The 57,671-nt window shown below is 69.9% G+C and carries 49 protein-coding genes (1 of these 49 running past the window's edge); 29 read left to right on the top strand and 20 right to left on the bottom strand.

Annotated features, from left to right (window positions below):
* The 5 genes in view from ACFWNN_RS41620 to ACFWNN_RS41600 are tightly spaced (each overlapping or abutting the next) and all read left to right on the top strand, a layout consistent with a single transcriptional unit that may run on beyond the window.
* Positions 1–899, top strand: partial view of a WGR and DUF4132 domain-containing protein gene (locus tag ACFWNN_RS41620; protein ID WP_382445499.1) — the final stretch only. Its footprint begins 2,734 nt before the window's first position; only the last 899 of its 3,633 coding nucleotides appear in the window; its start codon lies beyond the left edge, outside the window; its stop codon occupies positions 897–899.
* The gene (locus tag ACFWNN_RS41615) at positions 896–1,966 is read left to right on the top strand and encodes an AAA family ATPase (protein WP_382445498.1); all 1,071 of its coding nucleotides are present in this window, start codon (positions 896–898) and stop codon (positions 1,964–1,966) included. The genes ACFWNN_RS41620 and ACFWNN_RS41615 overlap by 4 nt, the downstream gene beginning before the upstream one ends.
* Positions 1,924–4,167, top strand: coding sequence for a DUF5682 family protein (locus ACFWNN_RS41610; protein ID WP_382445497.1), 2,244 nt, complete (start codon positions 1,924–1,926; stop codon positions 4,165–4,167). The genes ACFWNN_RS41615 and ACFWNN_RS41610 overlap by 43 nt, the downstream gene beginning before the upstream one ends.
* On the top strand, positions 4,164–5,282 hold the full coding sequence (locus ACFWNN_RS41605) for a VWA domain-containing protein (RefSeq protein ID WP_382445496.1): 1,119 nt from the start codon (positions 4,164–4,166) through the stop codon (positions 5,280–5,282). Before ACFWNN_RS41610 ends, ACFWNN_RS41605 begins: the two co-directional genes overlap by 4 nt.
* Positions 5,279–7,084, top strand: coding sequence for a hypothetical protein (locus ACFWNN_RS41600; RefSeq protein WP_382445495.1), 1,806 nt, complete (start codon positions 5,279–5,281; stop codon positions 7,082–7,084). Before ACFWNN_RS41605 ends, ACFWNN_RS41600 begins: the two co-directional genes overlap by 4 nt.
* Here the strand turns inward: ACFWNN_RS41600 and ACFWNN_RS41595 are convergent.
* The 3 genes from ACFWNN_RS41595 to ACFWNN_RS41585 form a co-directional block, all read right to left on the bottom strand.
* Positions 7,065–8,384 carry a BTAD domain-containing putative transcriptional regulator gene (locus ACFWNN_RS41595; RefSeq protein ID WP_382445494.1) on the bottom strand — a complete coding sequence of 440 codons (1,320 nt, stop codon included), beginning with the start codon at positions 8,382–8,384 and terminating at the stop codon, positions 7,065–7,067. The genes ACFWNN_RS41600 and ACFWNN_RS41595 overlap by 20 nt on opposite strands.
* A gap of 11 nt (positions 8,385–8,395) precedes the next feature.
* Positions 8,396–9,316, bottom strand: coding sequence for an ArsR/SmtB family transcription factor (locus tag ACFWNN_RS41590; protein WP_382445493.1), 921 nt, complete (start codon positions 9,314–9,316; stop codon positions 8,396–8,398).
* A 96-nt stretch (positions 9,317–9,412) separates the two neighbouring features.
* On the bottom strand, positions 9,413–9,970 hold the full coding sequence (locus ACFWNN_RS41585; RefSeq protein ID WP_382445492.1) for a TetR/AcrR family transcriptional regulator: 558 nt from the start codon (positions 9,968–9,970) through the stop codon (positions 9,413–9,415).
* Between the two features lie 84 nt (positions 9,971–10,054).
* On the opposite strand from ACFWNN_RS41585, the gene ACFWNN_RS41580 reads away from it, so the two are divergent.
* Positions 10,055–11,422, top strand: a complete 1,368-nt coding sequence (locus ACFWNN_RS41580) for an MFS transporter (RefSeq protein WP_382445491.1) — start codon at positions 10,055–10,057, stop codon at positions 11,420–11,422.
* On the opposite strand, the gene ACFWNN_RS41575 is transcribed toward ACFWNN_RS41580, so the two are convergent.
* Complete coding sequence (locus ACFWNN_RS41575; protein WP_382445490.1) at positions 11,373–11,531, bottom strand: hypothetical protein; 159 nt, start codon at positions 11,529–11,531, stop codon at positions 11,373–11,375. The genes ACFWNN_RS41580 and ACFWNN_RS41575 overlap by 50 nt on opposite strands.
* A gap of 19 nt (positions 11,532–11,550) precedes the next feature.
* Here ACFWNN_RS41575 and ACFWNN_RS41570 point away from each other — a divergent pair, with 19 nt between their 5' ends.
* The 3 genes from ACFWNN_RS41570 (at position 11,551) to ACFWNN_RS41560 (ending at position 17,666) form a co-directional block, all read left to right on the top strand.
* On the top strand, positions 11,551–12,165 hold the full coding sequence (locus ACFWNN_RS41570) for a hypothetical protein (RefSeq protein WP_382445489.1): 615 nt from the start codon (positions 11,551–11,553) through the stop codon (positions 12,163–12,165).
* Positions 12,166–12,264: 99 nt separating this feature from the next.
* On the top strand, positions 12,265–14,814 hold the full coding sequence (locus ACFWNN_RS41565) for a glycoside hydrolase family 97 catalytic domain-containing protein (RefSeq protein WP_382445488.1): 2,550 nt from the start codon (positions 12,265–12,267) through the stop codon (positions 14,812–14,814).
* Positions 14,808–17,666: a discoidin domain-containing protein gene (locus ACFWNN_RS41560; RefSeq protein ID WP_382445487.1), complete on the top strand. Its 2,859-nt coding sequence runs from the start codon at positions 14,808–14,810 to the stop codon at positions 17,664–17,666. Before ACFWNN_RS41565 ends, ACFWNN_RS41560 begins: the two co-directional genes overlap by 7 nt.
* On the opposite strand, the gene ACFWNN_RS41555 is transcribed toward ACFWNN_RS41560, so the two are convergent.
* A complete protein-coding gene (locus ACFWNN_RS41555; RefSeq protein WP_382445486.1) occupies positions 17,659–18,150 on the bottom strand; it encodes a metallophosphoesterase family protein in 492 nt (163 codons plus the stop codon). The two genes, ACFWNN_RS41560 and ACFWNN_RS41555, sit on opposite strands and share 8 nt — an antisense overlap.
* Positions 18,151–18,270: 120 nt before the next feature.
* Between ACFWNN_RS41555 and ACFWNN_RS41550 the strand changes: the two genes are divergently transcribed.
* The 8 genes from ACFWNN_RS41550 (at position 18,271) to ACFWNN_RS41515 (ending at position 25,372) form a co-directional block, all read left to right on the top strand.
* Complete coding sequence (locus tag ACFWNN_RS41550) at positions 18,271–18,936, top strand: class II aldolase/adducin family protein (RefSeq protein WP_382445485.1); 666 nt, start codon at positions 18,271–18,273, stop codon at positions 18,934–18,936.
* The gene (locus ACFWNN_RS41545; RefSeq protein WP_382445484.1) at positions 18,933–19,814 is read left to right on the top strand and encodes a VOC family protein; all 882 of its coding nucleotides are present in this window, start codon (positions 18,933–18,935) and stop codon (positions 19,812–19,814) included. The genes ACFWNN_RS41550 and ACFWNN_RS41545 overlap by 4 nt, the downstream gene beginning before the upstream one ends.
* A gap of 10 nt (positions 19,815–19,824) precedes the next feature.
* Positions 19,825–21,066, top strand: coding sequence for an MFS transporter (locus ACFWNN_RS41540; RefSeq protein ID WP_382445483.1), 1,242 nt, complete (start codon positions 19,825–19,827; stop codon positions 21,064–21,066).
* Positions 21,063–21,827 carry a 2-keto-4-pentenoate hydratase gene (locus ACFWNN_RS41535; RefSeq protein WP_382445482.1) on the top strand — a complete coding sequence of 255 codons (765 nt, stop codon included), beginning with the start codon at positions 21,063–21,065 and terminating at the stop codon, positions 21,825–21,827. The genes ACFWNN_RS41540 and ACFWNN_RS41535 overlap by 4 nt, the downstream gene beginning before the upstream one ends.
* 3 nt (positions 21,828–21,830) lie before the next feature.
* On the top strand, positions 21,831–22,028 hold the full coding sequence (locus ACFWNN_RS41530) for a 4-oxalocrotonate tautomerase family protein (RefSeq protein WP_382445481.1): 198 nt from the start codon (positions 21,831–21,833) through the stop codon (positions 22,026–22,028).
* On the top strand, positions 22,025–23,458 hold the full coding sequence (locus ACFWNN_RS41525; protein WP_382445480.1) for an aldehyde dehydrogenase: 1,434 nt from the start codon (positions 22,025–22,027) through the stop codon (positions 23,456–23,458). Before ACFWNN_RS41530 ends, ACFWNN_RS41525 begins: the two co-directional genes overlap by 4 nt.
* 24 nt (positions 23,459–23,482) lie before the next feature.
* Positions 23,483–24,055: a PadR family transcriptional regulator gene (locus tag ACFWNN_RS41520; RefSeq protein ID WP_382445479.1), complete on the top strand. Its 573-nt coding sequence runs from the start codon at positions 23,483–23,485 to the stop codon at positions 24,053–24,055.
* Between the two features lie 519 nt (positions 24,056–24,574).
* Complete coding sequence (locus ACFWNN_RS41515; RefSeq protein ID WP_382445478.1) at positions 24,575–25,372, top strand: Ku protein; 798 nt, start codon at positions 24,575–24,577, stop codon at positions 25,370–25,372.
* On the opposite strand, the gene ACFWNN_RS41510 is transcribed toward ACFWNN_RS41515, so the two are convergent.
* Both ACFWNN_RS41510 and ACFWNN_RS41505 read right to left on the bottom strand, forming a co-directional pair.
* Entirely contained in the window at positions 25,365–26,009 is a 645-nt protein-coding gene (locus tag ACFWNN_RS41510; protein WP_382445477.1) for a PP2C family protein-serine/threonine phosphatase, read from the bottom strand. The two genes, ACFWNN_RS41515 and ACFWNN_RS41510, sit on opposite strands and share 8 nt — an antisense overlap.
* Positions 26,010–26,079: 70 nt before the next feature.
* Entirely contained in the window at positions 26,080–27,018 is a 939-nt protein-coding gene (locus ACFWNN_RS41505) for a helix-turn-helix transcriptional regulator (RefSeq protein ID WP_382445476.1), read from the bottom strand.
* A 44-nt stretch (positions 27,019–27,062) separates the two neighbouring features.
* On the opposite strand from ACFWNN_RS41505, the gene ACFWNN_RS41500 reads away from it, so the two are divergent.
* Positions 27,063–28,139, top strand: coding sequence for an epoxide hydrolase family protein (locus ACFWNN_RS41500; RefSeq protein ID WP_382445475.1), 1,077 nt, complete (start codon positions 27,063–27,065; stop codon positions 28,137–28,139).
* 83 nt (positions 28,140–28,222) lie between these two features.
* Positions 28,223–30,829: a tetratricopeptide repeat protein gene (locus ACFWNN_RS41495; RefSeq protein ID WP_382445474.1), complete on the top strand. Its 2,607-nt coding sequence runs from the start codon at positions 28,223–28,225 to the stop codon at positions 30,827–30,829.
* Here ACFWNN_RS41495 and ACFWNN_RS41490 read toward each other — a convergent pair.
* From ACFWNN_RS41490 to ACFWNN_RS41475, 4 genes are all read right to left on the bottom strand, one after another.
* Positions 30,809–32,356, bottom strand: a complete 1,548-nt coding sequence (locus ACFWNN_RS41490; RefSeq protein WP_382445473.1) for a PQQ-binding-like beta-propeller repeat protein — start codon at positions 32,354–32,356, stop codon at positions 30,809–30,811. The two genes, ACFWNN_RS41495 and ACFWNN_RS41490, sit on opposite strands and share 21 nt — an antisense overlap.
* Positions 32,357–32,431: 75 nt before the next feature.
* Positions 32,432–33,469 carry a hypothetical protein gene (locus tag ACFWNN_RS41485; protein WP_382445472.1) on the bottom strand — a complete coding sequence of 346 codons (1,038 nt, stop codon included), beginning with the start codon at positions 33,467–33,469 and terminating at the stop codon, positions 32,432–32,434.
* 45 nt (positions 33,470–33,514) lie between these two features.
* On the bottom strand, positions 33,515–33,877 hold the full coding sequence (locus ACFWNN_RS41480; RefSeq protein ID WP_382445471.1) for a hypothetical protein: 363 nt from the start codon (positions 33,875–33,877) through the stop codon (positions 33,515–33,517).
* Between the two features lie 46 nt (positions 33,878–33,923).
* Entirely contained in the window at positions 33,924–34,700 is a 777-nt protein-coding gene (locus ACFWNN_RS41475) for a TetR/AcrR family transcriptional regulator (protein WP_382445470.1), read from the bottom strand.
* A 77-nt stretch (positions 34,701–34,777) separates the two neighbouring features.
* Between ACFWNN_RS41475 and ACFWNN_RS41470 the strand changes: the two genes are divergently transcribed.
* Positions 34,778–37,036: an ATP-binding cassette domain-containing protein gene (locus ACFWNN_RS41470; protein WP_382445469.1), complete on the top strand. Its 2,259-nt coding sequence runs from the start codon at positions 34,778–34,780 to the stop codon at positions 37,034–37,036.
* The gene (locus tag ACFWNN_RS41465) at positions 37,033–37,815 is read left to right on the top strand and encodes a siderophore-interacting protein (RefSeq protein ID WP_382445468.1); all 783 of its coding nucleotides are present in this window, start codon (positions 37,033–37,035) and stop codon (positions 37,813–37,815) included. The genes ACFWNN_RS41470 and ACFWNN_RS41465 overlap by 4 nt, the downstream gene beginning before the upstream one ends.
* On the opposite strand, the gene ACFWNN_RS41460 is transcribed toward ACFWNN_RS41465, so the two are convergent.
* Positions 37,805–38,839 carry a methyltransferase gene (locus ACFWNN_RS41460; RefSeq protein ID WP_382445467.1) on the bottom strand — a complete coding sequence of 345 codons (1,035 nt, stop codon included), beginning with the start codon at positions 38,837–38,839 and terminating at the stop codon, positions 37,805–37,807. The two genes, ACFWNN_RS41465 and ACFWNN_RS41460, sit on opposite strands and share 11 nt — an antisense overlap.
* A 114-nt stretch (positions 38,840–38,953) precedes the next feature.
* Here ACFWNN_RS41460 and ACFWNN_RS41455 point away from each other — a divergent pair, with 114 nt between their 5' ends.
* Genes ACFWNN_RS41455 through ACFWNN_RS41435 form a run of 5 tightly spaced genes read left to right on the top strand, consistent with a single transcriptional unit; the run spans position 38,954 to position 45,258 of the window.
* Entirely contained in the window at positions 38,954–39,868 is a 915-nt protein-coding gene (locus ACFWNN_RS41455; RefSeq protein ID WP_382445466.1) for an ABC transporter permease, read from the top strand.
* Entirely contained in the window at positions 39,865–40,851 is a 987-nt protein-coding gene (locus ACFWNN_RS41450) for an ABC transporter permease (RefSeq protein WP_382445465.1), read from the top strand. The genes ACFWNN_RS41455 and ACFWNN_RS41450 overlap by 4 nt, the downstream gene beginning before the upstream one ends.
* A 14-nt stretch (positions 40,852–40,865) precedes the next feature.
* Positions 40,866–42,536 carry an ABC transporter substrate-binding protein gene (locus ACFWNN_RS41445; RefSeq protein ID WP_382445464.1) on the top strand — a complete coding sequence of 557 codons (1,671 nt, stop codon included), beginning with the start codon at positions 40,866–40,868 and terminating at the stop codon, positions 42,534–42,536.
* On the top strand, positions 42,533–44,065 hold the full coding sequence (locus tag ACFWNN_RS41440; RefSeq protein ID WP_382445463.1) for a dipeptide ABC transporter ATP-binding protein: 1,533 nt from the start codon (positions 42,533–42,535) through the stop codon (positions 44,063–44,065). Before ACFWNN_RS41445 ends, ACFWNN_RS41440 begins: the two co-directional genes overlap by 4 nt.
* Positions 44,062–45,258 (top strand): D-arabinono-1,4-lactone oxidase, encoded by a 1,197-nt coding sequence (locus ACFWNN_RS41435; protein ID WP_382445462.1) that lies wholly within the window; start codon positions 44,062–44,064, stop codon positions 45,256–45,258. Before ACFWNN_RS41440 ends, ACFWNN_RS41435 begins: the two co-directional genes overlap by 4 nt.
* Here the strand turns inward: ACFWNN_RS41435 and ACFWNN_RS41430 are convergent.
* The gene (locus tag ACFWNN_RS41430) at positions 45,237–45,806 is read right to left on the bottom strand and encodes an SRPBCC domain-containing protein (protein ID WP_382445461.1); all 570 of its coding nucleotides are present in this window, start codon (positions 45,804–45,806) and stop codon (positions 45,237–45,239) included. The two genes, ACFWNN_RS41435 and ACFWNN_RS41430, sit on opposite strands and share 22 nt — an antisense overlap.
* A complete protein-coding gene (locus ACFWNN_RS41425) occupies positions 45,799–46,296 on the bottom strand; it encodes a helix-turn-helix domain-containing protein (RefSeq protein ID WP_382445460.1) in 498 nt (165 codons plus the stop codon). The genes ACFWNN_RS41430 and ACFWNN_RS41425 overlap by 8 nt, the downstream gene beginning before the upstream one ends.
* A gap of 106 nt (positions 46,297–46,402) precedes the next feature.
* Between ACFWNN_RS41425 and ACFWNN_RS41420 the strand changes: the two genes are divergently transcribed.
* Complete coding sequence (locus ACFWNN_RS41420) at positions 46,403–48,541, top strand: RICIN domain-containing protein (protein ID WP_382445459.1); 2,139 nt, start codon at positions 46,403–46,405, stop codon at positions 48,539–48,541.
* A gap of 541 nt (positions 48,542–49,082) precedes the next feature.
* Here ACFWNN_RS41420 and ACFWNN_RS41415 read toward each other — a convergent pair.
* Positions 49,083–49,409 carry a DUF6204 family protein gene (locus ACFWNN_RS41415; protein ID WP_382445458.1) on the bottom strand — a complete coding sequence of 109 codons (327 nt, stop codon included), beginning with the start codon at positions 49,407–49,409 and terminating at the stop codon, positions 49,083–49,085.
* Between the two features lie 68 nt (positions 49,410–49,477).
* Here ACFWNN_RS41415 and ACFWNN_RS41410 point away from each other — a divergent pair, with 68 nt between their 5' ends.
* Positions 49,478–50,119, top strand: coding sequence for a transcriptional regulator (locus ACFWNN_RS41410; protein ID WP_382445457.1), 642 nt, complete (start codon positions 49,478–49,480; stop codon positions 50,117–50,119).
* Between the two features lie 125 nt (positions 50,120–50,244).
* On the opposite strand, the gene ACFWNN_RS41405 is transcribed toward ACFWNN_RS41410, so the two are convergent.
* The gene (locus ACFWNN_RS41405) at positions 50,245–51,747 is read right to left on the bottom strand and encodes a chitinase (protein ID WP_382445456.1); all 1,503 of its coding nucleotides are present in this window, start codon (positions 51,745–51,747) and stop codon (positions 50,245–50,247) included.
* Between the two features lie 97 nt (positions 51,748–51,844).
* Between ACFWNN_RS41405 and ACFWNN_RS41400 the strand changes: the two genes are divergently transcribed.
* Positions 51,845–52,609 (top strand): alpha/beta fold hydrolase, encoded by a 765-nt coding sequence (locus ACFWNN_RS41400; RefSeq protein ID WP_382445455.1) that lies wholly within the window; start codon positions 51,845–51,847, stop codon positions 52,607–52,609.
* Here the strand turns inward: ACFWNN_RS41400 and ACFWNN_RS41395 are convergent.
* The 4 genes from ACFWNN_RS41395 to ACFWNN_RS41380 all read right to left on the bottom strand — a co-directional run bounded on the left by ACFWNN_RS41395 (position 52,606) and on the right by ACFWNN_RS41380 (position 57,258).
* Positions 52,606–53,436, bottom strand: coding sequence for an oxygenase MpaB family protein (locus tag ACFWNN_RS41395; RefSeq protein WP_382445454.1), 831 nt, complete (start codon positions 53,434–53,436; stop codon positions 52,606–52,608). The two genes, ACFWNN_RS41400 and ACFWNN_RS41395, sit on opposite strands and share 4 nt — an antisense overlap.
* A 7-nt stretch (positions 53,437–53,443) precedes the next feature.
* Positions 53,444–54,376, bottom strand: coding sequence for an ankyrin repeat domain-containing protein (locus ACFWNN_RS41390; RefSeq protein ID WP_382445453.1), 933 nt, complete (start codon positions 54,374–54,376; stop codon positions 53,444–53,446).
* 18 nt (positions 54,377–54,394) lie between these two features.
* Positions 54,395–55,213, bottom strand: coding sequence for a hypothetical protein (locus ACFWNN_RS41385; protein ID WP_382445452.1), 819 nt, complete (start codon positions 55,211–55,213; stop codon positions 54,395–54,397).
* A gap of 77 nt (positions 55,214–55,290) precedes the next feature.
* Entirely contained in the window at positions 55,291–57,258 is a 1,968-nt protein-coding gene (locus ACFWNN_RS41380) for an alpha-L-fucosidase (RefSeq protein ID WP_382445451.1), read from the bottom strand.
* Positions 57,259–57,671 lie beyond the last annotated feature (413 nt).

Genomic DNA, 57,671 nt, shown 5'->3' with positions numbered 1-57,671 from the left:
ACGACGCGGCGACGCTGGTCATCGACTACGGCCCCCGGCAGTTCACCGTCGGCTTCGACGAGCAGCTCAAGCCGTTCGTGCTCGACCCGGACGGCAAGCGCCGCAAGGAACTGCCGAAGCCGGGCGTGAAGGACGACGAGGACAAGGCGCCGCTGGAGCACAAGCGCTTCACCGCGCTCAAGAAGGACGTCCGCACCATCGCGTCCGACCAGATCCAGCGCCTCGAACGGGCCATGGTCGACCAGCGCACGTGGTCGGCGGAGGAGTTCCTGACGGTTCTCGCCGCGCACCCGCTGCTGTGGCACCTGGTCCGCCGGCTGGTGTGGATCACGGACGAGGGCAGCTCGTTCCGCCTGGCCGAGGACCGCACGCTCGCCGACGCGCACGACGACGAGTTCACGCTCCCGGAGAACGCGACGGTCCGCGTCGCGCACGCGGTCGACCTGCACGGCACCGCCGAGGCCGCGGCGTGGGGCGAGGTCTTCGCGGACTACGAGATCCTCCAGCCCTTCCCGCAGCTCGGCCGCCCGGTCCACCTCGTGCCCGAAGGCGACGAGCTCCTCCCGATGCTCAAGAAGTTCTGCACCACTCCGTACCCGATCGGCAAGCTCCTCGGCCTCACCAAGAAGGGCTGGGTGCGCGGCGCCCCGCAGGACGCGGGCGTCGAGTGCTGGATGACCCGCCCGTTCCCGGACGGCGGCGCGCTCGTCGCGTCGCTCGAGCCCGGCATCGCGGTGGGCGCCATGGACGTGTTCCCCGAGGTCGGGTTCAGCGACATGTGGTTCTCCCCCAACGGGTACGGCACCTGGTCCGCGCCCAAGGACGCGCCGGCCACCTACCCGATCGACCCGATCACCCTCTCCGAGCTCCTCTCCGAACTGGAGTCACTGCAGTCATGACCAGTACGCAGACGATGCAGCGTCCTCCCGCCGAGGTCCGCTACGCCGACGAGCTCGCGCGGCTGCGCGACGGCGACACCGCCCCCAAGCCTCCCGGCTGGGCGTTGAGCCTCGAAGCCGCGCGGAAGTTCGTCGTGGGCGACGACAAGTCCGGGATCAGCAAGAAGTTCGTCGGCGACCCGTCCCTCGTGGACAGGGCGCTGGTGACGCTCGCGACCAGCCGCGGCCTGATGCTGGTCGGCGAGCCCGGCACGGCGAAGTCCTTGCTGTCGGAGATGATCGCGGCGGCGGTGTGCGGCGAGTCGACGCTGACGATCCAGGGCGGCGCGGCCACGACCGAGGACCAGATCAAGTACTCGTGGAACTACGCGCTGCTGGTGGCCGAGGGGCCGTCGCCGCGCTCGCTCGTGCCGGCGCCGATGCTGCGGGGCATGGCCGAGGGCAAGATCGTGCGGTTCGAGGAGATCACCCGCTGCCCGCTGGAGGTCCAGGACTGCATGCTGTCGATGCTGTCGGACCGGGTGATGGCGATCGGTGAGCTCAACGGGCCGGACGGCATGGTGTTCGCGCAGGACGGGTTCAACGTGATCGCCACGGCGAACACGCGGGACCGGGGTGTCAACGAGATGAGCGCCGCGCTCAAGCGGCGGTTCAACTTCGAGACGGTCTTCCCGATCGCCGACTTCGACACCGAGCTGGCGCTGGTCGAGCAGGAGGCGGCGAAGCTGCTGGCGAAGTCCGGCGTGGAGCTCGCGCCGCGGCGGGACGTGCTGGAGGTGCTCGTGCGCACGTTCCGCGACCTGCGCGAGGGCGGCGACCGGCTGACCACGGTGATGAGCACGGCCGAGGCGGTGTCGGTGGCGCACGCCGTCGGGCTGCGCGGCTGGTTCCTGCGCGGCGAGGTCGGCTCGGCGGCGGACGTCGTGGAGTGCCTCGCGGGCACGGCGGCGAAGGACAACGCGGAGGACCTGGCGCGGTTGCGCCGTTACCTGGAGCAGCACGCGTCGCGGCGCAAGGGCAAGCAGTGGCAGGAGCTGCACCGCGCCCGGCACCTGCTGCCCGGCTGATGGGGGCCGTGTTCGTCGGCGTCCGGCACCACAGTCCCGCCTGTGCCCGCCGCGTCGCCGCCACCATCGCGGAGCATCAGCCCGCGTACGTGCTCATCGAGGGTCCCGCCGACTTCAACGAGCGCATCGACGAGCTGCTGCTCGGGCACGAGCTGCCGGTCGCGTTGTTCAGCTACTCCGACCAGCACGCGTCGTGGTCGCCGTTCTGCGACTACTCCCCGGAGTGGGTGGCGATCACCGAGGCCCGCCGAGTAGGCGCCGAGGTCAGGTTCATCGACCTGCCGGCGTGGCACGAGGCGTTCCGCGACGTCAGCAACAGGTACGCGGACGCCGAGCTGCGCTACGCCGAGGTCGTCGACCGGCTGTGCGCGGAGTTCGCGGTCGACAACGTGGACGTGCTGTGGGACCACCTCTTCGAGTGCGAGAGCGAGCCGAAGGGCATGGCCGAGTACTTCGACCTGCTGCGCGGCACGGCGAAGGCGGACGACGGCGACTCGGCGCGCGAGGAGTACATGGCGCGCTGGGTGCGGGCGGCGGTCGCCGACGCGGGCGACCGGCCGGTCGTCGTGATCACCGGCGGCTTCCACACCGCCGCGCTCAAGGCCCAGCTCGACGGCGGCACCGAGTGGCCCGAGGTGCCGGAACGCGAACGGGGTGCGAGCTATCTCGTGCCGTACTCGCACGCACGGCTGGACGCCTTCACCGGCTACCAGTCGGGCATGCCGTCCCCCGGCTACTACCAGCAGGTCTGGGAGAACGGGGCGCAGCGCGCGGCGGACTGGCTGGTCGAGTCGGTCGCGACGCGGCTGCGCAAGCGGAAGCAGGCGGTGTCGACGGCCGACCTGATCGCCGCGCACACCCAGGCCGGTGCGCTGGCCCGGTTGCGCGGGCACGAGAACCTGGCGCGCACGGACGTGCTCGACGGGCTCACCAGCGCGTTGATCTCCGAGGACCTGACGCAGCCGCCACCGTGGACGCGGCGCGGCACGCTCCAGGCGGGCGCGCACCCGGCGCTGGTCGAGATGATCGGGGCGTTGCGGGGCGACAAGGTCGGCCGGCTGCACCCGGACACGCCGGCGCCGCCGCTGGTCAACGCCGTGCAGGAGCTGTTGCGGGCGCACGGGCTCGACCAGGAGGGCAAGGTCGCGCTCGACCTGACCGACGCCGGTCAGCTGGAGCGCAGCCGGATCCTGCACCGGCTGAGGGTGCTGGGGATTCCGGGTTTCGAGCGCACGAGCGGGCCGGCCGAGGGCGCCAAGCCCCAGTTCGAGGAGCAGTGGACGCTGCGGCCGGCGCAGGAGCGGCTCGCGGCGTTGATCGAGGCCGCCGAGAACGGTGCCACGCTGGAGGAAGCGGCCGGGGCGGTGCTGGAACGGCGGTCGCGCGACGCGCAGCTCCAGCAGCTCGCCACGATTCTGTTCGACGCGGTGCTGTGCGGGATCTCGGCGTTGTCCGGCAAGGTCAAGCAGTCGCTCAACGAGGGCGTCCGCGAGACGGGCGACCTGGCGGCGCTGGGGCACGTGCTGAGCGGTGTGCTCGGGTTGTGGCGGCACGACAGGTTGTTCGGCACGAGGCGGGACCCGTTGCTGGGCTCGGTGATCGACGCGGGCACGGCGCGCGTGCTGTGGCTGATCGAGGGCCTGCACGGCGGTCCGGCACCGGCGGACGCGAACCGGCTCAAGGCGATGGCGGCGACCCGGGATGCCGTGCTGCACGCGAAATCCGCGCTCTCACTGGACGCGGTGGACGTCACGGGCGTCGCGACCAGGGTGAGCAACGACGTGCAGGCGCCGCCGGATCTGCGTGGTGCGGCGCTCGGGCTGGCCTGGACGCTGGGCAGCCAGCCGGACGTGCGCAAGGTCCGGACGATCGACGCGCTCGGCGACTGGCTCGCCGGTCTGTTCGCGGTGGCGCGCGAGGAGGTGCTGGCGAGCCCCGACCTGGTCGGGGTGCTCGACGAGCTCGTCAGCGCGATGAACGAGGACGAGTTCCTGGTGGCGCTGCCCGCGTTGCGGCTCGCGTTCAGCTACTTCCCGCCCCGGGAGCGGGAGACGATCGCGTCGACCGTGCTCGCCCACCGCGGCGTGGAGGGCAGTGCGCGGGGTGTCACGCGGTTGACCGTCGACCCGATGGTCGTGGCGGAGGCGATGGCGATCGAGAAGCGCGTGGACGCGTTGCTGGTGAAGGGCGGGCTGGCATGACGGACCTGGAACGCTGGCGGCTGATCCTCGGCGAACCCGCGTCGCGCTGCACCGGAGGCCTGCAGGGCGAGGGCGCCCGCCGCGACGCCGCGCTGGAATGGCTCTACGGGCGTGATCCCGACCTGGCCGAACGCGGAGTGCGCAGGAGCGGGCCGCGGTCGGGCGGCAACGAGGACTCGGTGCTCCAGACCGTCGACTGGCTCGACGAGGTGCATCAGCTCTTCCCGCGCGAGACGATCGAACGGCTGGAACGCGACGCCGTCGAACGGTACGAGATCACCGACGTGGTCACCGATCCCGAGGTGCTGCAACGGATCGAGCCGAACCCGGCGCTGCTGCGCGCGGTGCTGCGGACCAAGCACCTGATGAACCCGGCGGTGCTCGCGCTGGCGCGCAAGATCGTCGAGGCGGTCGTGCGGCAGCTGATGGAGAAGCTGAAGACGGAGGTGCGCACGGCGTTCAGCGGCACGAAGTCGCGGCGGCCGAGCATCCACAAGAACTCGCGCAACTTCGACTTCCGCTCCACGATCAGGGCGAACCTCCAGCGCTACCAACCAGAAGAGCGCAAGCTCGCGATCGAGCACCCGAAGTTCGTCTCGCGCACCAAGCGGCATCTCGAGCAGTGGCAGGTGATCCTGCTGGTGGACCAGTCGGGGTCGATGACGAGCTCAGTGATCCACTCGGCGGTCACGGCGGCCTGCCTGTGGGGGTTGCCGGGACTCAAGACGCACCTCGTCGCGTTCGACACGAACGTGGTCGACCTGACCTCGGACGTGACGGACCCGGTGGAGCTGCTGATGAAGGTGCAGCTCGGCGGTGGCACCGACATCGCGAAGGCCGTGGCGTACGGCGCGAACCTCGTGGACAGTCCGCGCCGGTCGATCGTCGCGCTCATCAGCGACTTCTACGAGGGCGGCAGCGAGGCGAACCTCGTGCGCACCGTCAAGAACCTGTGCGAGCAGGGCACCCACGTGCTGTGCCTCGCGGCGCTGGACGACGAGGCGAACCCGGACTACGACAGGGCTCTGGGCCAGCGGCTCGCGAACGTCGGCGCCCACGTCGGCGCGATGACCCCAGGACAGCTAGCGGAATTCGTTGCGGAGAAACTCAGGTGACCCGATCCGACCTCCTGGCACTGACCCCGGACGCGCTGGCGGCGCTCGCCAACCGCGGTCTGGTGAAGCGTGCCGTCAAGGAACTGGACGCGGGCGTGGTGCCGGCGCTGGACACGGACCCGTCCGGTGCCGTGCAGGGCAAGTTCCCCGACGGCACCACCACGACGCTGCCACCGGGCATCGCCCTGGACGCGGCCGGGTGCAGCTGCGGCGCGACCGGTGTCTGCCGCCACCGCATCGCCGTGGTCCTCGCCTACCAACGCACCCAGGAGGCCGGCGCACCGGCCGAGCTGTGGTCACCGGGCGCGGTGACGGACGCCGACCTGGTCGCGTTGATGGGCGAACGCACCCTGCGCCGGGCGCGCAGGGCGTTCCAGGCGGGCTACCGGGCCAAGCTCCGCCGCCCGTCCCAGGAGGACCAGACCGCGCAGGCGGAACTGCCGACCTGCACCGTCACGTTCCTGGTGCCCGGCGACCTCTCCTACGTCCACACCGACGCGGTCAACAAGGACGAGGCCACCGCGCTGGCCGTGTGGGCGTTCCAGGAGGCGGACGCCCAGGGCACCGACACGGTGGACGTGGGTGGTTCTCCCACCACCGCAACGGATCTGACCGCGGTGACCGACCTGCTGGACCAGCTCCTGCTGGACGGCGCCACGAACGCGAGCGAGGTGCTGGACGTCGCGTGGCAGCGCCTGCACCGCGACCTGACCGCGCAACGCCTGCACTGGCCTGCCGCCGTCATCACCGACCTGCTGGCGCAGCTGGCCGCCTACCGCACCCGCAGCGCCGACTACGAGGCCGAGCAGTTCGCCGCCCTGCTGACCGAACTGCACGCCCGCACCACGGCCACCGGCGCCCGAGCCGAGGTCCTGGGCCCGGACGAGCCGGCGGAGACCCCGCTGAAACGAGTCCGGCTGACCGCGCTGGGCGCCCGGCTGCGCTCGGAGACCACCGCCGACGTCTACTTCGCCTCAGGTGACGTGGTGCTGGTCCAACGCGACACTCCCCTGCGCACGGGCCAGAAACTGGCGACCTCGAACGTCGTCTCGGAGTCGGCCACCCGCAACGCGAGCCGGGCGGTGACGCTGAAGACCAGCAGGGTCGCCAAGACCTCGCTGACTCCGGTGGGCACGGCCTGGGACCACCTCCCCCAGGCACTGGTGGTCGACGACTACGACAAGGCGGCCGCGCACCTGGCCGACCTCCCGCCCCGGCAGGTCCGCGCACGGGTGGAGGCCGAACTGGTCAGGGCGATCCGGGTGAGCGAGGTGACCGACCTGGCCTACGACCCGGCCGCCCAGCGCCTGACTGCCACCCTGCACTCCCCCACCGGCACCACGTGTTCGTTGGTGGCCACGCACCGCGCCATCGCCCCGAACGCACTGGACGCCCTGACCACGGCACTGCGGGCCAACCCGACCACGGTCACCGGCAGCGTCCGCCGGCACCGCGGCGGACTGGTCGTCGACCCGCTGGCCGTCCACTGCGACGCGGGCGTGGTGGTCCCGGATCTGGCCAAGGACACGACCCCCCAACCGCTTGCGCCGGGCGTCACCGCGTCGGACCCGTTGAGCGCCGCGGTGGACAGCGCGCTGACGGTGCTGGCCGAGGCCGCGCACCGGGGTCTCGACCACCTGACCGACAGCCTGCTGGGCCGCGTCCGGGAGGTGGGCGCCCACCTGCACAAGGCAGGCCTCAAGACGGCGGCGGCCCAGGTGACGGCCTTCGCCGACGGCCCGGCGTCAGCCTCGTGGCTGCGCGCCTACCTGCGATTACTCGTCACGGCCGACGCGCGCTGACGAGGCCTCGCCCGACTCCGTCCGGCACGACCTGCCCCGCCACCACCGACGAGGTGGGGTCGATCCGCTGGGACAGCACGTAGTCCTCGGCGGCCTCGGCGACGCGGCCGAGCCGTTCGAGCACGAAGCCGCGCAGGTACGCGGCACGGGCCGCTCCCCAGCCGCCGAGCGCGATGCCGCGACCGTAGGCGTCGAGGGCGGCGTCGAGCCGGCCGCACGCCGCGAGGGCGTCGCCGCGCAGGGCCCACGTCCTGTCGTCGCCCGGGCTGAGTTCGACGAGCTCGTCGGTGTAGCCGAGGGCGCGCTGGCTCAGGCCCACCGTCAGGTGGGTGCGGGCGAGGAACGAGTAGAGGGCGTAGGCCTCGTCCGCCCACGCCAGCCGGTCCATCTCGCCGGCGGGCGTGACGGCGGTCAGGGACTCCAGCGCGCGGCCCAGCAGGCGATGGGTCTCGGCGATGTCGCGGCGCACGAACGGCACCGCGGCGATCGCGCGGTGCAGGCGGGCGCGGTGCAGCGAGGCGGTGAAGCCGTGTTGCGGGAGTTCGGAGGAGGCCTTGGTCGCCAGGGCGGCGGCCGCCTGCAGGGAGGTCGAGTCGGCGCCTCGGGCGGCGGTGCGGAAGACGACGAACAGGGCGAGGTCGCGGCGGGTCGCGGCGGGCAGGCCGGACCTGGCGCCGCGCAACGCCATCGCCTCGACGGCGGACGTGGGGAGGTGACAACGCAGGACCGCGAGTTGTTCCAGGGCCAGGTCGGGTGAGAGGACCTGCTTGCGGGGGTCGATCACGGTCAGGCCGATCACCGAGGCTGCGGAGTGGGGATATCCCAGGCGCAGCAACAGGTCGCAGGCCACGCGCTGGTCGGCCACGCGCAGGGTGCCCTGGATGCGGGCGTGCACCCGCCACCAGAGTTCGGAGGCGAGGTCGACCGGAAACGTGGTCATGTCCGGGCCCACGGCGTCGAGGCGGCCCCAGCTCGCGGCCGTCAGCAGGCGCAGCTGGGCCGAGGGCGGGGCTTCGAAGCGCGGCACCTCGGCGGCGCGGCTCGCCACGAAGGCCGTGGCCATCGCGTGGGTGGTGCGGGCGTGCAGAGCCGAGACCGCCGCCGGGGACGCCGAACTGGCCTGCGGAGCCGAGACCGATGTCCGAGACGCCGAACCGGCCTGCCCGCTCGTCACCGGGGCGGACAGGCCCGCGTAGACGCCGCACGCCACCGGGACGTTCGCCTTGCGCAGGGCGCGCAGGCGGGTGGCGAGGGCTTGGGGACTCGGGTCGGTGCGGTACCGCGGCATGGCGGTGGTCATGCCGGCCTCCTTCAGTTCAGCAGTTCCCAGCCTCGCCGGGTCAGGCGGTGGCGGACCGACCTGCCGTTGCGGTGGGTGGACACGAACCCCGCGGTGCGCAGGGCGGTCGCGTGCTGCGACGCGGTGGGCAGGCTGATGCCCACGTGCTTGGCGAGTTCGGTGGTGGTGCGTTCCGAGGTGAGGGCGCGCAGCACCAGCGTGCGGGTGCGGCCCAGGGCGAGTTCGAGGCTGGCGCCGCTCGGCTGGGGCGCGGTGACCGGGTAGAAGAGCAGCGGTTGTGGTTCGGCGAACATCGACACGGCCGGCCGGGTGAGGCCGTTGAGCACCGGCACGATCAGCATTCCGGTGCCGCGCAACGAGATCTCGGTGTCCCAGCCCAGTTCGACGTGCAGGGCGGGCGAGGTCCACGAGATCGACGGGTGCAGGTGGCCCAGCAGGTCGCCGAAACCCCGCGACACCGCCTGCGACGATCGCAGGCGCACCTCGGCGTCGAACGCCTGGCGGGTCTGCGACCAGTGCGGGCCGAGCAGGTCGCGGAAGCCCGCCGAGAACGCGGAACGCAGGTCCTGACGCGAGGTCGGGGTGCCGGCGGCGAACGAGCGCAGCCACGGCGACGTCGTGCCGAGCATGCTCGCGATCTGGTCGCGCACCCGCACCGACGGCACCTCCAGGACCTGGCGGACGGCCTCGTCGAAGTCGGGACGCGCGGAGTTGAAGAAGTCCGGGATGAACCGGCCGGGCCTGATCAGTTCGGCGAGCGGGCGGATGTGCGGCAGCAGCAGACGGTCCCAGTTGCCGCTGTAGATCGAGAACACCAGCTCGTACATCGGCAGTGGCGCGGACGCGAACCGCGTGCGCGCGAGATCTTCGAGTTCGAACAGAATCGTCAGCCCGCGCCCCTTGGGCACGGCTTCGGACATCACGATTGGCATGTGCTTCCCCCCGGAGTGCCACTCACTTCCGAAGGTACGCAGAATTCGTTGTCCGGTGTCAGCCCTGTTCCACTTGACAACGTTCGGTGGACAAACTCAGACCAGCGGCCCGGCCTGTTCGGTGAGCTTCAGCAGCAGGTCACGGGTGTGGTCGCGCTCTTCGTCGGTCTCCTGGCCGCGCCACAGCAGATCGGCCAGCGTCACCCCATCGAGTGCACGGGAAATGAGGTCCGCCCGTTGCGGGTGCAGGCCGTCCGAATCGGTCTGCTGGCGCCAGCGGGTCGCGGCGACGTCCAGGCGCTGCTGGAGTTCCGGAACGCCGAGCAACGCCGTTACGACGGACGGGTGAGACCACAGGTCGTCGTCCGTTTCGAACGTCGCCCGGATGTGCGCGCGGGTCCACCGGCCCGGTGTGTCCTCGGGTTCGAGCAGCCGCTCGACGGTCGCGTCGTAGTGGTCGAACCACTCCCCGATCAGCCCGACGATCAACGCCTGCTTGGTGCGGAAGTGGTGCAGCAGACCGCCTTTCGACACGCCCGCCTCCTTGGCCACGGCGTCGAGGCTGACGTTCGGGCCTTGCACGATCAACGCGCGCGCGGCGGCGGCGAGCACCTCACTGCGGGTGCGGGGCGCGTTGCGCTGCTCTCCGGGCATGGTGATCAACCTATCGCTTGCTGAACCAACCGTCCAGACGGTACGTTATTTAACAGACCAGATGGTTGGCTAAAGGAGTGGGAAATGCGCAAGTGGGCGGCACTGGGCGTGCTCGCGCTCGCATTGTTGTTGATCGCCGTGGACGGCACGGTGCTGGCGCTCGCCATCCCGGCGCTCCAGCAGGACCTGGCACCGTCGACCGCCCAGATCCTGTGGATCGGCGACATCTACTCGTTCGTGCTGGGCGGCCTGCTCATCACGATGGGCACGCTCGGCGACCGGATCGGCCGCAAGAAACTCCTGCTCACGGGCGCGTTCGGCTTCGGCCTCGCCTCCCTGCTGGCCGCGTTCGCACCGTCGGCGGGCTGGCTGATCGTGGCCCGCGCCCTGCTCGGCGTGGCGGGCGCGACGATCATGCCGTCGACCCTGTCGATCATCCGCAACCTGTTCACCGACCCGGCGGAACGCACCAGGGCGGTCGCGGTGTGGGCGGCGACGGCCACGGCGGGCGCGGCGCTCGGCCCGCTCATCGGCGGCGCGCTGCTGGAGCACTTCTGGTGGGGCTCGGTCTTCGTCATCAACCTGCCGGTGATGGTGGCGCTGCTCGTCTTCGGCGCCTGGTGGCTGCCGGAGTCGCGGGACCCGAACCCCGGCCCGTTCGACCTCGTCTCGGCCGCGCTCTCGGCGGTCGGCGTGGTGCCGCTGGTCTACGCGGTCAAGGAGATCGCCCTGGTCGGCGTGACCTGGACGGCGGTCGCCGCCGCGCTCGTCGGCATCGCGGGCCTGTGGCTGTTCGTGCGGCGCCAGCAGGCCTCGCCGAACCCGATGATCGACGTGGCGTTGTTCCGCAACCCGGCGTTCAGCGGCGCGGTCGGCGCCAGCATGATCGCGATCTTCGCGCTGACCGGCCTGGTGTTCTTCCTGTCGCAGTACTTCCAGAACGTCCTGGGCTACTCGCCGCTCGAAGCAGGCCTGCGCGAACTGCCCCTGGGCCTCGCGGGCGTGCTCGTCGTCGCCGCGATCGGACCGGTCGTGCGGCTGGTCGGCCGGGGCCGCGCGATCGCCCTCGGGCTGCTCGTGGCCGCGGCCGGGCTGACGATCGTCAGCGTCTGGGCGCACTACGGCGCCATCGCGATCGCGTTGGTGGTCATCGGCGCGGGCGTCGGGCTCGCGCTGACGCTCACGACGGACGCGGTGGTGTCCGCGGTCCCGGCGGACAAGGCTGGCGCGGCGTCAGCGGTGTCGGAGACGGCCTACGAACTCGGGGCGGCGCTGGGCATCGCGGTGCTCGGGACCGTGCTCTCGGCGTGGGCGGCGACCGGCACGTTCACCGAAGCCATGCAGGGCACGGCGCTGGTGGCCGCCGCACTCGTGGCGCTGGCGGCGTTCGTGGCCTACCGGCTCATTCCGAACGAGAAGCCTCAGCCAGCCGTTCGTGCAGGCGCTCCCTGATCTGGTCGGGCGTGTAGGCGGCGCGGCGGCGCTGGTTGCGGGCGACGACCACGCCGCTCGCCGCGACACCCGCGAACGCGGCCATGCCGAGCAGCTTCCAGAGCTTCATGTGAATAGGGTACGGGGCTATGCCGACAACCCTGGACAAAGCCGTGGAGATGACCCGCACCGGTGACGTGTGGGTGTTCCGCGGGCGCAGTGCGGCGGACCGGGCCATCCAGGCCATGACCAACAGCCCGGTCAACCACGTGGGCATGGCGATCGTGCTGGACGACCTGCCGCCGTTGATGTGGCACGCCGAGCTCGGCAAGTCGCTCAAGGACATGTGGAGCGGCACGCATCAGCGCGGTGCCCAGCTGCACGACCTGCGCGACGCCGTGGTGACGTGGCACGACAAGTACGGGCAACGGCCGTGGCTGCGGCAGCTCGACGTCGAGGTGACGCGCGAGATGGAGGACGCGGCGCTGCGGACGGTGGCGCGGCTCGACGGCACGCCGTTCCCGTCGACGGCCAAGCTCGCGTCGCGGTGGCTGCGCGGCCGGGTTCCGCTGGGGCCCAAGGCGGACGCGACGATCGAGAGCGCGTTCTGCGCGGAGATCGTGGCCGTCACCTACGAGGAGATGGGGCTGCTGCCGAAGCGCCGGCCCAACTGGTACGACCCGGGCCGCTTCTGGAGCGGCGACGACCTGGACCTGACCGGCGGCGCGAAGCTCGGCCGGGAGATCGAGATCGTCGTCATGTGAAAAGCCTGTCCGCAAGAGGACTGATAACTATCAGCCACTTGACCGGGAAGAGATCCGGTCCCAACGATGGGAGCGGTCTCACCCCGGGAGCTGACAACGATGTCACGACTGCTCGTACTCGTGCTCGCCCTTCTGTTGCCCGCCGCGCCCGCCGTCGCCGCGCCGACCGGCTGGACCGTCACCGGTCCGGGCCAGGTCACCGCCGCAGTAGCTCTGAACAGCGGAAACCTCACACTCACGGTCCGCAACCAGGGCAGAACCGTGTTGCAGCCGGCGTCCGTCGGGCTGACCACGACGGCCGCGGACCTCACGAAGGACCTGACGTTCACCGGACGGTCTGACCGCGTTGTCACCGAGCGGTACTCGATGCCGACCGGCAAACGACAGAACCGCACCGCCCGCATGACCGAGGCCCGACTGGGCTTCCGCAACAGCGCGGGCAGCTTCGCGTTGGTCGTCCGTGCGTCGGTGGACGGCATCGCCTACCGGTACGAGCTGCCGGGCGCGGCGACGATCACCTCCGAGGCGTCCAGTTTCGCGGTGCCGGCCGACGCGAAGGCGTGGCTGCTCCCCTACAACGCCTGGTACGAGGCCAATCGCGTGCGCACGACCGCGGGCGAGGCCACCGGCGACTTCGGGTACCCGTCGCTCTTCCAGACGGGCCAGGACTTCGCGCTGCTCACCGAGTCCGATGTGGACGGCCGGTACGCGGGCAGCCGACTGCGCAAGCAGGGCAACGGGTTCCAGGTGGTGCTGGCCGACGCACAAGTCTCCTCGACCGGCACGACCCCGTGGCGCACCGCGATCGTCGGCGATCTGGCGACTGTCAGCACCTCCACGCTCGTGGACGACCTGGCGAGTCCCGCGAGGTTCACCGACACGAGCTGGATCAAGCCGGGCAAGGTCGCGTGGTCGTGGCTCAGCGAGCACTCCAGCCCGAGCGACTTCGCGCGGCAGAAGCAGTACGTGGACTTCGCCGCCCGGCACGGCTGGCAGTACGCGCTGGTCGACGAGGGCTGGAGCGCCGCGTGGGTGCCGGAGCTCATCCGGTACGCCCGCGCGCAGGGCGTCGAGATCCTGCTGTGGCTGCGCTGGAGCGACCTCGACACGCCGCAGGAACGCGACACCGTGCTGCCGCGGATCAAGCAGTGGGGCGCGAAGGGCGTGAAGCTCGACTTCATGGAGTCCGACTCGCAGGACCGTTATCGCTGGTACGACGCGGTGCTGCAGAAGACGGCCGACCTGAAGCTGATGGTCAACTTCCACGGCTCCACCATCCCGCACGGCCTCGCCCGCACCTGGCCGCACGTGCTCACGATGGAGGCCGTGCGCGGCGCCGAGAACTACCCGCCCGCCGCGAACAACCCGGTGCAGTTCTTCACCCGCAACGTCGCCGGCTCGATGGACTACACGCCGGTGTCGCTGGAGGTAGGCACCAGGGAGGCGTCGATCGCGCACGAGGTGGCGCTGCCCGTCGTCTACGAGTCGGGCTGGACGCACTTCGCCGACAAACCCGAGGCCTACGAACGGCATCCGCAGGCGTTGCGCTACCTCGACCAGCTCCCCACCGCGTGGAACGAGACCCGGTTGCTCGACGGCGATCCGGACTCGCACGCCGTGGTCGCGCGCCGCAACGGCGACAGGTGGTTCGTCGGCGGCATCACCGCCCAGGACCGCACTCTCCAGGCGCCGCTGGGGTTCCTGAACAGCGGGCAGTGGCTGGTCGAGACCGTCCGCGACCCCGGGATCCGGGCCGACGTCGTGCGCGACACCCGGATCATGCGCAGCACCAACACCCTCACCATGCCCACGAAGCGCAACGGCGGGTTCGCCGCGGTCATCTGCCGCTACCGGCCCGGCCTCACGACATGCGACCAGCCGATCCGACAGGTTCCGAAGACCACGCTGACGGTCACGCCGACCGGGCAGACCGACGTCCCGGCAGGCTCGTCGATCGAGGTCACCGGCACGTTCACCAACGGCGACAAGGAGATCCGCGACGTCCGGCTGACCGCGACCGCGCCGACCGGTTGGTCGATCACGGGTCCCGCGATCGAACGACGGACGCTCGCGCCGGGCGAGTCGATCACCGGACGCTGGCAGGCGCGTGCGGGTGGCCAGACCGGGCCGGTGGACGTGCCGATCGTCGCCACCTTCGGCGGCGTCCACGTCGAGCAGGCGGTCAGGGCGTTCGTACCACCACCGGTACCGGGCAACGGAACGCAGCTCAGCGATCTGCCGTTCATGACCGAGTCCAACGGCTGGGGCCCGGTCGAACGCGACAGGTCGAACGGCGAGAACACCGGCGGCGACGGCAACGCGCTCACCATCGGCGGCGTCACCTACGCCAAGGGACTCGGCACGCACGCGCCTTCCGAGGTCTCGGTCTACCTCGGCCGCGGCTGTGAACGCCTCACCGCGAAGATCGGCCTCGACGACGAGACCACCGAGACGGGCTCGGTCGCGTTCCAGGTGTTCGGCGACGACCAGCTCCTGTACGACAGCGGGATCATCCGGGACAAGGGCGCGGCGGTGCCGATCGACGTCGACGTCGCGAACGTCCGCATGCTCAGCCTCCGCGTCACCGACGGCGGCGACGGCCGCAACTTCGACCACGCCGACTGGGCGGAGGCAGCGCTGACATGCTGATCAACCGCAGGACGTTCCTGTACGCGAGCAGTCTCCTCGCCGTCGTCCCGAAAGTCTCGCTCCCCCAGCTGAAGGACACCTACTACGAGGTGCTGCTGCGGCACACGCGGTGGGCCGAGACGCAGTACGACGCCACGGCCGGACGCTATCGGCGCACCGACTTCGGGTTCGCGGTGGTGCTCGGCAACGCCGTCCTGCTCACCCGAGGCACCTACGACGCCGGACTCGCGGGCGTCGAGAAGGACGTCCTGCGCGACCACACCCTCGCCACGATCAAGCACTTCGCGGCGAGCAACCTGCTGGCGGGCGGCACGGAGTGGGGCAAGACCCTGTTCTGGGACACCACGTTCCAGTCGTACTTCGTGCTGGCCGCCCGCCTGCTCTGGCCGGACCTCGACGCGCAGACCCGCGCGAACGTCGAGGCGATCGCGCGCGGCCAGGCCGACTACACGACGTCGCTCGGCACCGCGAACGACCCGCGTTCGGGCAGCTGGACGCCGAACGGCCTGACCGGCGGCCACCGGGGCGACACCAAGCTGGAGGAGATGGGCGTCTACGCCCAGGCGCTCGCGCCCGGTCTGGCCTGGCACGGCGACGGGCCGGGCTGGCGCGAGGCGTTCGGCCGCTGGAGCCGCAACGAGGCGGGCCTGCCCGCCGCCGACCTCGCCAATCCGTCCGTTGTGGACGGAACCCCGATCAGCGCCAACACCGCGACGAACCTGCACGACACGTTCATCGTGGAGAACCACGGCTCGTTCGGTCCGCACTACCAGGAAGAGCTGTGGCGCACGTCCGGCCGCAACGCCGTGCACTTCCTGCTCGCCGGACGCCCGTTGCCCGAGGTGCTGACCAGGCAACCGAACGGCGAGCTGCTGTGGCGCACCATCCTCGCCACGATGAGCGACGCGGGCGAGCCGTTGATGCCGATGGTCAACGACCGCGAGCACCTCTACGGCCGTGACGTCATCCCGCTCGCCTTCCGCTCCACGGTGCTGCGCGACCCGATGGCCGCCTGGGCCGAGGCCGCGCTGGCCGCGAAGCTCCTGGCGTACCAGGCGCATCCGCCGACCTACCGGCTGGCGAAGTTCTCCGGGGAGGCCAAGTACGAACCGGAGGCCCGCGCCGAACTCGCGATCAGCTACCTGCTGCACGAGCTCCGCCCTGCCGCGCCCCCGGTGTCGTCGCACGAGTTCTTCTCCCGTGCGGCGATCACGATCGACCACGGCGCCGATCCCGGCCTGCTGACGCACCAGTCGGTGGCCGCGTGGGCGGGCACGGTGACCAAGCCGGGGTTCACGAAGCTCGCCTGGCAGCCGTCGCACGACGACTGGCTGTTCAAGATCAGCGGCGCGACCCCGATGCTGTTGCCTCCCGCCGCGGTCGTCCAGCGCAACACCGTGGCGTACCAGCAGGTTCGGAACGGTTTCGACGCGACGGCGAGCCTGCTGCGGTTCGCGGACGGCTTTGCCGGGACCGCTACTCTGCCGACCGGCACGATCGTGTGCGCACTCCCCCGGCCCGGCCGCGTCGACGTGCACAACCTCGCACTGGCCGGGATCCTCACCGGTTCCCGCACCTACACGGGTTCGGCGGGGCGCGTCACCGTGGCCGCGCGCGAGGGTTTCCGGGTGGACGAGCTGACGTTCGCCGCGACCTCCGCGCGGTACGTCCGCATGATCGGCGTGACGCCGCACCCCACCTACGGCTACTCGCTCTTCGACTTCGAGGCGGGGCAAGCGATTGCGACCACCGCGTCGTCGTCCGACCCCGGCTACGAGCCCACCAGGGCGACCGACGGCGACCCGGCGACTCGCTGGGCCGTCGCCCGTGCCGAACGCGGCCGCGCCGACAGCTGGCTCGCCGTCGACCTCGGCGCTCCCACCTCCGTGCAGCGCGTGCGCCTGCGCTGGGAGACGGCGGCCGCCGTCGCGTACCGGATCGAGACCTCGCTGGACGGCAGCGCCTGGACGACCGCCGCGGAGTACCCGCGCCCGGACCTCAGCACGCCGGGCTGGCTCGACGTGGACGGCAAGGCGGGGTTCGTCGCGCGGTCCGCGACCCCGTTCGTCGTCAACGGCGACACGATCACCGTCCCCGCCGGCCTGGTGGAGGGGTACGTCCGCGCCGACCTGCGCAAGATCGCCGCGGAACCGGCACCGGTCTGCCCGGCCGGCGTCGTGGCGAGCACCGCCGACGGGTTCCTCAGCCTGTTCAACCTGACGGCCGCGGACGCCACCGGCACCGTGCGGCTGCGCGGCACCCGGCTCTACCGCGGCACGCAGGTCACCACCCGCGACGGCACCGAGTACGCGCTCACCCTGCCCGCGGCGACCGCGCGGGTCGAGGCGCCGTGGTTCACCGCCCGGAACCTCCCGGCGGGCATCACCGCCGTCGTGCACGACGGCCGGAGCGTGACGTTCCGGGGCGGCCCGGCGATGTTCGTGCTGACCCACCGCGACGGCCGCACGCTCCCGGTCGTGCTGGGCAGGTCCGAACGCACGGTGATCATGCCTGGCGCGCAAGCGTTTCCGTCCGACGACCTGGCGCTCGGCCGCGTGACGTTCCCGAACTCCGTGCTGCCGTCCGGCATGAGCGACCCGGCCGCCGCGGTCGACGGCAAGCCGGGCACCGCGTGGACACCGGGCCGCGACGGCCGCATGGTGGTCGACCTCAGGGCCGTGCACGACGTCGCCGTCAGTCTGGAGTGGACGGCCGGGCGACCGCCGCCGCACACCGTCACCTACAGCGTGGACGGCAGGACCTACGGCAGCACGCCGTCCGGCCGGTACGTGGCCGTGTCGACGCAGTGGCGGCCGGGACACGCGTCACTGCGCACCCTCGCGGTCAGGTAACAGGGACGATCCGGGCGTCGAGCAGCACGCCGTCCTCGATCTCCAGCAGCCCGAGGGTGCCGTGCGGCTGCCGCCGCTTCTCCGTGGGCGAGCCGGGGTTGAAGACGCGCACGCCGTCTTCCTCCTCGTCCCACGGGATGTGCGAGTGCCCGAACACGATCAGCCGGGCAGCGGGGAACAGCCGCCGCATCCGGGTGTTGCGGCCGGCCTTCTGACCGCTGTCGTGGATCATCGCGAACGGCAGCCCGGCGATCTCGCCCTCGACCACGTCGGGCGCTCCCCAGGCCGCCACGTCCGCGCCGTCGTTGTTGCCGCGCACGACGGTGACGGGCGCGTACTGCGCCAGCTCGTCCAGCACGGGGGTCACGCAGACGTCGCCGCCGTGCAGGATCAGGTCCGCGGACCTCAGGTGGTCCGCGACGGCCGGAGGGCACCGCTTCCAGAACCTCGGCCCGTGGGTGTCGGACAGCACGACGACTCGCACGCCCGTGACCGTACCAAGATCAGCCACTTCGCAGCCTCACCACTCGGACCATATCTGTATCGATAGAAATATCGGAAGCGTCTAGCGATAGGTATCTCTATACCTATATGGTCCGGCACCATGAAGTCACGAGAGGTCGAGGACGACCTGCTGGACGGGGCGCTGACCACCGCCCACTCCGGGCTGGTCACGGCGTTCGGGCACGTGTCGGCACTCGTCGGCGACCGGGTCCTCATCACGCCGCCGCGTCCGCTGGGCACGCTCACCCTCACCGACCGCGCCGTCACGCTCGACCGCACTGCCACCGCACTGCCGGAGGGCACGCCCCAGGAGGCGTGGATCCACCTCGCGATCTATCGCGCCCGCCCGGACGTGCACGCGATCTGCCGCGCCCAGCCCGAGACGGCCACCGCGCTCGCCTCCGCGGGCGTGCCGATCCGGCCGTTGCACGGGCAGGGCGCGTTCCTCGGGCCCGAGGTGCCGGTGTTCGACGACCCGCGGCTCGTGCGCGACGAGGAACGCGCCCGCGCACTCGCCGCAACGCTCGGCAGCGCGCCCGCCGTGCTGATGCGCGGCAACGGCGCGGTGACCGTCGGCGCCGACGTCGGGCAGGCCGTGGCGCGGATGTGGCTTCTCGAGACCTCGGCGCGGATCAACGCCCAGGCCGTCGCCGCCGGGCGGCCCAGGGTGCTGTCCGCGGACGAGCAGGCGGCCTGGCGCGCCGCCGAGACCGAGCTGCTGGGCCGGCTCTGGGCACACCTGCGAACCGACAGGGGACAGTCATGATCACGTTGCACGACATCGCGTACGTGCGGTCCGGTACGGCGGACGCGACAGCCGCGGCGGACTTCGCCGTCGACGTCGTCGGCATGGAACTGGTCGCCGAGGAGGACGGCGTCACCTACCTGCGCGCCGACCACCGGCACCACTGCCTCGCGTTCGAGCAGGGCGAGGCCGGGGTGCTCGCGTCCGGGTTCAGCCTCACCGGGCCGGACGCGTTGGAGGCAGCGGAGAAAGAGCTCGAAGCGGCGGGGGTGAAGGTCGCCCGGGGCACGCCGAAGCAGGCGCGGTCGCGACGCGTCGAGGAGTTCATCGCGTTCGACGACCCCTTCGGCAACCGGATCGAACTGGTGCACGGCCAGGTGCAGCTCGCCCGGCCGGTCCACTTCGGACGCACAGCGGGCATCACCGAGTTCGGGCACATCTGCTTCGACGCTCCGGACGTCAAGCAGGCATACGAGTTCTGGTCCGGCCTGTTCAACGTCAAGGTGTCGGACTGGATCGGCGACTGGGCGTGCCTGATGCGGTTCGACCCGGTGCACCACAAGCTCGCGGTGTTCCGCGGCAGCGAACCCGGCCTCTGCCACATCAACTTCCAGGTCGCCTCGCTCGACGACGTCATGCGCAACTGGCGGTTCCTGCAGTCGCGCGGCGTGGAGATCGAGATGGGGCCCGGCAGGCACCCGCAGTCGACCGCGATCTTCGTCTACTTCAAGGGGCCCGAGGGCCTCACCTACGAGTACTCCTACGGCGTCCGGAACCTCGACGACGACTGGGTTCCGCGGGTCTTCGACCCCACCGAGCCGGACGCGATCGACATGTGGCACGGCCCCACCCGGCGCGTGCAGACCCAACCGCAGATCCGCCGCCCCCTCGACGCCTAAGGAAGCCGTCATGCGTTTGCTGATCATCGTCTTATGCGGTCTCGCCCTCGCCTTCGACGGCTACGACCTCGTCGTCTACGGCACGACCATCAAGGCCCTGCGCGAGGAGTGGGGCATCAGCGCGGCGCAGGCGGGCACGATCGGCAGTGCCGCCCTGGTCGGCATGCTGGTCGGCGCGTTGCTCGTCGGCACGCTCACCGACCGGTGGGGCAGGCGCCGGACGTTCCTGTTCAGCGTCGCCTGGTTCTCCGTGCTGATGGCGGCCTGCGCGCTGGCCCAGGACCCCGACACGTTCCTGGTGCTGCGGTTCCTCGCGGGCATCGGCCTGGGCGGGCTCATGCCGACGGCGGCCACGCTGACGATCGAGTACGCGGCCGAGAAGCACCGCGCTTTCACTTACGCCGCAATGCAGTCCGGCTACGCGATCGGCGGCATCATGGCCGCGACGCTCGCGATCCCGTTGCTGCCCACGGCCGGGTGGCGGGTGATGTACCTGATCGGCGCCGCGCCACTGGTCCTCGTGCTGCCGCTGGCGTGGAAGTACCTGCCGGAGTCGTTGGAGTACCTGGTTTCCCGCGGCCGCCAGGACGAGGCCCAGAAGCTGGCAGCCCGGATCGGCGTCCCGGTGCCCGCACCGTCCGACAACGCCCGCAGCGGGGTGCGCACGCTGGTCCAGCGCCCGTACCTGCGCCGCACGATCCTGTTCTGGCTGGCGTCTTTCTGCGGTCTGCTGCTGGTCTACGGCCTGAACACGTGGCTGCCCGAGATCATGCGCGCCTCCGGCTACCCGCTCGGGTCCGCGCTGAGCTTCCTGCTGGTGTTCAACCTGGGCTCGGTCGTCGGCGCGCTGCTCGGCGGGCGGCTGTCCGACAAGCACGGCGCGAAGCCGGTCATCCTCGGCTCGTTCGCCCTGGCCGCGATCTGCGCGGCGGCGTTGAGCACGAACCCCGGCCAGGTCGCGATCTACGTCCTGATCGCCGTCGCGGGCTACGGCACGATCGGCACGATGCACCTGATCAACGCCCACGTGACCAGGTCGTACCCGGCCGGTGTGCGGGCGACGGGCATCGGCTGGGCGCTCGGCGTCGGCCGCCTCGGCGCGATCCTCGGCCCGGCGGTCGGCGGCCTGATCATCGACTCCAGCCTCGGCGCCGGCTGGAACTTCTACTTCTTCGCCGTGGTCGCCGTGCTCGGCGCGGCCGCCGTGGCGGCGTTCCCCCGCACCCGTGAACTGGCTGGAGCCCCCGCGTGAACCAGACCGTCGAAAGCGCCGCCGCGGAACTGCTGCGGCGCGAGGACGACCGCGTCGACGGCGAGCCGTTGACCGACACCTGGCCCGACCTGGACCTCGACACCGCCTACGCCATCCAGGACGAGACGCTGCGCCTGCGGCTGACCCGCGGCGAAGCGCTGATCGGCGTGAAGCTCGGCCTGACCTCGCGCGCCAAGCAGCAACGCATGAACGTCGACTCGCCGTTGGTGGCGTGGCTGACCGACGCGATGGCACTCCCGCAGGGCGTGCCGGCACCGCCGCTCATCCACCCGCGCGTCGAGCCGGAGATCGCGTTCGTCATGGGGCGCAGGCTGTCCGGCCCCGGCGTGACGGCCGCGACGGCGATCAGCGCGGTGGACAGCGTCCTCGCGGGCCTGGAGATCATCGACAGCCGCTACCGGGACTTCCGCTTCACGCTCCCGGACGTGGTCGCGGACAACGCCTCCTCCGGCGCGTTCGTGACCGGCAGCGTCCACCGCTCCCCCGGCGACCTGAACCTCGCCCTGGAGGGCTGCGTGCTGTCGTCGGGTTCGTCCATTGTGCACACCGCGACCGGCGCGGCCGTCCAAGGTCACCCCGCGGAAGCGCTTGCGCTCGCCGCGAACACGCTGGGACGCCGGGGAAAGCGCATCGAGGCGGGCTGGATCGTGCTGACCGGAGGCGTGACGGACGCGGTGCCGCTGGAGATGTCGGTGTCCGTCGAGTTCACCCACCTGGGCCGCCTGACGGTGGGGAGCTGAACCGTGCCGATCGTACGCATCGAGGTGGCCCAGGGCCGTGACCCGGAAACCCTCCGCAAGGCGTTGCGGGCCGTCCACGAGGCGGCCCGCGACAGCCTGGGCGTGCGGGACGAGCAGGTCCGGGTGCTGCTGACCGAAGTCCCGCCCCAGCACTGGAGCGCGGGCGGGAAGACCTTGCAGGAACGGGAGCAGGAGCGATGAAGAGCATCAAGCACGTGATCGGCGGCGCCGAGGTCGACTCGGCCGACGGCGCCACGTTCGACGACGTGGACCCCTACACCCAGCAGCCGTACGCGACCGTGGCCCTGGGCGGCGCCCACGAGGCCGACCTCGCCGTGCGGGCCGCCCGCAAGGCGTTCGACGAGGGCCCGTGGCCGCGCATGTCGTTCGAGGAACGCGGAAAGCTCCTGCACCGCCTCGCCGACCTGATGGACGCCCACACCGCCGACCTCGCGCTGGCCGACACCCAGGACATGGGCAAGCCGATCACCGCCGCCACCGCCAAGGACGTCCCGCGCTCGGCCCTGAACTTCCGCTTCTTCGCCGACCACGCCAGGCTTTCCGAGTCGCAGCACCTCCCGTCCGCCACCGGCCACCACACCTTCGTGCAGCACGCCCCGGCGGGCGTGGTCGCGGCCATCGCCCCGTGGAACTTCCCGCTGATGCTGGAAACCTGGAAGGTCGCCCCCGCACTGGCCTGGGGCAACACCGTCGTCCTCAAGCCGGCCGAGGACACCCCGCACTCCGCCTACCTCCTGGCCCGCCTCGCCCTGGAGGCGGGCATCCCGGAAGGCGTCTTCAACGTCGTGCACGGCTACGGCCCCGGCTCGGCGGGCGAAGCCCTCACCACGAATCCGGCCGTGGACCGCATCACCTTCACCGGCGAGTCCGGCACGGGCAGGGCGATCGCCCGCGCCGCCGCCGCGAACCTGACCCCGGTGAGCTTCGAACTGGGCGGCAAGGGCTGCAACCTGATCTTCGACGACGCCGACCTGGACAACGCCCTGTCCTGGTCGCTGGAGGCCGCCTTCGGCAACGCGGGCCAGGTCTGCCTCGCGGGCTCACGCCTCTACGTCCACCAAGGCATCTACGACGAGTTCACCGAACGCTTCGCCACCGCGGCCGCCGCTTTGTCCTTGGGCGACCCGAAAGACCCCACGACCCGCCTGGGCCCGCTCGCGAGCGAGGAGCACTACCGCAAAGTCACCGGCTACCTCGACCCCGAAGCCCACGGCCACGCGAAACTCCTGGGCGGCGGCACCGCACCGGGCTGGTTCGTCAGGCCCACCATCGTCCTGGACCCACCACCCCACGCCGCGGCCCTCCGCGAGGAGATCTTCGGCCCGATCGTCACCATCACGCCCTTCACCACCGAGGACGAGGCGGTGAAGCTCGCCAACGACACCCCGTACGGCCTCTCCGCGATGGTGTTCACCGAGAACCTCCACCGAGCCCACCGCGTCGCCTCGACCCTGAACAGCGGCAACGTGTGGGTGAACTGCTTCTTCGTGCGCGACCTCCGCGCCCCGTTCGGCGGCTTCGGCGACTCGGGCCTGGGCCGCGAAGGCGGCGCCTACAGCAAGGAGTTCTTCACCGAGGCCAGGACCATCACCATGCGCATCACCTCGTAGCGCCCCGAACGTTAATATCGATACATGTCTCTTCCTCACGTCCTGCTGGGCGTCCTCGAAGCGAGGCCGATGAGCGGCTACGAGCTCACGCAACTCTTCGGGGCCTCCACGAGGTGGGTGTGGTCGGCCCCGCAGAGCCAGATCTACCCGGCCCTCAAGAAGATGGAAGAGAACGGCCTCATCCAAGGCGAAGAACAACAACGCGGCACCCGCATGACCCGCACCGTCTACACCATCACCCCCGCGGGCCTGGCGGAACTGAAGGAGTGGATCGGCACACCACTACCGATCCCTCCCTCCCGCGACGCCCTGGAAGTACAAGCCCTCTACTTCGACCTGGTCCCAGCCGAGTCGGCGAAGCGAGTGCTGAAGGAGTTCATCAGCGAACAGGAAGAGGCCCTCGACCACGCCGAGGCACACCAGGCCCGCCTGCTGGCCAAGGACACCGAACTCCTGCGCGAACGCATGACCAAACGCCCACCGGACCAGCACGACCGCATGGCCCGCCTGAAGGCACACGTCTTCGCGGGCCACGCGGCCGTCGCAAGGACCCGCATCGCCTGGGCACAGGAGGGCCTGCGCCTGCTGGACGAGTAGGCGACACACAGCGAGGTGGCCAAGCGGCAGTGGTCGGGGCGTGGTGGCGGGGCGCGTGGGTCGGTGGTGAGCCAAGACGGGTGAGGCCTTGCCGGGTACCAATGGCTTTAGGTGATGCGAAGCCGAAGGCGAGCCCGTACGAGCGCGCGAACGCAATGGCGCAGCCGAGCTACCAGACCTCAACGCAATGCCGAAGGCGAGGCGTCCCTCCTGGGCTCATCACGGCAACCGGTAATGACGTGACGTACCTGCACAAACGCAACCACGCACGCTTGAGATTGGGGCTTGACTTTGGGTGCGAGGTGCTAGCTTCTCGAGCTCGGCCGGGCGCTTTTCAGCCCGGCCTTTTCCGGCCGATCAGCGCCTCGCAAGGGCCCCGAAGTCAAGCCCCAATCTCTATCGACGCGCCAGCGGCGATGACGCAACCAACACTCGTCCGCAGTTCGTCTTTGCGCCCAAACCCAACCACCCCACAAAGGTGACGTTAAAGACCGGGCAAAAGCGGGTACCCGCCCGACCATGGCAAGGGCGATCTGGAGCGGATCCATCAGCTTCGGCCTGGTGAGCATCCCGGTGGAGCTGTACAGCGCCACCGAAGACCACACCGTGCACTTCAACCAGTTCCAACGAGGAACCACCGACCGAATCCGCTACAAACGGGTCAACGAACGCACAGGCCGCGAAGTCCCCTACGACAAGATCGTCAAAGGCCACGAGACCAAGTCCGGCGAGTACGTCCTGATAGAACCAGAGGAACTCGACGAGATCGCCCCGGGCCGCAGCCGAACCCTGGACATAGAAGCGTTCGTGGACGCGAACGAGATCGACCCGGTCCACTTCCAGAAGACCTACTGGCTGGGCCCGGCGAAGCAGGACTTCGCCCGCCCCTACCAACTCCTGGCCCAGGCGATGAAGAAGACCGGCCGCGCCGGCATCGCCATGTTCGTCATGCGCGGCAAGCAGTACCTGACCGCGATGACCGAGGACAAGGGCGTCCTGGCCGTCCACACCCTCTTCTTCGCCGACGAGATCCGCGCCCCGAAGGACGTCCTCGACGTGACCCCGCCCAACCGGGCCCCGCGAGGCAAGGAACTCGACATGGCGATCAGCCTCGTCGAGTCCATGGCCGACGACTGGCGCCCGAAGGACTACCGGGACACCTACACCGAAAAAATCAACAAGCTGATCAAGGCCAAGCAGAAGGGCCGCAAGGTCAAGCCCGAGGCGGAACCGCAGGAGTCCACCGACGTCGTCGACCTCATGGACGCTCTGCAACGCAGCGTCGAGGCGAGCAGGAAGCGCCGCAAGGTCAGCTGACGACGAGCGCCGTCGCGTTGTCCGTTCCCCGCGCGTACAGCGCCGCCCGCACCAACCGATCGGCCGACCCCTGCCCGGACAGGATCGCCCCGATCCCCTCGTGCCCCAACGGCCCGTAAACCCCGTCGGAAACCAGGGCCAACCGAGAAGCCCGAGTGAACGCCCGCCCGACATTCGACGCAGTCGCATGCCGAACGGTGTTGGTCACCACGTGCTCCATCCGAGGCTCAAACCCAACCCCACGAGCCCGGAAGTACTCAGCCACAGTGTGATCAACAGTCAGCTGCACGAGCTCCGACCCGTCAAAGCCATAAGCCCGAGCATCGCCGGCCCAGGCAACGTCGAACCCGCCCTCGACCCGAGCCACCCCGACAACGATCACCGCATCGCCGGCGTGAACCTGCAACGCATCCCGAGCAGCCAGCACAGCCGCGACCGGATCAACGAGAAGGGCCGCGGCACGGGCAGCAGCCCAGGCCGCCTCGGCCGCAACAGCAGAATCCCCCACCCCGTCGGCGACGACGAACGTGCGGCGCCCGACAGCGAAGGCGTCGGCGTTGTAGGCGCGCGGGCCGCGGTCGGACGCGTGGGTCACGGTGAGCGCGGCGCCCAGTGGCATGGTGCGATCGATCAGCATGGCGGACCTCCCTGACCTCCACTAAGCCGCGTGCGCCTAGGAGTCTGCTGTCAGGACCCTGAGAAATTCTCTAGAACTTCGCCGCCCGGCGAAATCGGGCGGCGGCGCGCACCAGCGCCTCTGACAGCTCCGGCGGTGACACGACCTCGAACTCGACCGTGATGCTCGCCAGCATGAACACCACGTCGTCCATCGTCTCGCCTCCGACGCGCACGTGGCACGACGTTTCGTCCACAGCCAAAACCTCGCCGTAGCTGCGCCACTCCAAGGCCTCAGCAGCGGGCACGCTCAGTCGCACCACACCTTGCACCGGCCACCGATCGGCCACCCGCGCGGCCACGAACGCCCCCGCGTCGCCGCCCGGAATCTCACGCGGCGTGAAGCGCGCACCGAACGGAGTGCGCACGCTCATCCGATCGAGCCGAAAAGTCCGCCAGTCCGCCCGAAAACCGTCCCAGGCCACCAGATACCACCGCCGGCCCCACGTCACGAGCCGGTGCGGCTCGACCTCGCGCTCCGACGAAACGCCCGCGTGCCCGACGTAGCCGAACCGCAGGAGTTGCCGGTCGCGGCAGGCGGTGCCGACCGCCAGCAACGCAGCGGCGTCCACGACAGGCGCCGACCCGGTGAACGGCACGGTCGAGATCTCCAAAGCCGCCACACGGTGCCGCAGAGCGGAAGGCAGCACCTGCTCGACTTTGAGCAACGCGCGCACGGCCGTCTCACCGATGTTCTCGATGCCACTGGCCGTGCGCAGCCCCACGGCCACGGCGACCGCCTCGTCGTCGTCGAGCAGCAACGGCGGCAACTGCGCACCGGACCCGAGCCGGTACCCACCACCAGAGGTGCCCATCGACGCGTGCACCGGATAGTCGAGTGACCGCAACCGATCCACGTCACGGCGCACCGTGCGCGTGGTGACGCCCAACCGCGAGGCGAGCTCCGCGCCGGACCACTCACGACGCGCCTGCAGCAGACCGAGCAACTTCAACAACCGGGCCGAGGACACTGTAGGACCATATCTGTCCTACAGGCCCAATAGCGTCCACGACCATGAAGCCGTTCGAGATCAACATCCCGCAGGAAGACATCGACGACCTGCACCGCCGCCTCGACCAGACCCGCTGGCCGATCGAACCGGAGGGCGCGAGCTGGGCCCAGGGCACGCCACAGCAGCGCCTGAAGACCCTCGTCGAGCAGTGGCGGAACTTCGACTGGCGCGCCAAGGAACGCGAGCTCAACGAGATCCCGCAGTTCGTCACCGAGATCGACGGCACGCCACTGCACTTCCTGCACGTGCAGAGCCCCAACCCGAACGCGAAGCCGCTCATCCTCACCCACGGCTGGCCCACGACCTGCTTCGCGTTCCAGGACATGATCAAGCCACTGACGAACGACTTCCACCTGGTGATCCCGTCGGTCCCGGGCTTCGGCTTCCCCGGCCCCACCACAGAACTCGGCTGGACCATCCCCAGGGTCGCGGGCATGTTCGCGGAGCTCATGCACCGCCTCGGCTACAACAAGTACCTGGCCCACGGCTACGACTACGGCGCCAAGCTCACCCGCGAACTGGGGCTGCGCGAGACCGTCGAGGCCATCCACGTCAACCAGATCTTCTCCGCCGGCGTCACCCAGGAGACGGCGGACATGAGCGTCGAGGCCGAGCGCCTCTCCGTGGAGAAGGCCTTCCGGTACGAGTACGAGCAGTTCGGGTACGTGTCGATGCAGAGCACCAGGCCGCAGTCGGTCGCCCACGCGCTCACCGACTCACCGCTGGCTCAACTGGAGTGGATCGAGTGGGCGTTCCACACGTGGAGCGACCCGGAGATCGGGGTACCTCTCAACGCACTGCTCACGACCGCCTCGATCTTCTGGTTCACCCGGACGGCGGGGTCGTCGGCGCGCTACTACCAGGAGGGTGACGAGACGTGGGGCGAACTGGAGCCGCCGTCGGACACGCCGACGTCGGTCGCGGTGTTCCCGCACGACGTCGGGGTGGCGATCCGGCGGATGGCCGAGCGCAACCACGCCATCGTGCGCTGGACCGAGATGCCGCGGGGCGGGCACTTCGCCGCGCTGGAGGTTCCGGAGCTGATGGCGGAGGAACTGCGACAGGCTTTTCTTTTGTGAGGATAGTGTGATCACGTGAGGTTCACGGCGGGCGGAAGCGGTCACCCCGAACACGGCACGCGGGAACGGCTACGGTGATCACCGTGCGGTTCACGGTCCTCGGCGGCGTCACGGCTCGGGTGGACGGTCACGTCACCGAGTTCGGCCCGACGCGCCCCGGTGCTCTGCTCGGGGTGCTGCTCGCCGGGGCGGGCCAGGTGGTGAGCGCCGACGACCTGGTGGAACGGGTGCTGGGGGCCGCTCCCCCGCCGCGGGCCCGCGCGTTGATGCAGACCTGGCTCACGCGGGTGCGGCAGACGTTGCCCGGCCTGATCGAACGCGTGGGCGCCGGGTACGTCGTCCGGGTCGATCCGCTGGAGATCGACCTGCACCTGTTCCGGCACCTGGTGCGCACGGGCAGGACGGCGGAGGCGCTGGCGCTGGCCCAGGCCGAGCCGCTGTCCACACTGGACACTCCGTGGGCGGTGCGGCTGCGGGCGGACTTCGCGGCCGAGGTGCTCGCCGCCCGGCTCGCCCACGTCGACGCGCGGCTGGAGGCGGGCGAGCACGCGACGCTGGTGCCCGAGCTCCAGGCGCTCGCCGCCGAACACCCGCTCGACGAGCGGATCGCCGCGCAGCTGATCGAGGCGTTGCACGGCAGCGGACGCGCGCCGGAAGCGTTGCGGCACTTCGAGGTCGTGCGGGAGAACCTCGCGACCGAGCTGGGCGCCGAGCCGTCGCGGCACCTCACGACCCTGCACCGGCGGCTGCAGGCCGCCTCGGCGCCGCGTCAGCTGCCGGCCGCACCCAAGCCGTTCACCGGCAGGGCGACGGAGCTCGCGGAGCTCGACCAGCTGCCGACCGGCGTCGTGGTGATCACCGGAACGGGCGGGGTCGGCAAGACCTCGCTCGCGGTGCACTGGGCGCATCGGGCGGCGGAGCGGTTCCCCGACGGCCAGTTGTACGTGAACCTGCACGGCTTCGGCCCGAGCGGTGCCGCGGTGAGTCCCGGCGACGCGGTGCTGCGGTTCCTCGCGGCGCTCGACGTGCCGCGAGCGCAGGTGCCGCACGACCTCGCCGGGCAGTCGGCGCTGCTGCGGGACGCGCTCGCGGACAAGCGGGTGCTCATGCTGCTGGACAACGCCACGGATGCCGAGCAGGTCGAACCGCTGCTGCCGCGCACGCCGCACGCGCACGTGGTGATCACCAGCCGCACGACGCTGAAACCCCACTACGCCAAGGAGTTGCCGCTCGGCCTGCTGCCGCCCGACGACGCCCGCGAGCTGCTGGCCGCGCGGATCGGGCACGACCGGGCGCGGGCCGAACCGGACGCCGTCGACACCGTGGTCCGCCGCTGCGCCCGGCTGCCGCTGGCACTCGCGGTGGCCGGGGCACGGGCGGCGACGCAGCCGGAGTTCCCGCTGGCCGCCCTCGCCGACGAACTGGCGGACCTCGACGCGTTCGCCGACGACGATGACGTCACGGCGGACCTGCGCTCGGTGTTCTCCCACTCCTGCAAGGCGTTGAGCCCGCCCGCGCTGCGGCTGTTCCGGTTGCTCGGCCTGATGCCGGGCTCGGACATCAGCCGCGCCGGCGCCGCGTCGCTCGCGGGCACCCCCCTCGGCGAGACCGGGGAGCTGCTCGCGGAACTGGCCCGCGCCAACCTGATCGACGAACCGGAGCCCGGCCGGTTCACCTGCCACGACCTGCTGCGCGACTACGCCGCCGAGCTCGCCCTCGACAGCGAGCGGGAGGACGCGCTGCACCGGTTGCTCGACCACCTGGCGCTGACCGGCGTGGAGGCGGGCGTCGAGTACACGCCGAGCAGGCGCCGGCCCGCCACGCCCGGCCCCGCGCCGGGGGTGATCGTGCAACGGTTCGGCACGCACGAGGAAGCGCTGGCGTGGCTCATGGCCGAGCACCCGACGCTGATGGCCGCGATGCCGCACGGCACGCCGGAGCAGACGTGGCTGATGGGCTGGTCGCTCGCCGACGCGCTCGACCGGCAGGCCCGCTACCGCGATCTCCTCACCTCGCAACAACTCGCGGTCGCCGCCGTGGAACGGCTCGGCGACACCGACGGGCTGGGCCGGTCGCTGATCAACCTCGGCCGCAGCCTGAGCCGGATGGGCCGCCCGGAGGAGGCCACCGCCGCGCTGCGCCGCGCGCTCGACGTGAACGAGGGCAACCCGGCGGGCCAGGCGGAGGTGCTGCTCAACATCGCGATGCTGTGCCCGGACGACCGGATCGAGGAGGCGCTGGAGCACACCCGGCGCGGGCTCGCGTTGTACGAGGAGGTCGGCGACGCCTACGGCCAGGCGAACGCGCTGACCGGCCTCGCCTGGGGCCACGGCAAGCTCGGTGAGTACGCGCGGACGGTCGAGTACGCCGAGCGCGCGATGCGGATGTGGCAGGAGATGGACCACCTGATCGGCCAGGCCGAGGCGTGGGACAACCTGGGCACCGGCTACCTGGGGCTGGGCGAGCACGCGAAGGCGGCGCAGGCGTACACGCGGTCGTCGGAGCTGTTCCGCCTCGGCGGGGACATCCCGCTGGAGGCAGGCTCGTACGAACAGCTCGGCGACACCCACGCGGCGGCGGGTGACGCCGAGCTGGCTCGGGAGGCGTGGCAGCGGTCGGCCGAACTCCGCACGCAGGCGGGACTTTCGGCCGACCAGGTGCGCGCGAAGCTACAGGCCGAAGGCCAGTAGCACCGACCCGTGCGGGTTCGTGTAGCCCGACGAGTAGCCGGACTGCACGTAGACCATGCCGTCCGAGATCACCGCGCCCGCCCCGGGTCCGGCCATGGTGCCGCCGCGCCCGGTCAGTCCGTTGACACCGCGGACGTCCTGGATGGTGTCGTAGGACCAGAGGATCCTGCCCGTCCTGCTGTCGTACGCGCGGAACTTGCCGTCGAGCGCGCCCAGCCACACCACGCCGGGTGAGCTGGACACGGGCAGGCCGTGCGCCTGGTAGCAGCCGGGCTGTCCGGCCGCGCCACCCGTCGAGCAGCCGTCAGCCGGAGCCGGCGTCTGCCACAACACCTTGCCGATGGCCGGATCCACCGCGAACAACGTGCCGGGATCGGCGTAGTAGGTCGCGATGTAGAGCCGCTTGCCGTCGAAACTGGACCCCCACTGGATGCCCGAGATGCCACCGCTGGGCAACGGCACGCCGAGCTGCCGGCGCCACACGACCTGCCCCGTCGTGGCGTCGAACACGTGGTACACGCCCGACTTCTGGCCGACACCGACGAGCTGACGGCCGTTGACGGTGAAGAGGTTGGGCGTGGCGCCGATGTCGTAGTCGAGGTTCGTGCCGTCCTTCAGCCCGGGGCAGTAGCCCTCGGCGTCGGGTTCGTTGCACGCGCCGCGCCACGTGTCGGCGTCGGTGACCTGGTTGGTCCACTTCACGGCGCCGGTGCGGGCGTTCAGCGCGAGCAGCGAGTCGAACTCACCGCCCTTGCCGGTGTAGTTCTGGCCGGTGCCGACGTAGAGCGTGCCGGTCCTGCGGTCGATCACCGGCGAGCTCCACACCCCGACGCCGGACGGCTCGAACCGCTTGGCGCCGTTGGGCCACGTGCCGACCTGCACCGGCTCGGGCACCGTGTAGTGCCGCCACACCAGCGCACCGGTGTCGACGTCGAACGCGTCGATGTGACCGCGGAACGTGCAGCAGTCGTGCGTGTTCGGCAGCACGTTCTCGGAGCTGGACGTGCCGACGTACACCAGTCCGTTGTGGACGATCGGCGAGCTGGTGGTGATCGAGGCGATGCCGGGATCCAGCTGCACCTGCCACTTCAGGCGCCCGGTGCGCTGGTCGAGCGCGAAGAACCGGCTGGCGCTGTCGCCGAAGAACACCTTCCCGTCGGCGACGGTAGGGCTGTCGGAGTTGAACGCGTACCGGTCGGCGGCGGGGAGCGCGTACTCCCACCTGGCCCGCCCGGTGCGCGCGTCACGGGCGTAGAACTTCCCGTCGGGGCCACCGAAGTAGACGGTGTCCCCCACGATGGCGGGCTGGCTGCGCACGCCGTTGTACACGCCCTTGGGGTAGGCGAACGCCCACTTCAGCTTGAGCTTCGAGGCGTTGCCCGCGTTGAGCCGCCACTCCCCGGCGGCGTGGCGCGATCCGTTGAGGTCCTTCTGCCAACCGGACCAGTCGCCGCTGCCGTGGGCGGTGGCGGGTGACGCGGTCAGCACTACTAGCGCTGCCGTGAGCAGCGCGGTGGTTCTGAGCATGGAATTTTCCCCCTTCCGCACACCACACTGGCAGTGGCGGAAGGGGGAAACGTCCCCCGAAGGTCTCGACGAGGCCTAACCGATCGGTTGATGCGTCACGACGTCGACGCCCGGGAAGCCGTTGCCGACGATGGGGTTCTTCCGGCCGTTGAGGTACTGCTGGAAGAACGCCGGGATGTAGGTCGTGGCGATCCGCCGCTGCTGTTCAGGAGTCAGCGCCCGGTCCGCGCACGTGCTGTCGTTCTCGTAGGACCATTCGGTGTTGAAGTAGTTGTGGTTGGCGTTCTTCGGTGTCACGGCGTGGATCGGCACGACGTTGCGGCCCTTGGCGTTCTCGATGAACGTCGTGCCGCTGACCGCGCCGTCGCAACTGCCGGTCATGGCCGCGAACGGGATCCTGGTGATCCGGTAGTCGAGGTTCTCCGGAGCCTCCGGGTCCGGCGCGTAGTAGTCGGCGGGCGCGAGCGGCAGCACGGCCCTGATCCGCACGCCCTTCGGCAGTTCACCGACGTGCTTGTCCGACGCCTGGTAGACCGCGCCACGGCCACCACGTGAGTGGCCGAGCGTGCCGACGTTCGTCAGGTCGACGTGACCCCTGAACCCCTGCAGCTTCCCCGCCAGCGGCCCCTTGCCGTCGTTGAGGTCGCGCCACATCTCCAGGTGCTTGCTCATCACGGCCGCCCGCGCGACGTCGGCGATCTCGCCCATCTCGCCCGCGTTGACGCCGTTGACGCTCACCGACACGACCACGAAACCCTGCCGCGCCAGCTCTTCTGCGAGGTAGTCGTACCCCCGGTAGCTCGGGAACGCGTCGCCGCCGGGGCACGGCCAGACCCACTGGTCGCCGCGGCACGGCTGCCAGTACCCGTGCGCGAGCAGCACCAGCGGGCGCTTGCCGACGAGCGTGCGCGGCGCGTGCACGACCGCGGTGAGCTCGAGGTCCGCGACCGGACCTCCTGGCTCGCTGTGAAAGCCGGGCACCTGAAATGCCCGCTCACCGAGCGAGTACTCGACCTTTCTCACGCCGGGGCCGTAGTCCGGAGCCGCCGAGGAGGTCGGGGCGGCCAGCACCATCGCCATCGCGACGGCGGCCGCGGCTTTTCCGATTGCCATGTGCCGATCCCATCGGGAACTTGTGGGCGTCCGGTGAGGACGCTGTCACGGTTCTGCCACAACGACATGGCGCGCGAAGCCAGCGAACCGCTGTGCCAACGGCCCGGTGCCGTCGCTCAGCTCACGCCACAGCTCGCGATGCCGGGGCAGCGCGGAACGGTCGGGCACGACCACCACGACGGCGCCCTGCCGCACGAGTGGTCGCGCCGAGATGTCGCTGGTCAGCACCAAAGGAAGTGCGCCGACGAGGGTTCGCGGCGCGTGCACCACGCCGACGAGGCCGTCCGCCTCGTACGTCATGGTCATCGTCGTGGGGCTGTGTTCGTCCTGCGCGGGGGCGGCCTCCGTGCTCGGTGCCGTCAGCACGAGGGCGCACACGACCGCGACTACAACTCTCCCGATCGCCATGGGCACGATCTCACCGAGCCCATGTGCCGGTCACGTCCGGGGTTTGTCACGGTTTTGCCACAGCGCCCTCGACGCCGTCGAGAAGCACCTTCAACCCGCCGCGGAAGTTCTCCAGGGCGTCGTTCTCCAGATAGGGCAACGATGGATCGACCGGGTCGCGGTCGCTCTCCAGGACGTGCAGCATCGGGAACTTCTTCGCCAGGTCGGGCTCGATCTCCGTCAGCACCGCCGACCGCGCGTACCACCACTCCTCGTCGCCCTCACCGGTCTCGCCCCCGGCGGCCCGCGCCTCGGCGACGGTCTGGGCCGCGCCGCGCACGAAGTAGGTGAGGGCACCGGTGATGCCGCGCAGCTGACGGCCGGGCAGCCCGGTGGTCACCAGGATCGCGGCGAGCGCCTCGATCGACGCGAACTCGTGCGGGCCGAGGACCGGGCGGGCCTGCGACACCTGGAGCACCCACGGATGGCGCGCGTAGCACTCCCACAGGTCCTGAGCCCACGCGGCGACGGCCGCGCGCCAGCCGTCGCCGAGGTCGTAGGTCGTCGGCAGCTCGGCCATCGCGCGGTCGTACATGAGGTCGACCAGCTCGTTCTTGCCCGGCACGTACGTGTAGAGCGCCATCGCGGTGCGGCCCAGCCGTTCGCCGACGGCGCGCATCGAGAACGCCATGCCCTGCTCGTCGGCCACCTCGACGGCCGCGTCCACGATCAGGTCCACGCTCAGGCCGGGCTTGCGACCGGGTCGTTGCTCCGGCGCCGCGCTCGCGCGCCAGAGCAGCTCGATGGACCGGCGCGGGTCACCCTGACCTGCGTAGACGACCACGGTTGCGACTCCTTACAACGTAAAGTAACCTCGACGGCCGCATACTTTACGGCATAAAGAATCAAACCGGGGGAACTGTGAACGCTGTCGCGGACAGCCATGACCTGATCCAGGTGCGCGGCGCGAGGGAGAACAACCTCGCGGACGTGTCGCTCGACGTTCCCAAGCGCCGCCTGACCGTCTTCACCGGCGTGTCCGGCTCCGGCAAGTCCTCGCTGGTCTTCGGCACGATCGCGGCCGAGTCGCAGCGGATGATCAACGAGACCTACACCGCGTTCCTCCAGTCGTTCATGCCGTCGATCGGCCGGCCGGACGTGGACGCGCTGCACAACCTGAGCGCGGCGATCATCGTCGACCAGGAGCGGATGGGCGCGAACTCGCGCTCCACCGTCGGCACCGCCACCGACGCGCACACGATGCTGCGGATCGTCTTCAGCCGCCTCGGCGAACCGCACGTCGGCACGTCCGGCGCGTTCAGCTTCAACCTGCCCGAGGGCATGTGCCCCGAGTGCGAGGGCCTCGGCAAGGTCACCACCATCGACGTGGACGCGATCGTCGACCGCTCGAAGTCGTTGAACGACGGCGCGATCGACGCGCCCAACTACGGCGTCGGCACCTGGTACTGGCAGGTGCTCGCCAACTCCGGCCTCTACCCCATCGACCAGCCGATCTCGACGTTCACCGAGCAACAACTGCACGACTTCCTCTACAAGCCGACGACGAAGCTGAACATCAACGGCACCAACGTCACCTACGACGGCCTGATCGCGAAGCTCCAGCGCACGGTCCTGTCGAAGGACCGCGAGTCGATGCAGCCGCACGTCCGCGCGTTCGTCGACAAGGCCGTCACGTTCGCGACCTGCGGGAGCTGCCGGGGCGCGCGGCTGAACGAGGCCGCGCTCAGCGCGAAGATCCGCGGCGTGAACATCGCCGACTGCTCCGCGATGCAGATCAGCGACCTCGCGCAGTTCGTGCACTCGATCGACGACCCGTCGGTCGCGCCGCTGCTGGCGACGTTGCGCGACACCCTCGACTCGCTGGTCGAGATCGGCCTCGGCTACCTGTCGCTCGACCGCGAGTCGGCGACGCTGTCCGGCGGCGAGTCGCAGCGCGTGAAGATGGTGCGCCACCTGGGTTCCTCGCTCACCGACATCACCTACGTCTTCGACGAACCGACCGTCGGCCTGCACCCGCACGACATCCAGCGGATGAACAACCTGCTGCTGCGGTTGCGGGACAAGGGCAACACCGTGCTCGTCGTCGAGCACAAGCCGGAGACCATCGAGATCGCCGACCACGTCGTCGACCTCGGCCCCGGCGCGGGCGTCCACGGCGGCCACGTCTGCTACACCGGCGACGTCGCGGGCCTGCGCACGTCCGGCACGCTGACCGGCCGCCACCTCGGCCACCGGGCCAAGCTGCGCCCGGAGTTCCGCTCCCCCAGGGGTTTCCTGCCGATCAGCGGCGCCCGCACCAACAACCTCAAGGACGTCTCGGTCGACCTGCCGCTCGGCGTGCTGACCGTCGTCACCGGCGTCGCGGGCTCCGGCAAGTCGTCGCTGATCCACGGCTCGCTGCGCGGCCGCCCGGACGTCGTGACGGTCGACCAGTCCCCCATCCGCGGCTCGCGCCGGTCCAACCCCGCCACCTACACCGGCCTGCTCGACTCGGTCCGCACGGCGTTCGCCAAGGCCAACGGCGTGAAGGCCGCGTTGTTCAGCGCCAACTCCGAAGGCGCCTGCGAGAACTGCAAGGGCATCGGGCTCGTCTACACCGACCTCGCGATGATGGCGGGCGTCGCCACCGTCTGCGAGAAGTGCGAGGGCAAGCGCTTCACCCCCGAGGTGCTGCGCTACACGTTGCGCGGCAAGAACATCAGCGAGGTGCTCGGCATGTCCGTCGCCGACGCCCGCGACTTCTTCCCGTCCGGCCAGCCGCACGCCGTGCTGAGCCGCCTGCACGACGTCGGCCTGCCGTACCTCTCGCTCGGCCAGCCGCTCACGACGTTGTCGGGCGGCGAACGGCAACGGCTCAAGCTCGCCATCCACATGGCCGAGAAGGCGTCGACGTACGTGCTCGACGAACCCACGTCCGGCCTGCACCTCGCCGACGTCGACCAGCTCCTCGGCCTGCTGGACCAGCTGATCGACGCCGGCAACACCGTCATCGTGATCGAGCACCACCTCGCCGTCATGGCCCACGCCGACTGGATCGTCGACCTGGGTCCCGGCGCCGGCCACGACGGCGGCCAGGTCGTCTTCTCCGGCACGCCGGGAGACCTCGTGTCCACTTCGGACACCCTCACCGCCCGGCACCTGAAGGAGTACCTGTCATGAGCCTGCTGACGGTGACCTCGGTCGTCCCGCTCACCCCGCGGATGACCCGGATGACGTTCACCGGCCCCGGCCTCGCCGAGATCGGCACCTGGCCGGACCAGCAGCTCAAACTGCTGTTCCCCCAGCCAGGCGGGTCGGCGCACGTCTCGGACGCCCCGGACGTCGGCACCTGGTACCAGGCCTACCTGGCCATGCCCGACGACGAACGGCCGTGGATGCGCAGCTTCACCGTGCGTGAGTTGGCCGACGAAGTGCTGACGATCGACTTCGTGCTGCACGGCGCCAACGGCCCGGCCTCGCGGTGGGCGAGCAGTGCCCAGGTCGGGGACGTGATCGGCCGCTTCGGCCCCTCCCCCGACTACGCCCGGCCGTTGGGCGAAGCCGAGCTGCTGGTGTTCGCGGGCGACGAGACGGCGTTGCCCGCGATCGCCTCCCTCCTCGAACTCCTGCCCGCGGCGCAGCAACGGCTGGTGTTCGTCGAGGTCGCGGACCCGGCGGAGGAACAGGACGTCCCCGGCGTGCGGTGGGTGCACCGCAGTGCCGGGGAGGACCTGGTCTCGGTCGTGACGGCGCAGGACGTCCCGGCGGACGTCTGGGTGTGGCTCGGCGGCGAGGCGTCGGCGGTGCGCGCGCTGCGCAGGCACTTCGTCGGCCGCGGAGTGTCCAAGAAGGACATCGAGTTCTCCGGCTACTGGCGGCGGACGCTCACCCAGGACGACGCGCCGACCGCCGACGACCTCGCCGAGGCGCAGGAACGGATCGCCGCGCTCAGCGAGTGAACTCCAGCAGGCTGCGCCCGTTCACCTGAGTCACGGACTCCAACGCGAGTCCGTGCCGTGCGGCCATCTGTTCGAGGTCGTGGAGCCCTCGGTCCCGCCCGCCGAAGTGCACGAGCATGACGAGGTCGAACTCCGTGCTCTCGCCGAGGGACTCCACGACGAGAACTCTGGTGCCCTGGGCACAACGCGCCAGGATCTCGTGAGCCTTCTCGTCGTCCCAGTTGTGCAGAACGTCGACCAGCAGGTACGTGTCCCCGGCGGGCAGCGGGTCGAAGAAGCTGCCCCCGGTCACCTCGGCCTCGAGCCCTCGTTCGCGGAACATCTCCGCCGCTCCCTCGACCGTCTCCGCGAGATCGACGAGGTGGCCGCGCATCCCGGGGTTCGCCTGGAGGATCGCGGCCAGCGTCCGGCCATTCCCACCGCCGACGTCGACGAGCGTGCCGAACCGCGACCAGTCGGTCGCCGCCACCAACCGCGGGATCCAGGCGGCCATGCGGTGGTTCATCTGACGGTCGAACGCGCCGCGCAGGTCCGGCCGCTCCGCCAGGTCGGCCCAGAAACCCTGGCCGTAGCGGACCTCGTAGGCCGCCTCGCCGGTGCGGACGCTGTGCAGCAGGTCCGCGAACGCCAGGTCGGCGCGGCCCGCCGGGGAGTCCTGATGCAGGAAGCCGTGCAGGCCGTTGCCCGCGTCGGCGCACAGCAGGGCGCCGAAGTCGGTGATGCGGTAGCCGGCGGCTGTTCTCTCGGTCACGCCGAGAGCGGTCAGATGGGCCAGGAGGAGGTCCAGAGCCTGCGCGTCGACGCCCAGTTCGGCGGCGAGCGCGGCCACCGCGGTGGCGTCCCCGGCCGTGTCCTCCCCGACCGCCCCGCCGTCCCTCAGCCGGTCCGGCAAACCCAAGGTCACGGCCACTCTGAGCACCATCGGCGTGACCAGCCCGGACATTCGTCGGAGCGCCTGCACGTCGTTCTCGTTCCCCATGTAGATCAACCCTGCCACCACCGGCAACTCAATTTCGATCAACACTGAAGCAATAGTGTTAACACAGTCTCAGCCAGTGGACGTGGACGACTCCGCCACCTGATCGGCCTACTGTCTCGCCGCGTCAGATCAACACAGCAGAAGAAGCAGGTCACGCAGTTGTCCACTCCCGTCGCGCGGTCGGTGCCCGCCGCGATCGCCTCGGTGCTCGCCCGCGACCGCTGGGCGCTCACCGGCACGGTCACCGTCGTGGTGATCGGCCTGGTCGCGATCTTCGCGGACGTCCTCACCGCCCTCGAGGGCCACGACCCGTACACCTACGACGCGACCGCGCTCGACCCCGCGACAGGACTGCCCGCGGGCTCGTTCGGCGGGATCAGCGCGGAGCACTGGTTCGGCGTCGAGCCGCTGACCGGGCGCGACCTGTTCGCGATCGTCGTGCACGGCGCGCGCACGTCGTTCCTGATCGGCCTCGCGGCGACGGTGGTGTCGATCGTGCTCGGGCTGCTGATCGGCGCGGCCGCGGGCTATCTCGGGGGCTGGGCGGACCGGGTCATCACCTGGACCGCCGACGTGTTCCTGGGCTTCCCGTACCTGGTGTTCATGATCGCCCTGGGCGCGGTGGTGCCTGCCGAGTTCCCGCGGGCGCTGCTGCTGATCGTGGTGATCGGGTTCTTCGGCTGGCCGTCGACCGCGCGGATCGTGCGCGCGCAGGTGCTCACGTTGAAGGAACGCAACTTCGTGAAGGCCGCGCGGGTGCTCGGCGCGTCGCCGTGGCAGATCTTCCGCACCGAGCTGCTGCCGAACCTCTGGGGTCCCGTGCTGGTCATGGCAACGTTGTCAGTGCCCGGCAAGATCGGGCTGGAGGCCGCGCTGTCGTTCCTCGGTGTCGGTGTGCTGCCGCCCACGCCGAGCTGGGGCCGTTCGATCAGCGCCGCCATCGACTGGGTGCAGGTCGACCCGACGTACCTGCTGATCCCCGGGCTCGCGTTGTTCGCGGTCACGTGGGGCTTCAACGCGCTGGGCGACGGGCTGCGCGACGCGCTCGACCCGAGGTCGGTGGCGAAGCGGTGAAGTACGCGCTCACCCGGCTCGGCGGCATGGTGCTCGTGCTGCTGATCGTCGCCTTCTGCACGTTCGTCGTGTTCTACCTGGTGCCGTCCGATCCGGCTCTGCTGGCGTGCGGCAAGCCGTGCACGCCGGAGAACCTCGCGCTGGCGCGGGAGTTCATGGGCTTCGACGAACCGTGGTGGCAGCAGTTCCTCACGTTCCTCGGCGGGATCTTCACCGGGCGGACGTTCGGCACCGGCGCGACCGCGATCCACTGCGCCGCACCGTGCTTCGGCTACTCGTTCCGGCAGAACACCGACGTGCTGGAGCTGATCGGCGACCGGCTGCCGGTGACGTTCTCGCTCGCGATCGGCGCCGCGGTCCTGTGGGTCGCCGCGGGCGTCGCGATCGGCGTGCTCGCCGCGCTGCGCAAGGACACCTGGTTCGACCGGGTCGCGCTGGCCGGGTCGGTGATCGGCGTGTCCGCGCCCGTGTACCTGGTGGGGCTGCTCGGGATTCTCGTGCTCGGCTTCCAGCTCAACGTCGTGCCGGTGGGCAACTACACCGCGTTCGCCGACGACCCGGTGCGCTGGGCGTGGGGCCTGGTCCTGCCGTGGTGCGTGCTGGCGTTCGCGCACGGCGCCCACTACGTGAAGCTCACCCGCTCGCAGATGCTCGAAACGATGTCCGAGGACTTCATCCGCACCGCCCGGGCCAAGGGTGTGCCGGAGCGGACGGTCGTCGGGAAACACGCGCTGCGCAACGTGTTGCTGCCCGTCGTGACGCTCACCGGCATCGAGTTCGGCTCGTTGCTGGGCGGCGCGGTGATCACCGAACGGGTGTTCAGCCTGCCCGGACTGGGCGGCCTGCTGATCGAGGCGGTCCACAACCGGGACCTGCCGACGCTGCTCGGCTGCACCCTGTTCGCCGGTTTTCTCGTAGTCGTCGCCAACGCCGTCGTCGACCTGTCCTACGGCGTGCTCGATCCCCGAGCACGACTCACCTGAGGGAGGAAAGTCCGTTGTCCAGCAAGAAGCTTCTTGCGGTCGTTCTCGTCGGTGCCCTGGGGGCCGCCGCTTGTGGCGCGAACGACCAGCAGCCCTCCGGTGACGCGGCGGTCAAGCCGGACAAGGGCGGGACGCTGCGCGTGCTGTCCGAGTCGCGCACGCTGAACTTCGACCCGGCCAAGTCGCAGAGCCTCGCGATCACGACCCTGGGTCTCGTGCACCGCAGACTGACCGGCTGGCAGAACGCCGTCGGGCAGCCCGCGAAGGTCGTGCCCGACCTCGGCGACACCGGCAAGACCACCGACGGCGGCAAGACCTGGACGTTCGTGCTCCAGGACGGCCTGAAGTTCAGCGACGGCACGCCGATCACGTCCGCGGACGTGAAGTGGGGTGTCGAGCGCTCGTTCGCGCCGGCGTTCGGCGGCGGCCTCGGCTACCACAAGGACCTGCTCGGCGGCGCCGACTACCAGGGGCCCTTCGAGGGCAAGGAGCTCGACTCGATCGAGACGCCCGACGCGAAGACGATCACGTTCAAGCTGACCCGCCCGTACGGCGACTGGCCGTGGATCGCCTCCACGCCCGCGTTCGCGCCGGTGCCGAAGGGCAAGGGCGCCGAGCCCGACTACCAGGAACACGCGATCGCCTCGGGTCCGTACCAGATCCAGACCTACACCAAGGGCGTCGAGGTCAAGCTCTCCCGCAACCCGAACTGGGACGGCGCCAAGGACCAGGTCCGCGCGGGCCTGCCCGACGAGGTGGTGTTCCAGCTGGGTCAGGACGCCTCGGTCGTGTCGCAGCGCCTCGCGGCGGACTCCGGTGACGACAAGTTCGCGTTCGGCGCGTCGTTCGCCTCGCCCGCCCAGCTCGCGCAGCTGCAGGCCAACGCCTCGGCGAAGTCCCGGGTCGTGACGTCGAAGTCGGGCGCGGTCGCCTACCTCGCGCTGAACACGCAGAAGGCGCCGCTGAACAACGTCAAGGTGCGCCAGGCGTTCCAGTACGCGGTGAACAAGTCCGCGTACCAGATCGCCTCCGCCGGCACGGCCGCGCTGGCCGGTGACGCCGCGACGACGTTGATCACGCAGGGCATCGAGGGCCGCGAGCAGTTCGACCTCTACCCGTCCAAGCCCGAGGGCGACCCGGACAAGGCCAAGGCGCTGCTCGCCGAGGCGGGCTTCCCGAACGGCCTGGAGAACCTCTCGCTGGTGCTGAACAAGTCCAACAACCAGACCGAGAAGGCCGAAGCCATCCAGGCGGCACTGGCCAGGGCGAACATCAAGGTCACCCTGCGCACGCTGGAGGCCGACGCGTTCGAGACCGAGACGAACCTCGCGGAGAACCCGACGTACGACCTCACGCTCTCGTCGTGGCAGCCCGACTTCCCCAGCGCCAACGCGAACATCCAGCCGTTGTTCGCCACCTCGGAGATCGGCAAGGGCGGCTACAACATCTCGCGGTACTCCAACCCCGAGGTGGACCAGCTGATCGAGGCCGCGCAGTCCACTGTGGACCCGGCGGAGGCCGGCAAGAAGTGGGCCGCGATCGACAAGCGGATCCTGGAGGACTCGCCGGTCGTGCCGTTGATCTACACGCGCAACTCGTTCATCCACGGCTCGAAGGTCGGCAACTTCTTCATCGCCGACTTCCCCGCCTACCCGAACTACCTGCAGGTGGGTATCTCGAAGTGAGTGCACTGCTGTCCGTCGAGAACGTCTCGGTGGACTTCGGCACCGGCTCCCCGGCGGTCAGCGAGGTCTCGTTCTCGCTGACAGCCGGGGAGGTCCTCGCCGTGGTCGGCGAGTCGGGCTCGGGCAAGACCGTGACGGCGATGTCGTTGCTGGGGTTGCTGCCCCCGACGGCCTCGGTGACGGGACGGGCCGTGCTGAACGGCCGCGACCTGTACTCGCTGACCGCCGAGGAGCTGCGTTCCGTGCGGGGCAACGAGGCAGGCATGGTGTTCCAGGAACCCATGAGCGCGCTGAACCCCGTGTTCACGATCGGCAGCCAGATCGTCGAGGCCGTGCGGGTGCACCGCGCGGCCTCGCGGTCGGCAGCCCGTGCGCGGGCGGTCGAGCTGCTGGAACTGGTCGGGCTGCCGCCGGAACGGTTCGGGGCGTACCCGCACGAGATGTCCGGCGGTCAGCTGCAACGCGTGGTGATCGCGATGGCGGTGGCGAACGAGCCGTCGTTGCTGATCGCCGACGAACCGACGACCGCGCTGGACGTGACGGTGCAGGCCGAGGTCCTCGGGCTGCTGCGGGACCTGCGCGACCGGCTCGGGGTGGCGATCCTGCTGATCACGCACGACATGGGCGTGGTCGCGGACCTCGCCGACCGGGTCGTGGTGATGAACGCGGGACGGGTCGTGGAGACCGGGCCGGTGCGGCAGGTCTTCCGGGAGCCGGCGCAGGAGTACACGCGCACGCTGCTCGACTCGGTGCTGCGGCTCGACTCGCGGGAGCTGCCCGGTCGTGCGCCCGAAGCGCCCGTCCTGGAGCTCTCCGGCGTGTCCGTCACCTACGGGAAGTTCCGCGCCGTCTCCGACGTGTCGTTCTCGATCGGCCGCGGCGAGACCCTCGGCCTCGTCGGCGAGTCCGGCTCCGGCAAGTCCTCGCTGGCGGCCGCGGTCACCGGCCTCACCCGCTACACCGGCCGGATCACCGTGGCCGGCCGGGAGGTCGCCGGCCTGCGCAAGGCCGACCGCGGCCGCATCGGGCTCGTGTTCCAGGACCCGCTGTCGTCGCTCAACCCGCGCGCCACGATCGCCCGGTCGATCGCGCTGCCCCTCGTGCTGCACACCCGGACGCGCGGCCGGGAGCTGGCCGCGAAGGTCGACGAGCTGCTCGACGCCGTGCAACTGCCGAGGGAGTTGCGCGACCGCTACCCGCACGAGCTGTCCGGCGGGCAACGCCAGCGGGTCGGCATCGCCCGTGCCATCGCGCTCGGCCCCGACCTGCTGATCGCCGACGAACCGACGTCCGCGCTGGACGTGACCGTGCAGGCCAGGGTGTTGGAGCTGGTCCAGTCGCTGCAGCGCGACCTGCGGTTCGCGTGCCTGTTCATCAGCCACGACCTGGCGGTCGTCGGGCACCTCGCCGACCGCGTCGCGGTGCTGCACCGGGGTGTCGTCGTCGAGGAGGGCACGGAGGTGTTCGCCGCGCCGCAGGACCCTTACACGCAACGTTTGCTGGCGTCGGCGCTTACCGTGTCTGTATGAGTACCAACTGGGCTGGCAACGTCACGTTCTCCTCGGCCCAGGTCGTCAGCCCGGCGACGGCCGACGACCTGCGCGCGATCGTGCGCGGTTCATCGGCCGTGCACGTGGTCGGCTCGGGGCACTCGTTCAGCACAGTCGCCGACACGACCGGCGCACTGGTGTCGTTGGCGGCGATGCCGGAGGTCTTCGAGGTGTCCGGCCACACGGTCCGGGTGAGCGCCGGGATGACGCTCGCCTCGCTGGCGGTGAGGCTGGAGGCGGAGGGGCTCGCCCTGCACACGATGCCGTCGCTGCCGCACATCACGGTCGCCGGCGCGGTCGCCACGGCCACACACGGCTCGGGGTCGCGGTCGCTCGCGGGCGCGGTGCGGTCGGTCGAGGTGCTGCGCGGAGACGGGTCGGTCGTCGAGCTGACGTCCGCGGGCGCGCCGGTGTCAATGGGCGGGCTGGGCGTCGTCACGACCGTGACGCTGGACGTGGAGCCGTCGTTCCAGGTCGCGCAGACGGTCTACGAGGACGTGGCGTGGACGACGTTGCTGGTGCAGATGGAACAGATCTTCGGCGGCGCGTACAGCGTGAGCGCGTTCGTCGACTGGCAGGGCGGCGCGACGATCTTCGCCAAGCACCGCGTGGGCGAGCCGGAGTTCCTGTTCCCCGGCCACGCCGCGACCGAACCCGTGCACCCGGTACCCGGCCAGCCCGGCTCCCGCTGCACCGTGCAGGGCGGCGTGCCCGGCCCGTGGCACGAGCGGCTGCCGCACTTCCGGGCCGAGTTCACGCCGTCGGTCGGCGAGGAGCTGCAGACCGAGTACTTCGTGCCCCGCACGCGCGCCGTGACGGCGTTGCGGGCGCTGGCGGAGATGTCGACGGTGATCTCGCCGCTGGTGCAGGCCTGCGAGATCCGCACGGTCGACGAGGAACCGCAGTGGCTCTCCCCCGCCTACGACCGGGACAGCATCGCGATCCACTTCACCTGGGTGCCGAACACGCGGGAGGTGCTGCGGCTGCTGCCCCGCCTGGAGGAGGCCATCGCGCCGCGGCCGCACTGGGGCAAGCTCTTCACCGTGCCACCGGCGCTGCTGGCCGCGCGCTACCCGCAGTGGGACGCCTTCCGGTCGTTGCTGCGCGAGCACGACCCGAAAGGCGTCTTCCGCAACGAGTTCCTGACCCGCTACTTCGGTCCGGCGGCCTGAGCCCGGATCGCCTCCAGCTCGTCGTCGGACTTCCCGTAGGTCGTCACGACGGTCATCTGATGGCTGGTGACCACGAGTCCCGGCCCGAACTCCTCGACCACGACGCCGTGCTGGTGCGCCGACTCGAAGAACGGCTTGCCGCTCACGCCGAGGTCGACCGGGTGCGGCCAGAAGAGCGTGCGGCGCTTCTCGCCGGGGTGGTACTCGTGCGCGAACTTCAGCTGGTGCAGGAAGGTGATCCAGCCTTCGGTGATGTCGTCGTAGTAGGCGTCCCACTCGGGCGTGGTGCCCTTGGGCGCGCGGGTCAGCTCCACGTGCGTGCCCTCGGGGACCTCGGTCAGCGCGAACGTGTCGTGGCCGTGCAGGACGAGCGTGGTGTCGCCCGCCTCCTCGGCGTTCTGGAAGTAGATGTGGTCGATCTCGGCGTCGAGCTCCGGGATGTCCCAGCCGTGCCAGTGGCGCAGCTTCTCCTTGTCGCGGAACGACTCCCACACCAGCTCGACCGGCGCGGCCACGGTGATCTCGATCCGGACGCCTTCGTCACTCATCTGCTACTCCGGGGTGGCCCATCGCGACCACCCGGTACGGGCGGCCTGTCTCGGTGTCGTACTTCAACGCGATCTGCCGCACCGCTTCGGCCAGGTCGCTGGTGAACTCGTGGACGTCGCCGGGCGCGCCGAAGCGGACCGTCGTCTCCACGGTGAACGTGAGCAAGCGCTTTCCCGCATCGGCCGCCGCCCCCGACATCCGTTCGACGTCCCGGGCGGTGTCCTCCGCGACGGACACCAGGTGCGTCGCCGCGAACTGGTCCTGGACGTCCGCGGCGATCTCCCGGCCGGGCCGCGCGCGCAGCACGCGCTCGACGCACCCGCGCCGTTGCCGCTCCTCCACGAGCTCGACGAGACCGGCCTGTTCCAGGGCTCTGACGTGGTAGTTCACCCGCTGCCGGGGCAGCTGGAGGGTCGCCGCGAGCTGGGTCGCCGAAGCAGGCGACTTCAACAGCTCCAGCAACGATCGGCGCAACGGCGACAGCTCCACGCGTAGCACAATCGCATTTGACAAAAAGCACTGTCAATACCGGAACGGGACCGGAAACAGTAAGGTTCGTTGACGGTTGCAACAAACCACCCCCACCCTGTGACCCGTGAGAACCCCCCTGCTGGTGGCAGCGTTGGCAGCAGCGGCGATCGTTCCTGTGTGGACGGTCGCGGCGCAGGCCGACGTGGTGCCCGGAACCGCTTATCAAGTGACGAACGTCGGCAGCGGAAAGTGCGTGGAGTCGCTGGGAACGGCCAACGGCGCACAGCTCCGCCAACAAGGATGCTCGGGACAGACCTGGACCTTCACGCCCGCGAGCGACGGGTACTACACCGTCGGCCAGGGCCAGGTCTGGGACGTCTCGAACGTCTCGACCGCGGACAACGCGGCTGTCCACATGTGGCAGTCGTTCACCGCGAACAACCAGCAATGGCGTCCTGAACAGGTCGGCACGGACACCTACCGGTTCGTGAACCGCAACAGCGCCAAGTGCCTCGACGTGCCCGGCGCGTCGACGCAGGACGTCCAGTTGGTCCAGTACACCTGCAACGGGACCAACGCGCAGCTCTTCCGCCTGTCCGGCGGCGGCCCGCAGCAGCCGGGCAACCCGGACTTCGGCCCGAACGTGCTGATCTTCGACCCGTCGATGCCGGCGGCGACGATCCAGGCACGCCTGAACGACGTGTTCCGGCAGCAGGAAGAGGGCCAGTACGACGCCCGCCGGTACGCGATCATGTTCAAGCCGGGCAACTACAACGTCGACGTCAACATCGGCTTCTTCACCCAGGTCCTCGGCCTGGGCATGCTGCCCGACGGCGTCACGATCAACGGCCAGGTCCACGTCGAGGCCGACTGGTTCCAGGGCAACGCCACCCACAACTTCTGGCGTGGCGCCGAGAACCTGGCGATCCGCCCGCCTTCGGGCACCAACACCTGGGCGGTCTCGCAGGCGTCGGCCATGCGCCGCACCAAGACCTACGGCAACATGCAGCTCGACGACAACGGCTGGTCGAGCGGCGGCTTCCTCGCCGACTCGGTCGTGACCGGCCAGGTCCGTTCCGGCTCGCAGCAGCAGTGGCTGTCCCGCAACACCGAGTGGGGCTCCTGGACGGGCGAGAACTGGAACATGGTCTTCGTGGGCGCCCGCAACGCACCCCAGACCTCGTTCCCCGAACCCCCGTACACCACCGTCGCGCAGACCCCGGTCGTGCGGGAGAAGCCGTTCCTGAACGTCGACGGCAGCGGCAACTACAACGTCTTCGTCCCCGCACTCCGCTCCAACTCGAGCGGCACCACCTGGGCGTCCGGCACCCAGCAGGGCACGAACATCCCCCTCTCGCAGTTCTACATCGCGAAGCCGGGCACCTCGGCCGCGACGATGAACGCCCAGCTCGCCGCGGGCAAGCACCTGCTCCTCACCCCGGGCATCCACCAGGTGTCCGAGCCGATCAGGGTGACCCGCCCCGACACCGTCGTCATGGGCCTCGGCCTCGCGACCGTCATGCCCACCAATGGCAACATGGCCCTCGACGTGGCCGATGTGGACGGTGTGAAGATCGCGGGCCTGCTCGTGGACGCAGCCCCGACCAACTCTCCTTTGTTGGCTCAGATCGGTGCGCCGGGCAGCAACGCCAACCACTCGGCCAACCCGACCTCCCTGCACGACTTCTACGTCCGCATCGGAGGCTCGGCAGTCGGCCGCGCCACGAACTCGCTGGTCATCAACAGCCACAACGTGATCGGCGACCACCTCTGGCTCTGGCGAGGCGACCACTCCATCGGCGTCGGCTGGGACCTCAACACCGCCGACACGGGCCTCATTGTGAACGGCAACAACGTCACGATGTACGGCCTCTTCGTGGAGCACTACCAGAAGTACCAGACCATCTGGAACGGCCAAGGCGGCCGAACGTACTTCTACCAGAACGAAATGCCCTACGAAGCCCCCAACCAGCAGGCCTGGATGAACGGCTCGACCCGCGGCTACGCGGCCTACAAGGTGGCGAACAACGTCACCTCCCACGAGGCGTGGGGCCTGGGCAGCTACATCTTCATGCGCTTCAACGCCTCAGTCACGGCCGACCGAGCGTTCGAGATCCCGAACACCCCGGGCGTGAAGCTCCACAGCATGGTGACCGTCTCGCTAGGCGGCAACGGCACCATCCAGCGGATCGTCAACAACGCGGGCGGCACGGCCACGGCAGGCTCGACCGAGGCCTACCTGGCGCACTACCCAAACCCGTAGCAGCCCACGACTAACCAGCTAGTCCCGTCCCCCTGCCCGGCCACCAGCCGGTCAGGGGGATTTCTTTGCCCAAAAGGAAGAACCGCAGCCGCGAACGCAAGGCGACCACCGTCTCGGCCCGGCGCGAGCCACCCAACCGCAGTCGTCAACCCAAAGCAACCACGTACGCAAGCCAGGCGCGCGCACCCAACCGGACAGCCGTCAACGCAAAGCCAACCACCTACGAAACCCGGCACGCGAAGCCGAAGGCGAGCCCGAACGGGCCAATGCCCGCCACAGAGCCGGTTCCACCGCTCAAGGCGATTGGGGCTTGACTTTGGGTGCGAGGTGCTAGCTTCTCGAGCTCGGCCGGGCGCTTTTCAGCCCGGCCTTTTCCGGCCGATCAGCGCCTCGCAAGGGCCCCGAAGTCAAGCCCCAATCGCACACCCCAGGTCTTTCGTCGAGACCCGCGCAACCAACCCTCGCAACCGCAGCCCAACCAACAAAACGCAACCAACCCCGCTGGAACGCGACGCACCTACGGAACCGGCACCGGCACCCGTCAGCCCAGCCGACGAGGCCGGTTGATCTTCATCTCGTCCATGTCCGTGACCTTGGCCTTCAACCCCTTGAAGTCCACCCCGAGCTCGTCCAGCGCAGCAGACGCCCGCCTCAACCCGGCCTCGTCCGGCTTCTCCTCAGCCACCAGAATCACCCGATAGCTGAAGAAGTCGAGCTTCTCGTCGTACGTCAGCGCGCCTTCCTCACTGAACCCGGCATCCCGCAGGAAGTCGAAGCCGGCCAGCCGCTCCTTCAACAACCCGCGCTGCGAATCGGTCAACTCAGCGAAGCGCCCACGCACGAGCACTCGATAGGTGTGTTCAGCCACGAGCGAGCATGCTCCCCGATGACCTGCCACTCTGGCGAACGATTTCCGATCTGCGGAAGAATCGCCCCATGAACGCAAAAGAGCTGGTCACGCGCATCCGGACCGAGCTGCACCCCGGTGAGCACGACAACCTGGTGGTGAACCTGATCGAAACGGGCAAAGCGCCCCGCTCGGTCATCGCGACCTTCGCCGCCGAGGAAAGCCACATCGTGTCGTCGGACTGGCGAACATTCCTCTCCCTGGCCGCCAAGGCCGAGGAGCCGAACGCGCGGGCGTTCTTCACCCTCCTCGCCGGCGGCGAGGAGCTCGTCCTCCCCATGCTCCAGCCGCTCGCCGAGGCAGCGGGCATGAAGGCCAAGGACTTCCTGGCGTACGAACCGTTCCCCGGCTGCCAGTCCTACCCCGCCTACCAGGCGTGGATGGCGCTCAACGGCGAACCGACCGACGTGATCCTGGCGATCCTCGCGAACTTCACCGCGTGGGGCGGCTACTGCGCCCGCATGGCCAAGGGCCTGCGCGAGCACTACGGCTTCTCCGACGAGGCGTGCGCGTTCGTCGACTTCTTCGCCACGCCCGCGCCCCAGCTCGAGGACCGGGCGATCGCGGCCGTCCAGGCGGCCCTGGACGCGGGCTGGCAGCCGAAGCACGCCTGGCGCTACGGCCGCCTCCTGCAGTCCTACGAACTCCAGTTCTGGTCGACGCTCGCCTAGAACGAAAGCGGGGGCGACCACGCGGCCGCCCCCGCCACCCGGCAGGAAGTCAGGGCGACCGAAACCGGCCACCCCACCACCCGGCCGCCGAGCAGATCCCGCCGGCCGGGCATCCTCCCCGAGCACTACCGAGGCAGATAAGCCCTGTGCGCCTTGGAGAACTCGTAGTTGTTGTACTTGTCCCAGTTGATCGACCACGTCATCAGCCCACGCAGGTTCGGGTACACCCCGCGAGGCTTGTAGCTGCCGCACCGCGTCCCCTTGGTGAGGCAGTCGAGCGCGGTCTGCACGTCCGCGACCGACGTGAACCCGTTGCCCGCGTACTGCGCGGCCGGCAGCCCGATCGCCACCTGCTCCTGGCGCAACGGCGCGAAGAACTTCGACGCGTCGCCCCGCACGTTGAACCCGGCCAGCACCATGTCGGTCATCGCCACGTGGAAGTCCGCGCCGCCCATGTTGTGGTACTGGTTGTCCAGGCCCATCACGGGTCCGGAGTTGTAGTCCTGCACGTGCAGCAACGTCAGGTCGTTGCGCATCGCCTCGATCACCGGCAGGTACGCGCCCGTGCGCGCATCGCCGGTGCCCGTGCCGCCGTAGAACTGGTAGCCGACCTGCACGAAGAACGTCTCCGGCGCCATCGTCAGCACGAAGTTGGCTCCGTAGCGCGCCTTCAGCGACCGCAACGCCGAGATCAGGTTCACGACCACGGGCGTCGTCGGGTTCTTGAAGTCGAGGTCACCGGGGTTCAGCGACAGCGAGTGGCCCTCGAAGTCGACGTCGAGACCGTTCAGGCCGTACTTGTCGATGATCGCCGCCGTCGAGCGCACGAACGCGTCACGCGCCGCCGTCGTCTCCAGCCGGACCTGGCCGTTCTGGCCGCCGATGGAGATGTTGACCTTCTTGCCCTTCTGCTGCTGGGCTCGGATGCCCGCGATGAACTCGGCCTCCGACTCGACGTTCGGGCACTCCGCGACCGGGCACTGCGCGAACCTGAGCTCACCGGAGGTCGCGCTGGTGGGCTCGGCGAACGACAGGTTGATGACGTCCCACTCGTCCGGCACGTCCCGCATCCGGATGTAGCCGGACCCGTTGGCGAAGCTGGCGTGCAGGTACCCGACGAGCACCTTGCGCGGCAACTGCCCCGTGGGCGGCTGACCGGTCGTGGTCGTCGTCGTAGTAGTCGTGGTGGTGGTCGTAGTAGTCGTCGTGGAAGTAGTCGAGGACGTCGTCGTAGGCCCGGTTCCACCAGTACAAGCCGCACCGTTGACAGTGCAGTTCGCGGGATCAGCTGTCCCGGCCGCGTTGAACCCGAACGTCACGCTCGCACCGGGTGCGACGTTCCCGTTGTACTCGCGGTTGACGAACGTGTTGCGGTTGCCGCTCTTGGTGAGCAGCGAGTCCCAGTAGGCCCCGACGGACGTCGAGGCCGGGTAGTCGAACTCGACCTTCCAGGACGTGATGGCCGCGCTGGTCTCGTTCTTGATCGTCACCGTCGCGGTGTACCCGGTGCTCCAGCCGTTCTTCGAGAACGTCGCCGTGACTCCGGCGGCGCTGGCAGGGGCGAGGCTGACGATCACGGTGCCGAGCACCAGAGCGGCCACCGCGGATATTCGAGCGAACAGCAGCATGGGTTGCTCCATCCCTCACGCGTGGCGGCCGGCAGGGGGTCCACCCCGAATTGGACTAGACCATCTACCACGAAGTCAAGGTTCTAGACTTCTCGTCGTGCCCCACGCTCGTGCCGCGGACGGAACCCGGCTCTTCTACGACGTCGAGGGCTCCGGCCCGCCGCTGCTGCTCATCGCGGGCCAGGCGAACTCGTCCCGCTGGTGGTCACAGGTCCGCCCGGGCTTCTCCGAGCACTTCACGACGATCGTCACCGACCACCGCGGAACCGGTTCCAGCGACAAGCCGGACATCCCGTACAGCACCAGGATGTTCGCCGACGACTGCGTGGCGATCCTGGCCGACGCGGGCATCGACCGCGCGCACGTCTACGGCACGTCGATGGGCGGCCGCATCGCGCAGTGGATCGCCGCCGCCCACAGCTCCCACGTGGACAGGCTGGTGCTCGGCTGCACCTCCCCCGGCGGCGCGCACGGCGTCGAACGCAGCGCCGAGGTGCGCAAGTCGCTCGCCCAGATCGAACCGATGAAGGCGCGCCGGGCGTTGGAAGAGCTGATGTACACCCCGGCGTACAAAGGCCCGTACAACACGCTGGGCGACCCGAACATGCCTCCCCACGCGCGCAAGCGACACCTCTTCGCAAGCGCCGAACACGACGCGTGGGACGTCCTGCCGTCCATCACCGCGCACACGCTCGTGGTGCACGGCACCGACGACATCTTCAACCCCACGGCCAACGCACCACTCATCACCGAACGCATCCCCGGCGCCCGCATGCACCTCATCGAAGGCGCGCGACACGGCTACTTCGAGGAGTTCGCGAGCGAGGCGACCCCACTGGTCGTGCGCTTCCTCCAGGACTAACCGGTCACCCACCGCAGGCCGCGCATCAGGGCGTGCCCCGCGAACCGCACCCCGGTGGCCTCGGCGATCGGCAGGTACGGCAGCCGCAACGGCACCCGCGCCCACACCGGCAACGACGAGACCGCCGTGGCGCTCAGGATCGCGTACGGTCCCCGCGCCAGCATCGGCACCGGCGCCCTGAGCAGCAGGAACCGCGCCGCCTCCCGGGCCTCGGGCGTCCCGCGCAGCTCGGCCCGGTACGCGTCGATCCGCGCCTCCAGCTCGCGTACCGTGCGCGGCGGATCGGGAATCCCCATCTCCTCGGCGAGCACGGCCATGTCGGCGACGTACCCGTCGTAGTCGTCCAGCGGCTTCTCCCCGTACCGCTGGTGGCACCGCAGGAAGCTGTCGACCTCGGCCACGTGCACCCAGGCCAGCAGGTGCGGATCGTCGGCCCGGTACGACCGCCCGTCCGAAGCCACCCCGTTGATGTGCACGTGGATCCGCGCCAGCCGCGCCACCGCCGCCCGAGCGTCCTCGACCGTGCCGTACGTCGTCACGCCGACGAACAGGCTCGTGCGCTGCAACCGGCCCCACGGGTCGGTCTTGTAGTCGGAGTGCTGCGCGACCGCCGCCATCGCCAAGGGGTGCAACGACTGCAGCAGCAACGCCCGCAGCCCACCGATGAACATGGCGTTGTCGGCGTGCACGTGCCGGATGGGCCGGTCCGCGGCGAACAGGCGCGGCCCGGGCGAGCCGTGGATCCGTTGCGCGTGCTTCTGCCCCTCGGGACCCGCGACCATCCCGAAGAGCCCCCGGCTGATCCGCCTGCGCGCCGCCTCCAGCATCACCCCATCATGCGCTCCAGAAGCTGAGATCGTGAAGGTAGAACCACTGGTCCGGCTCAGTGAACGCCTTGGCGTCCTTCGGTCGCAGGCCCGCGTAGGCACAGCAGTAGGCCACCGCGTGTCCCGCGCAGAGGTGCTCCAGCAACACCTCCGCCGTGTCGCCCCGGTCGCCCGGCGCTCCTCCGGGGTGCAGATCCCAGTCGACGGTCGCGCCGTCGCGGTGGATGCTGCCCTGGTTGCCGCTCTTGGGGTTCGCGTACATGCCGTACGCGACGGTGCCGGCGGACAGCGCGTCCAGGACGTCCGCCGACGAGGCGTTGTAGTACTGGGGCTGCATCACGACGCACCCGCCCGGCACGTCGGTGACCCCCGCGACGAACTCCGACTCGTCCTCGGCCAGCATCTCCAGCGCCTCCTGGGCCGGCATCGGCTCGGCGTTCAGCCTGCGGAGGGCCTCCGCGGCGTCCACGCCCGCGACGCACGCGAGGCTGTACCCGTCGTGGGGCGGAAGGCCCTGCAACGCCGCGATCAGCCGGCCGCACTCCGCCGCGGTCTCCCACTCCGGCCGCGTCAGCACCTCGGCCGAGGTGATCGGGTGCGGCGTGGTGAGGCTCAGCCGCGCCGGCGACCAGCCGGACATCATGGGCCGCACCGGATCCGCACCCGCCGCGAGCAGCACCCGGACGGCGTCGGGCCGTCGTCCGTGCACCGCCCGCCACAACGCGGTGCGGTCGTCGAAGACGTGGTCCACGTCAGCGACGCGCGCGACGACCTCCGCCACGACCTCCGCCGTCCCGAACGCGGCGGCCGCGTGCAGCGGCGTCGACCAGGACATGCCGCCGTCCGGGTCAGCGCCCGCGTCCAGCCGCGCCCGCACGGCCGCGAGGTCGTTCCAGTCGTAGTGGGAAAACCCCTGCCATCCTTGGCCTTCAACCCCCATGGGACGGCACCCTATCGCTCAGGCGAGGGCGATCTGGTCCAGATCGGGCGCACCCGCGCCGTCGTTGCCGAACCTGATGGTGTTGGCACCGGCGTTCAACGCCACCGGAACCTCCACCACGTACGGCGTGGTGTTGCCGACCCCGTTGAGCTTCACCTCGACCGGCGCGCCACCGTTGACCGACACGAAGTACGACCGCGGCCCGTTCACCGTGAACTGCACGAACATCCGGTACGTCCGCGCTGCCGGCACCACGACGTTCGGGAACGTGACCGCGGCATCCGCACCACCACCGATGTTGCGCACCTTCTCGCCGCCCGAACAAGCACCGCACCCGGTGAGCCCGGTGCTCCCGAACAGGTTCGCCGAGTCCTCCGCCTCCCGCACGAACACCCGGTCAGCGGGCCGGCCCCGAACCGGCACCACTCCAGAAACCTTGCGCTCACCGGACAACAACCGGAACGAGGCGTTCACCGGAATGCTCACCGCCCCGACGTCCTGCCCGGCAGGCGAAGCAGCGGTCCACACCCCTTCCAGCACCCCGCCCAACCGCATCGAGGCCCGAGCGGCGCCGGGCCCGCTCAACGTCCACCCGGCAGGCAACACCGGCGCCAGCACCACGTCGTCGATCTGGTCGTCAGCGTCAAGCCGAAGCCGCGCGACGATCTTCACCGCCTGCTGCCCACCCCCAACCCACTGCACCCCATGGGGTTCCACCGTCAACGTGGTCTTGGGCGTGTACCCGGCAGGAGGCAGCCCACCAACGGAAATCCGGTCCAGCCCGACCCCACCACCCCCGACCACCTTCACCGTGTTCCGCCCAGCACTCAACGGCACCGCAACGAAAGTAGGCGCAGGCACATCAGCCCGCCCCTTCGGCACCCCGACCGAAACAGGCCCACCACCGTTGACGCTCACCGAAACAACAGCGTCCCGCTCAGCCGCGAAATCCATCTGCAACCGATAATCCCCAGCCACACCAACGGAAACGTCCCCGAACGTGACAGCCCCGAGCCCACCCACCTGACGCCCACCAGAGCAAGCCGCACAAGCCTCCGGTCGCGCACCACCAGACCGTTGCGCGTCCTCAGCCTCCAGCCACCGCCCAAACCCCCGCGCGGATAGCCGTACCCGACCCGAATCTCATCGATCTTCACCTGCTTGAAGTACACCGGCGCCTGCGCCCCACCCCACGTGCTGACCAACGTCAGCTTCACATACCTGGCCTTCTGCGCCCCGAGGTCGATGAACTGCGTCCCTCGCGCGGACGGCAACGCCCCGGACCGAACGTGCCACCACCGACGCCCGTCATCCGAAGCCGTGACCTGATAGTCCTTGACACGACTGGAATCCTCTGGCCGCCCGAACGACACCCGAGCGTGCGTGGGCGACGACTCCCGCTGGTTGATCGCCAGGAACGCCACGTCCTTGCGCCGCCCGAGGTCTAGCGAGACCGCCACAGGCTGCGCACCACCAGCATCCCAATACGTCTCATAGCTGCCGTCGGTCAGATTCGAAGCCGGAAACCCACCAGCCGACGACGTGGCCGAAGCCTCAACCCCACCGTAGAACCCGTGCTGCCCCACCGTCTCCACCGCGAACACGGTGTCGTACTCATCCCACTTCGTGATCCCCTGGATCGCCAGATACCCACCCGACTGCGAGAACCGCATCCGCTCCCCAGTGCGCAGATCCCGCACTGCGGCAACCCGATACCCGTTGTCCCGCAACCGAACGAAGTCAGCGCGAGGCCGCGTCACCACGTGCACGTACTGCCGCCCGGTCCCGGGTTTGATGGTGATCACCCCGTGCGCCCCGTCGTTCCAGAACCCGGGCTGCATCCCGCCGTACATGTACCCGGCCCCCTCAACCCCCTGCAACGACTCACGAACAGGCGGCACCCAAGAAGCCATGAAGTTGTTGTAAGCCTCCTGCTGCACAGGCATCTTCCCGTTGACCATGGGCGTCTCCGCCATCAACGACTTGATGGAAGACCCGGCGTTGGTCACGTACCGCCCGGTGTTCAACCGAACATCAACAGCATGTTCACCCCCGTCGAACCACCAGTCCCCGGTGTTCGGCAGCTTGTAACAGGCCTCCGACAACCGGGGCATGGGCGTGAACGTGGCAGCCGGGTAGTCGTAGGCCGGAAACATCCCGGTCTTCTGCTCGTTCGACACCGTGTCCATGATCGGCGTGTCCTCGTTGTTGTTGCTCAACAACCAGGACGGCCGCAACTCCCGAATCTGCTCGTAGAGCCGATTCCGCTCCCAGTACTCGTTGTCGTTGTCGATCCAGAACCCGGCCAGATCCTCATACCGCCGCATGACCTCGAAGAACAGGTCGTAGCTGTACTTCCCGAATCCCTCCCGGGTCGTCAGATCAACAGCCTCCCCCCGATAAGCCGAGTAGGCAGCCGAATCCAGCATCTGCACACCCTGCTCGCTGTGCCACTGAGGGTCGTCCGTCATGTACAGGACAACCCGAACCCCCTTGGCCCGACCAGCCCGAACGAGCTCGCCGAGCAGGTCCCGCCGAGTGGCACAACTACCGGGCACCGCCGAAGGCCAGGGCCGCGCATACCCGAGCCGACTGTGAAAGGTGGCCAGCACGACGTACGACGCCCCGAGCTTCCGGGCCTCGTCAATCCAGTAGTCAGGCGTCCACCCGCCCCCAGTGACGTCCCGCTCCCACTCCGCACAGTCAAGGTGCTTGGGCGCGGTGAACATCCCCCAGTGCAAGAACAACCCGGCGGTAGAGGCCCGCAACCACTCCTGCCGAGGATGCCGCACCTCAGCCCGAGCCGCCCCCACAGCCGTGACCAGGCCGGCAACCAACACGGCCACCATCAACAGCCACACACGACGCAGTCCCATGACCATCGCCTTCTCGTCCGGGGCGGCGGCGAGAAGACCCGATGATTGCAACCCAAAGAAGCCGGGTCAAGGCCCGAACGCGCACAAAACATGAGCACTCATCGGAGCACTGCCCGAAGGCGGCAGCGGAACGACGAGAGCAGCCGAAGCGAGGCGCAGCCGAGCTACCTGACCTCAACGCAATGCCGAAGGCGAGGCGTCCTTCCTGGGCGCACCACGGCAACCGGTAATGACGTGACGTACCTGCGCAAACGCAACCACGTACGCTTGAGATTGGGGCTTGACTTTGGGTGCGAGGTGCTAGCTTCTCGAGCTCGGCCGGGTGCTTTTCAGCCCGGCCTTTTCCGGCCGATGAGCGCCTCGCAAGGGCCCCGAAGTCAAGCCCCAATCTCTATCGACGCGCCAGCGGCGATGACGCA

This window comes from Lentzea sp. NPDC058450 (assembly GCF_042721395.1).
GTDB lineage: Bacteria > Actinomycetota > Actinomycetes > Mycobacteriales > Pseudonocardiaceae > Lentzea.
Note: the sequence above shows the minus strand (reverse complement) of the source record. Positions and strands in the feature narration are given on the sequence as shown.

Excerpts from the sequence above, each read along its gene's own strand:
- ACFWNN_RS41615 (WP_382445498.1), top strand. The coding sequence starts at position 896 with ATGACCAGTACGCAGACGATGCAGCGTCCTCCCGCCGAGGTCCGCTAC.
- ACFWNN_RS41605 (WP_382445496.1), top strand. The coding sequence starts at position 4,164 with ATGACGGACCTGGAACGCTGGCGGCTGATCCTCGGCGAACCCGCGTCG.
- ACFWNN_RS41595 (WP_382445494.1), bottom strand. The coding sequence starts at position 8,384 with ATGACCACCGCCATGCCGCGGTACCGCACCGACCCGAGTCCCCAAGCC.
- ACFWNN_RS41590 (WP_382445493.1), bottom strand. The coding sequence starts at position 9,316 with ATGCCAATCGTGATGTCCGAAGCCGTGCCCAAGGGGCGCGGGCTGACG.
- ACFWNN_RS41585 (WP_382445492.1), bottom strand. The coding sequence starts at position 9,970 with ATGCCCGGAGAGCAGCGCAACGCGCCCCGCACCCGCAGTGAGGTGCTC.
- ACFWNN_RS41580 (WP_382445491.1), top strand. The coding sequence starts at position 10,055 with ATGCGCAAGTGGGCGGCACTGGGCGTGCTCGCGCTCGCATTGTTGTTG.
- ACFWNN_RS41575 (WP_382445490.1), bottom strand. The coding sequence starts at position 11,531 with ATGAAGCTCTGGAAGCTGCTCGGCATGGCCGCGTTCGCGGGTGTCGCG.
- ACFWNN_RS41570 (WP_382445489.1), top strand. The coding sequence starts at position 11,551 with ATGCCGACAACCCTGGACAAAGCCGTGGAGATGACCCGCACCGGTGAC.
- ACFWNN_RS41565 (WP_382445488.1), top strand. The coding sequence starts at position 12,265 with ATGTCACGACTGCTCGTACTCGTGCTCGCCCTTCTGTTGCCCGCCGCG.
- ACFWNN_RS41560 (WP_382445487.1), top strand. The coding sequence starts at position 14,808 with ATGCTGATCAACCGCAGGACGTTCCTGTACGCGAGCAGTCTCCTCGCC.
- ACFWNN_RS41550 (WP_382445485.1), top strand. The coding sequence starts at position 18,271 with ATGAAGTCACGAGAGGTCGAGGACGACCTGCTGGACGGGGCGCTGACC.
- ACFWNN_RS41545 (WP_382445484.1), top strand. The coding sequence starts at position 18,933 with ATGATCACGTTGCACGACATCGCGTACGTGCGGTCCGGTACGGCGGAC.
- ACFWNN_RS41540 (WP_382445483.1), top strand. The coding sequence starts at position 19,825 with ATGCGTTTGCTGATCATCGTCTTATGCGGTCTCGCCCTCGCCTTCGAC.
- ACFWNN_RS41525 (WP_382445480.1), top strand. The coding sequence starts at position 22,025 with ATGAAGAGCATCAAGCACGTGATCGGCGGCGCCGAGGTCGACTCGGCC.
- ACFWNN_RS41520 (WP_382445479.1), top strand. The coding sequence starts at position 23,483 with ATGTCTCTTCCTCACGTCCTGCTGGGCGTCCTCGAAGCGAGGCCGATG.
- ACFWNN_RS41515 (WP_382445478.1), top strand. The coding sequence starts at position 24,575 with ATGGCAAGGGCGATCTGGAGCGGATCCATCAGCTTCGGCCTGGTGAGC.
- ACFWNN_RS41510 (WP_382445477.1), bottom strand. The coding sequence starts at position 26,009 with ATGCTGATCGATCGCACCATGCCACTGGGCGCCGCGCTCACCGTGACC.
- ACFWNN_RS41500 (WP_382445475.1), top strand. The coding sequence starts at position 27,063 with ATGAAGCCGTTCGAGATCAACATCCCGCAGGAAGACATCGACGACCTG.
- ACFWNN_RS41490 (WP_382445473.1), bottom strand. The coding sequence starts at position 32,356 with ATGCTCAGAACCACCGCGCTGCTCACGGCAGCGCTAGTAGTGCTGACC.
- ACFWNN_RS41485 (WP_382445472.1), bottom strand. The coding sequence starts at position 33,469 with ATGGCAATCGGAAAAGCCGCGGCCGCCGTCGCGATGGCGATGGTGCTG.
- ACFWNN_RS41480 (WP_382445471.1), bottom strand. The coding sequence starts at position 33,877 with ATGGCGATCGGGAGAGTTGTAGTCGCGGTCGTGTGCGCCCTCGTGCTG.
- ACFWNN_RS41465 (WP_382445468.1), top strand. The coding sequence starts at position 37,033 with ATGAGCCTGCTGACGGTGACCTCGGTCGTCCCGCTCACCCCGCGGATG.
- ACFWNN_RS41435 (WP_382445462.1), top strand. The coding sequence starts at position 44,062 with ATGAGTACCAACTGGGCTGGCAACGTCACGTTCTCCTCGGCCCAGGTC.
- ACFWNN_RS41430 (WP_382445461.1), bottom strand. The coding sequence starts at position 45,806 with ATGAGTGACGAAGGCGTCCGGATCGAGATCACCGTGGCCGCGCCGGTC.
- ACFWNN_RS41410 (WP_382445457.1), top strand. The coding sequence starts at position 49,478 with ATGAACGCAAAAGAGCTGGTCACGCGCATCCGGACCGAGCTGCACCCC.
- ACFWNN_RS41405 (WP_382445456.1), bottom strand. The coding sequence starts at position 51,747 with ATGCTGCTGTTCGCTCGAATATCCGCGGTGGCCGCTCTGGTGCTCGGC.
- ACFWNN_RS41395 (WP_382445454.1), bottom strand. The coding sequence starts at position 53,436 with ATGCTGGAGGCGGCGCGCAGGCGGATCAGCCGGGGGCTCTTCGGGATG.
- ACFWNN_RS41390 (WP_382445453.1), bottom strand. The coding sequence starts at position 54,376 with ATGGGGGTTGAAGGCCAAGGATGGCAGGGGTTTTCCCACTACGACTGG.
- ACFWNN_RS41380 (WP_382445451.1), bottom strand. The coding sequence starts at position 57,258 with ATGGTCATGGGACTGCGTCGTGTGTGGCTGTTGATGGTGGCCGTGTTG.